This window comes from Streptomyces zaomyceticus (assembly GCF_014656215.1).
GTDB lineage: Bacteria > Actinomycetota > Actinomycetes > Streptomycetales > Streptomycetaceae > Streptomyces > Streptomyces zaomyceticus.
Genome location: NZ_BNBZ01000045.1, coordinates 1 through 42,254, shown reverse-complemented (window position 1 = coordinate 42,254; position 42,254 = coordinate 1). Strand labels below are relative to the sequence as shown.

Sequence of the window (42,254 nt, the reverse complement as noted above, 5' to 3'; positions counted from 1 at the left end):
GCCGCCCCCGCCCCGGCCCCCGCTCCGGCGGGCAAGCCCGCGCCGGCCCCCGCGCCGGTGGCCACCCCCGCCCCGGCCCCCGCGAAGCCGACCGCCGCCCCGGCTCCCGCCCCGGCCGAGGACGCGCCGCGCGTCGTCGCGCCCGGCACCGGCGTCCGGAAGTAGCGCTCGGCGGTAGCACCAGGAGCGGGTGACCGGGTCGGCCCGGACATGCGCAGGCCCGGGCCGGGCCGGTCGCCCCTCCCTCCCCCGACGGATCGAGGACCGTGCAGTTGTCGTACGCCATACCCGCCACCACCACCGCCACCGTGCCGTCGTGGTGGTCCCGCCTGCTCGCCCGCGTCTCCCGGACCGAGGCCGCGCCCGGGGCCGTACGGGGACGGCATCTGCGGGCGGTGGGCGCCGTCGCCGACCACGAGCCGCCGCCCACCCTGACCGATCTGTACCGGGCCCGGCGGCTCGACATGGTGCGGCTCGCGCTCTTCCTCGTCGACGATCTGCACACCGCCGAGGACGTCGTCCAGGACGCCTTCGCCGCGCTGTGCCGGAGGTACGGCACCTCCCTCCACGGACTTCAGGACCCGGGCGCGTACCTGCACACCGCCGTGGTCAACGCGGCCCGCTCCGTCCTGCGCAGGCGCCGCACCGCGCGCGCGTACACCCCGCCCCACCCGGCCGCCGAGGCCCCCGTCGACGAGGGGCTGCTGCTCGCCGAGGAGCACCGGCAGGTGCTCGACGCGCTCGCGCGGCTGACCCGGCGCCAGCGCGAGGTCCTGGTCCTGCGCTACTGGTCGGACCTGTCGGAGGCACAGATCGCGCAGACGCTCGGGCTCTCGCGCGGCACGGTGAAGTCCACCGCGAGCCGCGCGCTCGACGCCCTGGAGAAGAAGCTGGAGGCGGGCCGATGAGACCGCACGCCGAGGACCGTCCCACCGCCACCGAGGAGCGGCTGCGCGCCGCGTTCGCCGCCCGCGCCGCCCTCGTCGCCCCTCGGGACCTGCGCCGTCTCGCACCCCCGCGGGGCCGGACCCGGGGGCTTCGACGGGTGCGCGGGATCGCTCTCGCCGGGCTCGGGGCGGCGGCGGCCGTCGCGGCCGCGTATGTCCTCGTCCTGCTGCCCGGCGGCCCGTCGGCGCCGGCCCCGGCTCCGCCCGCCGGTTCGCCGGGGGTCCACGATTCCCCGGCCGTGCCCACACCGACCCCGGCACCGGCCGCCCCGTCCGTCACCGACCCCGGTCCGGGTCCCGAGCCGATCGAAGGGCCGTAGCGCGCGGGCACGCGAGAAGGGCCGGAACCCCCGGGGTTCCGGCCCTTCTCCCAGCTCCGGGAATCCGGTCGCGCGAACTACTTCGCGGGGACCTCTTCCAGGCAGAGCACGAACTTGTCCGACTCCAGCTGCTGCGCGAGCGCCGAGAGCTCCGTGCCGCACTTGTTCACGTCGAAGGTGTCGTCGATGACCTTGACGACCTTGAACAGGTCGGCCTTGCCCGAGGAGCAGTCCGTGGTGTCGACCTTGGGGTCGTTGTCGGGGCCCGTCACGGTGACGCACTCGCCGGCCTTGGCGTGCACGGGGGCGTCGCCGGTGAGGTACGGCAGGCCGAGCTTCACGGCCACGGCGATGACGATCGCGACGACCACGCCGCCGACCTTCTTGAGGATGCGGCTGCCCTTGGAGGCGGGGGCGGCGGGCTGCTCCGGAGCGACGGGCTGCTCGGGAGTGAGGGGCGCGGAAGGCGTCGTCATGAGGGATTCCTTGGGGACGCGGACATGATCAGACGCGAACGCTACATGCACCAAAACAGGCAAAAAGGATCATGAAGATCCATTTGCCGATCAGATGCGGAGTCGTGACCCTGTCAATCCGTCAGGAACGGGGGCCCCAGCTGCCGCTGATGCTCCAGCACCCTCCGCAACTCCACCGGAAGAGGGTGATACGGGCCGTACGCGCGCTCCGCGTCGAACAGCAGCCGCTGAAGCTGCTCCCGCCCGGCCCCGTGCTCCCCCGTCGCCACCAGCAGCAGCCCGATCCGCTGCCGGATGTCGAAGGCACGGGCCGGATCGCCCTCGTAGTGCGGCAGCACCGCACGGAACTCGGCGAGCGCGGCCGCCGTCTCCCCCAGCTGCTCCAGACAGAGAGCGGCGTCGTACCGGAACTGCAGGGTCTGCGGATCCACCGGACCCGCCTCCGCCTCGCGGTCCGCCGCGAGGCGTCGCAACTCCGGCAGCGCACGCCGGTACTGACCGTCGTCCATCAGGGTCGACGCGTACTGCTTGCGCAGGATGTGGACGACCGGCGACCGCTCGCCGTGCTCGGCCGCGGCGGCGGGCAGGATGCCGCCGAGGATGTCCACGGCCTGGGTGAGCGCCCCCTCCCCCAGCAGCCGCTTGACCTCGTCGACGGCGGCGGCGACATCGGGGCGGGCGGGAACGGGGGCGGGCCGGGGCACGGGGAAGGGGCCGGAGGCCGGGGCGGGAGCGGCGCCGGGGCGGTCCGCGGCCGGCGCGTACGAGGCCCTCGGGTCGACGCGGGGGACGGCGGGAGGCACGGCGGACGGCAGGGCGGGAGGCGGGGGCGGCGGTGACTGCGCGGGAACGGCCGCCGGGGGAAGGACCGGTGCCACCGCCGCCGGACGGTCGGGCCAGGGCGCGTGCGGGCGGAGGAACGGACGGGTCGGGTCCATCGGCCCCGCCGGAGCCCCGCGCGCGGGGAGCAGCGGCAGCAGGTGCTCGTACACCTCGTGCGCGCCGGACGGCCGCTCCCGGGGGTCCTTGGCGAGCAGCCGGAGGACCAGCTCCTCCAGGACCTCGGGGACCTCGGGCCGCAGTTGACGGAGCGGCACCGGAGGCTCGTACAGGTGCCGGTGGAGAACGCCGAGCGCGGTGGAACCGGCGAACGGCACGTTTCCGCTGAGGAGTTCGTGCAGGAGCACGCCGAGCGCGTACAGATCGGTGGAGGGCCCGACCGCGCCGCCCATCGCCTGCTCGGGCGCCATGTAGGCAGGGCTGCCGATGGGGGAACCGGTGTGGGTGAGACGGGTGGTGTCGTTGTCCAGGACGGAGGCGACGCCGAGGTCGAGGACGACCACCGAGCCGTCGGGGCGCACCATCACGTTCCGCGGCTTGAGGTCGCGGTGCACGATCGGCACGGCGTGGACGGCGGCCAGCACGGCGCACAGCTGCGCGGCGACGCTGACCGCCCACTCCCAGGGGTACGGGTCGTGCTCGGCGAGATGGTCCGAGAGGTCGGCGCCGTCCACGTACTGCATGACGAGGAACAGGTCCTCGCCCTCGCTGCCCGCGTCGTGGACGGTGACCAGACCGGGGTGGTCGACGTGCGCGGTCACCCGGCACTCCCGCACGAAACGGCGCCGCAGCTCGTCGGCGGCGGTGGCGGGGCCCGTCATGGTGGCCGGCCGGAGCAGCTTCACCGCGACCCGGCGGTCGAGCCTCCGGTCGTACGCCGTCCAGACCTGCCCCATGCCGCCCTGCCCGATGACGGTGGCGAGCTCGTAACGCCCGCCGATCACCCGGCCGTTCACCGTCGACCGTCGTCTTCTCCGGTGTGCCGGAGGAGATCGCTCAACTCGTCGAGCTCGGCACGGACCTGGTCGATACGGGGCGCGCCGGGGGCGGGCGCGTGGGTGGGGGCGGACGGAGGAAAGGGAGCGGGGACGGTCGGCGGCGGGACCTGCGCCCCGTGCGGGGCGGAGGCGTACGGCATCGGACCCGTCGGCGGACCCGCCGGCGGATTCGGCGGCAGGCTCGGCGGTGGACCCGTCGTCGGGCCCGGTGCCGTGACGGCGGCCGGCGGGTAGCCGTAGCCGTATCCCGGCGTCCCGTACGGGTACGACCCCGGAGGGTGCGGGGACGGGACCATGATCACGACCGGGGCGGGCTGGTGGTGCCGGATGTCGACCACCAGGAAGTAGCAGGTCACGATCGCCATCTGCACGAGCAGGACCACCATGCCCGCGGTGTTCATCCAGGTGTCGGCGAACCGCTGCTCCAGCGGCACCACACAGCCGATGTTGAGCACCAGCTGGACCCAGAAGAGCGCCCAGTCCCGCCCGGCCCGCCGCATGATCGCGATCCGGAGCATCGCGACCCACGCGAGGAAGCCCAGGGACAGCACGACCAGGACCGTGATCAGCACGCGGACCGTGACCGTGGCCGCCGACGGGCCGGCGGCCCGCGGTGGCGCGGGTGTGGGCACCTGACCGTACATACGACGCTCCCCCGGGACGGATGATCAGGCTATGAGGGTATGACGGTCTTCACCCGGGCTCCACACTTCCGTCGGCGAGACCGTCGTACAGCCCCTGGACCAGCTGCTCGCCGAGGCGGGCGGCGAGGCGCAGGGCCTCCTCGAACTCGGCCAGCGACCTGAAGTGGGCGCCGTGGCGCCGCTGGTCGGCCGGTGACAGCCGGGGCAGCTGGAGGCGGCGCACGTCGAGCCGGGTCGCGGTCGAGGCGAAGCTGCTGGCCTGCCGGTTGTTGGCGGTGCCCCGCAGGAAGCCGGCCAGGAACCAGGGGTCGAGGACGCCCGGTGCGGGCCGTAGGAGCTGGAGGTTGCGGCCGAGGGCCGCGCCGGCCGTGGCCGCGTCGACGACCCGGGCGACGGAGCCGCCGCCGAGTACGGGCACCACGACATCGTCCTCGGCGACGAGGACGGGTTCCTCGGCCGGGCCGCCGACCGGCAGCGTCCCGGAGGGCGCGCCGCCGGACAGGACGTCGTGCTCGGTGAGGACGGGAACGTCTCCGCCGCCGGCGGGCGCCGTGCCCGAGCCGCCGGTACGGAGCTGGAGGGCGCCGGTGCGGGCCAGTTCCCCGACGGTGGTGAGGGGGCGGGGCCCGGGGCGCGCGGGGACCGGCGTGGGGGCCAGGCCCCGGGTGCGGCGCAGGGTCTCGTCCAGGCGGTCGCGGACGGCGGCGAGTTCGGGGGCGGTGCCGCCCGCGGCGGGGGCGGTGAGATAGCGCGCGGGGGCGAGGTCGACCTCGTCGTCGAGGAGTTCGATGACGGGGACGGCGCGGGCCACGGACTCCTCGCCGCCCCGGCCCGCCCACGCGTCGAGGACCGTGTTCCGCAGGGTGGTCCAGGGGAGCCGGTCGCGGCCCGCGTCCGGGACGAGCCCCGCGGTGTCCACGAACAGGGTCTCCGCCGGGGGCCGCTGGTCGGCTCCGGGACGGACGAGGACCCAGAGGTGGAGCGGGATGCCGTACGGGGGTGCCGCGCCGGCCGGGAGGGCGACGACGGCCCGGAGCGCGCCCCGGCGCAGGAGGTCGGCTCGGATGCGGCGGCCGGAGCGGCGGGAGGCGACGGCGGGCGGCATGAGGAGGACGGCGGCTCCGCCGTCGCGGAGCCGGGCGAGGGCGTGCTGCACCCAGGCGAGCTCCGATTCCGTACGGGCGGGGAAGCCGTACTCCCAGCGGGGGTCGTAGGCGAGTTCGTCGTGGCCCCAGGTCCGCTCGTTGAACGGGGGGTGGCACAGGACCGCGTCGGCGGCCAGCTCCGGGAAGGCGTCGGCACGGAGGGTGTCGCCGGCGGCGGAGCGGATGTCGGCGTCGCCGTGGAGGGCGAGCCGGAGCGCCGAGAGCGCGGCCAGGTCGGGGTCGGCGTCCTGGGCGCAGAGCACGGTGGGGTGCGGGACGGCGCGCAGGAGGCCGCCCGTGCCGGAGGCCGGGTCGAGCACGGTGGCGACGGGGCGGCCCTCGGGTGCCGCGGCGGCGGCGAGGGCCGCCATGAGCTCGGCCAGCGGGGGCGGGGTGAGCGTGTACTGGCGCGGGTTGGCGTCCAGGTGGCGGCCGAGGAGGAATTCGAAGGCCTGGCGGGCGCCCCCCAGCTCGACGGCCAGTTCGACGGCGGCCCGGAGCAGGGGGACGGCGGGAAGCGTGTCGGCCGGGGTGGGGGTGTGAACAGACCTCGGCACGCCGAAGCGGGCGGTGAGGATCTCCTCGAAGACGCCGGGCAGGACCTCTCCGAGGCGGTCGTCGGGGAGCGCGGCCAGCTCGGTCCAGGCACCCGGACGGGTGCGCAGCAGGAGCAGGGCGCAGCCGGTGTGCACGAGGGCGGCGACGGTGCCGGAGGGGTGGCCGGCGAGCTGCTGCGAGACGCGCTCACGGAGCGGCACTTCGGCGAGTTTTCCCTGGTCGCGAAGCCATTGCTCGATGTCGGCGAGGGAGAACGAGGGGCTGGTCTCCGTACCGCCGACGGGCTTGGGGAAGTCGGCGTGGCGCCGGCGCCAGTTGCTGACGGCGGCCCTGCCGACCCCCGCGAGCCGGGCGATACCGGCGGCGGTGACCTCTGTCGTGCTCTCTTCGGGCACCTGTCCGTCTCCCCTCGTACGTGTGTGAACACACCGAGCATAGCGCTCGAACCGATTCACGGCGTGACCCGACTCAATCCTTGTGAACGGTGTTGACTCGGTTCACGGACTCTGCTGTGATTACCCCATCGAAACACGGAGTCCTCACAGCGCCCCGGAAGGTGCCACAGCCATGTCTCAGCAGCAGCAGCGCAACTGGTTCGCCCGTCACAAGGTCCTCACCGCCGCCGGCGCGATCGTCGCCGTCGTCGTGATCGGCGCGGCGGTGGGCGGGGGCGGCGACGAGTCCCCCGGGACCGCCGCGAAGCAGGAACAGCCCGCGAAGCAGGGCGGCGACAAGAAGGCCCCGGAGTCGGACGCCCCCAAGGCCCCCGAGAAGAAGGTCGTCACCATCGACGGAGACGGCGACTTCGAGGTGGGCGGCGACGTGAAGCCCGGCCTCTACCGCTCCACGGGCAACAAGGACGCGGGCTGCTACTGGGAGCGCGCCAAGGACGCCTCGGCCGAGACCGACTCGATCCTCGCCAACGACAACGTGACGGGCACGAGCTACGTCGAGATCAAGGCCTCGGACAAGCTCTTCAAGTCCTCGGGCTGCGGCACCTGGGAAGCCGTCGACGCGAAGGCGAAGGGCACGCCCGGGACGACCCTCAAGGGCGACGGCGGCATGTTCAAGGTGGGCGTCGACATCGCCCCGGGCACGTACAAGTCCACGGGCAACAAGGACGCGGAGTGCTACTGGGAGCGCTCGAAGGACGCGAGCCACGGCACGGACTCGATCCTCGCCAACGACAACGTCACGGGCACGGCCATCGTGAAGGTCGGCGCCTCCGACGCGTACTTCAAGTCCTCGGGGTGCGGGGACTGGAAGAAGGCGGGCTGACGCACGACCGGGCCGAAGCACGGAAAAGCCCCGCCGAGCGACTCGGCGGGGCTTCCCCGGGGAACCTCAGCGGCTCGCCTCGAAGGGCCTCGCGTCGCTCCACTCCCAGTAGGGAGTCCCCGCCTCCTTCTGCTCCCGCACGAACTCCTCCAGCGGACCCGAGTCCCCGTCCTCCGGGACCGAGATCGCCACGTGCCGGTCACCGCTCCACTCGGTGGCGAAGCCCTGCGACCGGGCCAGGGCCGCGATCCCACTCGTGACGGCCTCGAAGACCTCGGGGGCGAGACCCGCCCCGAACAGCGCCCGCAGGGTGCGGTGACCACCCTTCGACACGACCTCGACCAGCATGTCGTCGGCGTCGAGACGTACGCGGCGCCGTGCGGCCCGGTCCTCACTCATGGGGTCCGGCCTGCGGCATTTCCGGACGGCCCAGATCCAGCAGGTCGGGATCGTGGCGGACGAGCTCGTTCTCGAACGCCTCCCAGCCCTCCCGCTCGACGAACTCGGCCTCGCGGTCGCCGATGGGCACCAGCCACACGACGGCCACGTCGGACCCGTTCTCCAGGACGACCGAGGCGAACGCCTCGTCGAAGCAGACCGGGAGGGCCGCGTAGAGCGCGGTCATCGAACCGCCGGGCGTCAGCGGCATCGGCAGACGCAGGACGTCGCCCCGCAGGACCGCCCGCCCGCTGGAGATCAGGAGCCCCGAGACGTACTCGAGCACTCCCGGGAACGGCCCTGCCTCGTCACCGGGAACCGGCCGGTTGCACCCCAGGAGTTCGAGGTGCAGATGCCGCCCCGTGCGGGACAGGAGCGGAGTCCGGTGCAGTCCGATCGTGGCGAACGAGTGCGCGCCCGCCAGGACTCCCCCGGCGAACCAGCCCACCTGCGGGGCCCCCTCGGGAGTCCCCTCGCCGGCCGACCACGCTCCTTCGAGCCCACCCAGCCGCGCTTCGAAGTGGTCGACCAGTACGGCCTTCGTGAATGTCATCGCGGACGACGGTACTTCAGGGCGCCGGCGCAGGACACGACCGAGGTCAGTTCAGGGTCTCCAGGACCTCGGCGGGCGCCGGCGCGTGCTCCCGGGCCTCGCCGTCGACGGTCCACGAGCCGTTCCACTCGATCCGCCGGACCTGCCCGTGACGGTTCTCGTACTCCACGAAGCTGCCGGGCGCGCCCTCCAGCAGTTCCAGCTCCTGGAGCAGCACGTCGGGGGTGGTGAACCCGCGGAGGTCGCCTTCGCTTCCTCCGCCGGTCCTCGTGTTGTCGAACCTCATCCGGAGGAACGGAACGGCCTCGCGGGTCATGTCCGCCGGGTTCAGCATCTTCTTGAAGCGCATGAACGCCTCTTCCGGCGTCTCGTTCCCGGAGAACTCCCGGACGTACGCCGGGAAGACCCCGACCGCGACCTCGTTGAGCTCTTCGTTCCGGCCCTCGTAGTAGCCGTGGATCCCGGGCTGGACGGCCACCACCGCGTCGAAGCCATAGCCCTGGTGGGAGAACCCGGGAACGACCTCGAACGGCCGCGGGTCCTCCCCGAGCCCGGCACGGTGTTCACGCGCGAACGCGAGCACCGCCCGGGCCAGGTCCTCGTCGAAGGAGTCCCGGGCGTTCACCTGATGGATGCGCGTCCCCTCCGCGTCCATCGCCAGCGAGAACACGAACCGGAACATGGGCGACCAGCGCCACGCGCGCGCGAGGCCGGGAAATTCCTGGACTCCGGGAATGTCCCGTACGGCCTGCTCCAGGTCGACGCCGGTGGGGTGAGACGGGGGCGTGCGGTTCACGGGGGACTCCTCGAACGGTCGGTGGGCACCGGACTGGACGCGGAGAGGCTCCGCCGGCATGTGTGCCGGCGGAGCCTCTCATGGGGTGCGGTGGGGAACTACTCCGACGGAATCGTCGCGACCGTCACCTGCCCGTCCATCAGGCATTCGATGAGGATCGAACCACCCAGGGGGTGGATCCAGAAGTGCGGTCCGGCGTCGAGGATGTCGAGTGCGTGTCGCACCGCCACGCTCGCGGGCATGGTCACGGTCGGCATCAGCAGGTTTCCCCACATGACGGCCACCCGCTCCTCACGCTGCACGTACGCCGCGAGCAGCTCCGCCGCCATCGTTACCCACTGTTCCTCGTCGTCCCACCAAAGGCGGTCGAACGAGGCGGCGGCGAAGTCGAGGACATCGCCGGACGCGGCCGGGAATCTATCGACGGTCGCAGCCGCCAGCTCCCGATTCTCGTCCGGCCCCAGCTTCACGACCTGACGCCCGTCGTCGTCACGGGGGTCATTCATGAAACCTGGGAGGTACTCCGGATTGAGCCCATAGGGGTAGCTCTCGGTCATACGTTCCTCTTCAGCCAGGTCGCGATATTCCCGCCGGGGAACCTTATCGCCGTTTTCCGGACAGAGGCTCCCTTGCCGGTCATCACGTTGATGTGCGTACCGATTCGCGGGTCGGTGTCCAGTCGCAACGTCCTGTAATCGCCGCCACTGGTGGCAGTGAAGCCGGTGTCCTTTCCGAAGGTGTCGACAGCGGCCCCCAGGGTCCCCTTCCGACGCGTCCACGAACCGGTGTCAATGGGCCCGATCATCTCCATGGCCCTGTTCCTTGCCTGCTCGAAGGAGTCCGCATCGACAACGACCTCACTGCGTGGATTCTCAGGGTCACACCGGCAGAGCTGCGAGTGCCCGGGCCGACTGCCACCGCAGTTGTGCACCAGCACCGCGTCGCTCGGATCGGCCGCCATGACCGAGTCACCCGCGAACACGAAGTACGTGTGCAGGCCCTCGATGCTCAGGTCGTACGTGGTCCTGTCGGCCGTGTACGACGTGACCTCGACGATCGCCGTCGGGCCACCCTCGCCGTTCTGGAGCTTCTGGCCGACCCGGAGGTCGCCCGCCTGCGTCCAGGCGTTGCGGGTGGACTCGTAGAACTGGTGGTGCTCGGTGGTCTGGATCGTCTTCGGACCGGCCTCCGTCTTCACGGTGACATCGACGTAGTCGCGGTCGGTCTTCGTGACGATGACCTGCTTGACCTCGTGGATCTCCTTGGTCGTCTTGCCGGGCTCGGCCGTGAGGACCTTGTCGCCCGCCTTGACCTTGGAGATCTCCTTGGTCGTGCCGTCCGCCATCAGCACCGGCGTCTTGCCGGTGAAGCTGTGCGGGGTTCCGCCACGGCGGATCGGGCAGCCGGGACCGGACGAGGCGCCCGGCGAGTCCTTCGCCTTCGGGCCGTTGCCCTTGCCCTTGGCGCCGAACGCGCCGCCCATGACGGCACCGATCGTCGCCGCCTTCGCGGCTCCGGCGACCGAGCAGCCCTCCTCGCTGTTCACACACGAGGTGCCGTACTCGACCGCGCCCGTGAGGGCTTCCTCGCCGGCGTTCTCCGCGACGTTCGTCGCGATCTTGCCGGCCGTGCCGGAGAGCAGCTTGCCCGCGGCGCTCGCCGCGAGACGACCGCCGACGCCACCGGCGGCACCGGTCACGGCGCCGATGGCGACCGCACCGAGGAATCCGCCGACCGACTTCGGGCCGTCACTCATCGCATAGCCGACGGCATTGCCCGCGGCGCCCGCGAGGGCGGCGCATCCGATGGCTCCGACACCGGCCGTGATCGCGGTGCAGCCCGCGAAGACGGCGATTCCGACGGCGACCGAAGCGATGGTCGAGGCGTGTTGCTTGACGAAGTTGGCTGTCGCCTTCGCCGCCTTCTTGACGGCTCTGCCGACCTTCTTGGCTGCCTTGACCACCTTCTTGGCGACGTGTTTGACGGCCTTGGCGACCTTGCGGACCGCCTTCTTCACATGCTTGACGACCTTGTGGGCGACGCGTTTCACGGTCTTGTAGACCCGTTTGACGTATCTCTTGACCTTCCGGACGCTGTCGGCCACGTACCGGACGGCCTTTCTCACCGCCCGCTTGGCCCGCTTCACCACCTTCTTTACGGCCCGCTTGACCTTCTTGGCGGCCTTCTTGACGACCTTGGCGACCTTCTTGACGGCCTTCTTGACGTGCTTGTAGGCCGACTTGACGGTCTTCTTGACCTTCTTCGTGACCTTCTTGACGATCTTGTCGGCCCAGCCCGGCCAGTGGCCGGTCGGGTCCATGCCCGTCATCGGGTTGCCGTCCGCGTACGCGTACCGGTTCGCCGAGATCGAGTTCGGGACCCCGCTGAGCGAGACGGTGTCACGGCTGTTGAACTGGCCGGTCTCCGGCGAGTACCAGCGCGCGGCCATGTTGACCTTCGCCGTCTCCGGGTCGGTCCAGCCGGACTGGTAGCCCAGCGAGCCGAGCATCGACGCGGACTGGACGACCTTGCCGAACGGCGAGTAGGTCGTCGATCCGGTCAGTGCCTCGCCCGTGGTGGTGAACTGCGCCACCACGTCCGTGTGCAGGTCCGTCAGCGCCAGCGCGGAGCTGACGGCGTTCTTCACACCGATCAGGGCGCCCCCGGCGTCACGGCTGTAGGTCGACAGACCGTCCGAGGCCACCTCGTTGCCGTCGCCGCTGTACTTGAAGGCGTAGAGCTCGGTGCCCGTCTCGTCCTTCGCGTTCAGCACCCGGTCGAGACCGTCGTAGGTGTAGGTGCGGTTGCCTTCCTGCATGACCCGGTTGAAGGCGTCCACCTTCATGGTCGTGACCCGGCTGGCCTCGTCCGTCACCGAGCTGAGCGTGCCGCGCGCGGTGTACGTGTAGGCACTGTGGCCGTCCGACGTGAGCCGGTTCCGGGCGTCGTAGGTGTAGGTGTCGCCACCCACCCGGGTCCGGTTGCCTGACGCGTCGTAGCCGTAGACCTCGTTCGTCGTCCCGTTGTTCCAGGACATGACGCGGTCGGCCCAGTCGTACGTGTACGTGTTGGCCGACGAACCGGCGAGCCCCGTCGTCGTCTTCGACGTCAGGTTGTCACTCGCGTCCCACCCGTAGGTGAAGGACGCGAGCGTCTTGCCGGTCGGCGAGGTCAGCGTGTCGGTGGTCGGGCGCTCCAGCTTGTCGTAGCCGAAGCTGCGCTTCGCCTTGCCCGTGCCGTAGTCGACCGACGTCACGTTGCTGTTGACGTCGTAGCCGTACGTCGCCGTCGAGCCCGTCAGACCGTCGTTGGCCGTCTTCAGGCGGCCGGCGGTGTCGTAGCCGAAGGTCGACGTGCCCGAGGCGTCGGTGCGGGAGGTCATCCCGCCGTCGCCGTCGTACGCGAAGGACGAGGAGCCCGAGGGCCCGTTCGCCGTCAGGAGCTGACCCCGGTCGTCGTAGGAGAAGGTGTTCTTCTCCGTGCCGAGACCGGCGACGGCCGTGACCCGGTCGTCGGCGTCGTAGTCGTACGTGTGGTCGGCCGTGACGGCCTCCGCACCCGTACCCGACTGGCGGACCAGTCGGCTCTTCACGTCGTACTCGAAGGAGATGTTCACCCCACCGGGAGAACGGGACTCCTTGATCCGGCCCCCACCGTCGTAGACGGCCGTGAACGTCCGGTCCGCGAGGTTGGGATGGGTCGGGGTCGACGGCTCGATCTGCGACTCCGGCAGCCCCCACGTGTTGTACGTCGTCAGGAACGGGTTGTTCCGTCCGTCGCTGAAGCGGGTCTGGTTGCCCGCCGCGTCGTACCCGTAGGTCGTGGTGATCGACTCGGTCGCGGAGACCGGCTCGACGACCTTGGTGATCAGACCCGAGGAGTCGTACGTGAAGGTCTTCGTGTGACCGCGGTGGTCGGTGGCCGAGACCATGTTGCCGCCCCGGTCGTAACCGGTGCTCGCCGTACGCAGCACGGCACCCGTCTCGTCCAGGTCGTCCGTCTTCACCAGCTGGCCGAAGCCGTCGTACGTGTTGCGGGTGCTGGTGCCGTCGGGCTCGGTGGCCGTGAGCGGCTGCCCGTCCATGTCGTACGTGAAACGCGAGACCTTGCCCGCGCCGTCGGTCACCTCGGTGACCTCACCCTCGGCGTTGTACTTGTACGACTCCGTGACGCCCTGCGGCGACACGATCCGGGACAGCTCGCCGCCCGGCGCGTTGTACTCGTTGATCGCCGTGTACGCCCGCTGGGTGGGCTGGCGCACGATGTCCGTGCTGGTCAGCTCGCGGCCCAGGTAGTCGTACGTCATCTCCTGGCGGGCGCCGTTCGGCCGGGTGGCCGACAGCTGGTCGCCGTTGGTGGAGAAGGTGTACTTCGTCGTACCGCCGCCCGGCTCGGTGACCGAGGCCAGGTCGCCCAGCTGCGTGTAGGTGTACGTGGTGCGGTTGCCGAGCGGGTCGACCTCCGCCGTCACCTGGCCGAGCTTGTTGTACTCGTTGTACGAGGTGGCGCGGATCGGGGCCGACGCGCCCGGCGCGAGGTACTCGGGAGACGTCGTCGACAGCTCCTGGCCCTCCGCGTCGTACGCCGTCGTCACCACGTTGCCGAGCGGGTCCGAGGACTCCGTCGCCTCGCCGAACGTGTTGTACCCGGTCATCGTGACGGGCCGGACCGAGACCGGCGTCCCGCCGTTCTGCTCCGCCATGACCGCCGGCTCGGTGACCGAGGTCTGCTGGCCGAGCTCGTCGTAGCCGTAGTCCGTGACGTTGCCCGCGGTGTCCGTCTGGGACACCGGCAGACCGCGCTGGTCCAGCTTCCACGAGGTCGTGCGGACCGAGCTGCCCGCCGCCGGCAGGGTTCCGCCCTTGAGGGCGGTGATCTGCGCCGGGGTGAGCGCCTCGCCGTAGACCTGGACGTCGTCCAGGCCGCCGAGGTGGTTCTCCGCGTAGGTGCCCTTGTACCAGCGGCGGCCCAGCTGGAGGGGCCCGGTGGCCTCCCACGGGGTGGTGAAGGCGGCCGGGGTGCCGCTCGCGACACCGTTCACGTACAGCCGGATCTGGGAGGTCGCCTGGTCGTAGACGCCGACCAGGTGGGTCCAGGTGTTGACCGTGACGGCGGCGGTGCCCGACGAGGCACGCACGATGACCGGGTCGAAGGTGTCGGTGGCGTGCCGGTTGAAGGTCCAGCCGGAGGCCGTCGAGTAGTACAGCTGGAAGCCGGAGGCCTCCTTGCCGTCCTGCGCGACGAAGGTCCGGTTGACCGCCGTGGAGGTCAGCTTGACCCAGGCGGAGACCGTGAAGCTGCCGCTCGTGTTCACGACCGGCCCGGTGGTCTGCGCCCACGAGTTGGCGTCGCCGTCGAAGACGGCGCTGCCGCCCCGGTCGGTGTTCCAGTGCATACCGGTGCCGTGGCTGCCGGTGTTGTTGGCACCGGAGGAGTCGGCGAGGCCGAAGCCCGTCGTCTCGTCCAGCTTGTAGCGGGCCACCGGGGCCGTGGTGCCGTCGTGGCTGGTGGTTCCGGTGATGTTGCCCAGGGCGTCGTACCGGGTGTCCGTGGTGGACACGTCACCCGTCGCCGGGTCACGGTCCGTCTCCGTCACCACGTTGTCGTCGGGGTCGTAGCTGGTCTGCGTGGTCCTGGCGAGCCCGTTGGGGTCGAGGATCTCGGAGACCGTACGGTCGGCCGCGTCGACGGTGAAGGTGCTGCGGGTCTGCCCGTCGTTGGTGACCTGCTCGATCAGGTTGCCGGCGGCGTCGTAGGTGTTCGCCTGCTCCGTGAAGGACTTGCCGGTCCCCGGGTCCTTGCGGGCCACGGTGGCCGACAGGCCGTCGTCGGTGTAGGTGTACGCCGTCTGCCAGCCCAGCGAGTCGGTGATCGACGCGAGGCGGCCGGCCGGGTCGTAGGCCCGGGACTCCTGGACGAGGGTCGTCGGAGCCGTCGGGTTGTACGGGTCGCCGGTGTAGTCGAGCAGGCTCGTGGTGAGCGGACGCTGCTCGCCGTCGAAGGTGTAGGTGTTGACGGTCCCCGCGGGGTCCGTCTCCTTCACCTTGTTGCCGTAGACGTCGTACTCGAACGACGTGGTGTCGCCGCCCGGGTCCGTCCTGGTCGCCAGCTGGTTGTACGCGTCGTACGTCATCGACGTGACGCGCGCGGTGTCACCGCCGGTGAGGTCCTGGACCGTCTGGGACAGGATGTTGCCGTCGGGGTCGTACCCCGTGATCGTCTTCGCCTGGTGCTTGGCGCCGGTGACCCGGTTGGTGACGGACGGCGTCGTCTCGGTGAGGACCTGGTCGTTCTTGTCGTACGTCTGCGACGTGACGAGACCGCTCGGGTTCGCGTCCGAGACCTCCTTCTTGGAGATCTCGCGGCCCAGCTTGTCGTACGTGTACTCCACCGAGGCGCCGTTGGCGTCGGTGATCTTCGCCAGGTCGCCGTTGGCGAAGTAGGTGTACGTCGTCCTCCGGCCGCCCGGGGTGGTGACCTGCGACACGAGACCCGCCGGCGTGACCGCCGTACCGCCCTCCGCCGCCGGGGTGGTGGCGGTGGTGTACGTGGTCGAGGCGGTCCGGCCGTTGGGGTGACCGGCCACGGGGGGCGTGGTCACCGACAGCAGGTTGCCGCCCGCGTCGTAGGAGTAGCTCGTGAGGTAGGCGTTGTCCGCCGGACCGGTCGAGCGCCCGTCCCGCTCCGTGAGGATCAGGTCGTTGCGCAGGTCCATGGCCGGGAAGGCCGTGGTCGAGTCCGGGTAGAAGGTGTAGTACTCCGTCGAGCACTTGTTCGCGGCCGTGTCCTGGCAGGTGGTCTGGGAGACCGTGTTGCCGCGCACGTCGTGACCGGTGAGCGAGCGGTTGCCGTTGGCGTCCGTGATGGTGTGGAGGAAGCCGCCGGTGTCGTAACCGTAGGTGGTCCGCCTGCCCTCGGTGTCGATCGCGGCGAGCAGGCGGTTGCCCATCTCGGCGTCGTAGACGTAGGTGAGGGCCCTGTCCTTCGGATCGGTCAGGGTCACGGTCTTGACCGGGGCGATGCCGGAGGACGCCTTGTAGGCGGCCCACTGGGCGGCGACGTCGGCCTCGGTCAGGCCCTTGGAGTGGACGGCGACCTCGGCCAGCGAGCCGGTGAAGTAGCTGAGCGCACCGGGCGAGCTGACCCAGTTGGCGGCGAAGCCGGCACCGATGTAGGTGCGGCCCGTCGTCTGGCCGTTGGCGGCGCCGGTGCACGTGCCCTGCTTGGCACCGTCCAGGTAGAGCGTCTGCGTGGTTCCGGTGGCGGACAGCACCGCGTGGTGCCACTTGTCGTCCGTCACGGTCGTGGTGGAGTTCAGGACTCCGTTGCTGCCGCAGGTGCTGGCCCACCAGTGGCCGCGCAGCTTGCCGTCGGCACCCACGTACAGCACATCGCTGTAGGCGCCTCCGACACCGGCCGGATCGTTCAGCGCCCTGGCCTGGTCGACCATGATGGCGCCCGGTTCGGCCGTCTTGAACCACAGCCCGACGGACCGGTCCTGGGTCTGGTGCCAGCCGCTGTGCGGCACCTCCACGAAGGAGGTGGACCCGTCGAACGTCGACGCGCTCGCGTCACCCGGACCGAAGGGGCCTTCGGCACCCTGGATGACGTTGTTGTACGTGCCGAAGCCGGTGTTCACCTGGTTCGCGGCCTGCGCCGCTCCCTGGGTGTCGTCCAGGCGCCAGTAGCCGGCCGGGGCGGAGCCCATGACGGCGGAGCGGTAGACCTGGGACGAGCCGGTGATGGTCGGCGGGTTGAGCTTCCAGGTGCCGCCGTTGCCGTCGGTGGCCTGGAGGACCCGGTCGTCGATGGTGTCGTAGACGACCGACGCCTGGGTCTTGCCACCGGGGGTGGTGATCTTCTGGAGCAGCCCGGCGGAGCGGGTGGCGGAGTCGTACTGGATCTTGATCGCGTCGGGCGACAGCGGCTCGGAGTAGAGCGCGACCTCGGCCATCTGGCCGGTGAAGTGCCCGAGCTTGTCGTTCGGGTTCATGGCCGGCCAGCCGCGGTTGTTCACGCCCGCGCCCAGTGCGATGTACGGCTGGACCCAGTCGTTGATGGCCCCGGTGAGGGAGCCCACCGGGGCGCCGTCGAGGTACAGGGTCTGGCTGGTGGCGGCGGCGGTCAGGACCGCCTGGTGCCACTTGCCGTCGGTGACGACCGGCGAGGACACGATGGTCGTCGCGCAGCTCGCCATCGCGAAGCAGCCGCGGAGCTTGCCGTCGGTGCCGACGTACACCGCGGGGGTGCTCTTGGTCGTGTTGGTCACCGGGTCGGGGTCGCTGAGCGGCTTGTCGCCGTAGTAGAAGAGCACGCCTCCGGCGGTGCTCGTCTTGAACCACAGCGAGACCGAGGCGTACGAGGGCGTGGCGCCCGGCGCGGACGGCATCTCGACGTACGAGGTGGTGCCGTTGAAGGTGGCCGCCTTCTGGGTGGAGCCCGCGAGGGGGCCCGTCCCGCCCAGCGTCACGTTCTTGTACGTGGCGTTGTACTGGCCCTGGTTCGCGTCGATGGCGTCCTTCGCGACCGTGCCCGAGGTCTCGCCGAGCCGCCAGTAGGCGAACGGGTCGGCGTCGAGAGCCGTGGTGCGGTAGTGGTTGCCGGTGGCGTAGGTGTACGTCGTGCACTTGGACCAGTCGGCGGGCGGGCACACCGTGGTGAGCTGGTCACCGGTGTAGGTGTACTGCCAGGTCTGGACCGAGTTCGCGTCGCCGGCCGTGGCCTGGTCGGTGTAGACGGTCTGGACGTGCCAGGCGGTGGCCGAGGCCGGCTGGTACCAGGTCAGGCCCAGGTTCCGCTTGGAGACCTCGTTCGTGATCTTCGTGAGTCGCTTGTTGGCGTCGTACGTGAAGGTCTCGGTGCGGCCCGCGTAGTCCTTGATGGTCTTCAGCGCGTAGGTGCCGGCCTTCGCGGTCGCCTGGGTGAAGGCGTACGCCGTGAAGTCCTTGTCCGTGAGCGTGTAGCCGCCGGTGACGGCAGCGAGACGCGCGTAGCGGCCCAGCGGGGGCACGAAGGTGCCGTCCGAGTTCCGGCCGAAGGCGACCTGCTCACCACCCGGGTAGGTGATGATCACGCTGGTGAGGGCGCCGGCGCCGTCCTTGACCTCGACGGCCTTCATGTCGACGATCGTCGACCAGCCGGCTCCGAAGGCGGAGTCGACTCGGGGGTCGAGGCTGTTGTAGGAGCGCTCGATCTCCAGCGACGGACCGATCACCGACACTTCGGCGTCGGTGTCCTCGGTCGTGTAGTTGCCGTCCGAGGGGTCGAACTCGTGCCCGTCGGTGTTCATCGACAGACCCGAGGTGACCGGCGGCTGCGGCACGGCCGTGGTGAAGCGGCTGTCCTCCACGACGGCCGAGGTGCCGTCGCTGGCCTCCACGTACCAGTCGTAGTTCTTCGACCACTTCAGCTTGCCCGCGGGAACCTTCCAGCTGCCCTTGGTGACGGTGCCGGAGCTCGCGATCAGGGCGGGGGTGCCGGTGGCGTCCCCGTCGTAGATCTCGAAGGTGTACGAGAGCGGGTTCGGGCCGTTGTCGGCGTCGCTCGCGACGGCGACCAGCTCCGGCTGGAGGGTGTTGGCCTGGAAGTTGGCCGGCGGGTACTGGGCGTTGATCTGCGGTGCCGAGTTCGGCGTGTAGGTCAGGTCCAGGGCCGGGCGGAAGCCGGCGGTCGCCGAGTTGTCCGAGTGGAACTTCTTCCAGTGGAGCATGTCGTTGGTCGGCGCGGAGAGGGCCAGACCGTAGTTCGCGGCCCCGCCGGCGACGTTGTTGAACCACGTCGTGTTGAGCGAGACCGGCATGCGCGTGCCGACGCTCGCCGAGCCGGAGCTGTTGGAGCAGGAGGCTCCGGGCGCCGGGGTGGCGGTGCCGATCGCGGCGCCGAAGGACGGACCGGGGTACGCCGTCACGGCGGACGGCGTCCACGACTGAGTGATCGGGTGCACCGAGAACGACTGGGCGGCGCAGGTCGAGGACCAGAGCGCGTACACGTTCAGGGTGGCGGCGGTGACCCGCTGCCCCGCGAGCGTGGTGCCCAGCGAGGAGAACTGCAGGAACGAGTTCGTCTTGTTCGTGCCCGAGTCGTAGGAGCCGACCTTGATCTGGGTCTCGGTGGAGTGGTCCCCGCCGATGGTGTTCTGGGTGTACGTCGAGTTCGACGCGGTCACCGTCGGGTCGACGGTCACCGGGTAGACGCGGGCCGGGTCGTCGAGCCAGGCGCGGTCGGCGGTCATCCGCAGGGCGGGTGCGCCGTCCACCGTGACGAGCTCGTAGGTGACGGCCCGGGACCGGGCGGGGTCGCCCGAGCGGGGGTCGATCCTGGAGTCCTCCATGAACGCGTGCGGGACGGTCGCGACGACCTTGCCGTTCGCGTCGGTGAATTCCACGTCGCCGTCGGCGGCGATCCGGGGCGTGAGCCCCTTCACCGCGAGCGGGAAGGTCCAGGAGTTCGACGCCTGCGGCGAGCGCAGGACGATGTTCTCCTTGAAGCCCTCCGCGAGCGGCACGAGCTGCACGTCGGTCTCGGGCAGCACGCCCGTGTAGGTCACCGTGCCGTTGGCCGCGACGGTGGGCTCGGTCTTCGCGGCGTCCTCGAGCCCGTAGGCGAGCGAACGCCCCGCGCCGAAGTCGACGGAGGCGAGCTGCTCGTCGGCGGCGTCCGGGGCGAACTCGACGTCGAGGGAGTTGGCGGTCTGCTGGAGACGGCCGTCCTTGTCCTCGGTCAGGCTCGTGTCGATCGGCTTCCAGGAGCCGTCGGTGCCCTTGAAGTTGGCGCGGCCGGGGAAGTGGCGCACGGTGGTGGAGCCGTCGGCGTTGACGTAGAAGTCGGACGTCGCGGTCGACTTCTTGGCGTCCCGCTTGCTGGTGCGGGCGTCGAAGCTCTTGGCGGTGCCCTTGGCGGCGCCGGTCTTCGAGGTGCCCGGGCGGTCGGTCTCACGCTCGAACGGCGGGAGCTCGCCCTTGCCCTTGCCGGGCTTGCGGCCGGCTTCGCCTTCGAGGCTCGTGGCGTCCGCGGAGGCGTGGTGGCTCTTGCCACGGGCCGTGCCGCCCTGCTGGTCGGGGGTGTCGAGAGGGTTCTCGCTCACCCACTTCCAGAGTCCCGAGAGGGACAGCTTGGGCATCTTCACCGGTTCGAGCGTGACGCCCGCGGCGAGCGCCGACTCGGTGGTGAGCATGAGGAACAGGGAGATCAGTACGGAAAGAGCCGTAGCCCTCAACCTGCGTCTGCCGGTGCGACCCGGTGGGAACAGGCGAGGGCTACGGACCCGGCGTATACGCATGGGCCAGCCTTTACTAACGCGATGCTTACAAAGCTTCGCGAGCCTGCCCGATGACAGATCACCAGTTCACACCAGGGTGCCGAACTTTACTCTTGCTTTACTCAGGGGAAGGAACCCTTCCGGACAACTCACCCTCGGGCGCCCGCGGGGGGACACCCTCCGGCCGTCAGCCCTCGGCGGCCAGGCGCTTCACCGTCGACGCGATGTCGTCCTTCAGGGAGGCTCCGGGCGCCACCCGCACCAGATTGTCGTGCGCGGCGCCGCTCTCCCCGCCGACCGTCACGAACCGGACCTTCGGGTTCTTCTCCACCGCGGCCTCCGCGGCCGCCACCTGCGGGGCGCCCGAGGCGACGACGATCTCGCAGTCCCGCTGCATCAGTCCGTTGAGGAACGGGCGGGCGTTCGCCACCGACTTCTCCCCCATCACCGGGACGAACGTGACGCGGATGCGCTTGTCGAGGGACGCGGCCTGCATCCCCTCCCAGACGGGGGCCGCCGGCGCTCCGGTCACGATGCCCCGGTCGTCGGTGAGCAGACAGGCGTCGTAGTCCTGGTAGGCGCGGGCCCGTGTGTCGGGCGGGGTGCCTCGTGTCTCCGACCCGACGAACAGCCAGGTGCCGACGAGACCGAGGGTCAGGACGAGCACGGCTCCCAGGGCCCAGCCGACCCGGCCGCGGAGCGCCCCCGCACCGGCGGCCAGCAGCCCGGGGATCCGGGCCGATCCGGACTCCGCCGCCTCCTTCCTGGCCGCCTCCCGCTCGGTGGCGCGCCAGGCTCGACGGGTCTTCACCGGCCCGTCTCCTTCACGGTGAGGCAGTGCGCCGTCGCGGCCAGGGTGGAGGTCGCGAGCAGGACCACGTCGAGGAGGTACGGGAGGCCGTGCGTCTCCTCGGGGGTCAGCGCGATCTGGAAGCACCAGCCGACGGAGACCGCCGTGAACAGCAGCGCGGTGAGCCAGTCGCCCCGCGTCCCGCGCCGGAGGGCGAGGGTGAGCGAGGGGACGAAGCCGAGGACGCCGAGGCTGAGCAGCGGCACGAGCGCGAGCCCGATCCGGGCCGGCCGGCCCGGCAGCTCGGTGCGGCGCGGGGGCTCCGCGCCCTTGTCCAAGTGGACGGCCTGGTTCACGATGCGCGAGACCTCTCACGGATGCGCACGCCAGGGGCGGGGCGCACGGGTGTACGACAGGGGACGCCGTACGGTACATCCCCCGCCGCGAAGATCACCCCCGGGGTCCCGCTCCCCCGGTGGCGCCCCGTGCACCTCAGATGCGGTGCCGCACCCACACATTGGGCTCGACGTAGACCGCGTATCCGCGCGAGGCGACGCAGTGGACGGGCACGAGCGCGCCGTCGACCTCGACGGGGCCGTCGGTGTCGAAGGGGAGACCGGTCCAGGTGCGCCACTGCTCGACGGAGCCGGAGACGGTCATCGAGGCCGGGGCCACCGCCTCGATGACACCGCCCGCGCGCACATGGACGCGCAGCCACGCGTCCTGCGGAAGACCGTCGGCCTCCCGCGTGCGGAAGGCGTACTCGTGGATGGAGGCCGCGGCCTCCAGGTGCTTGCCGTTGGGCCGGACCGGGGCGACGAGCTCGGAGAAGCCGCGTCGGCCGGCGTTGTCCCGCATGGCGGCCAGCATCCGGTGCGAGAGCCCCTGGCCCAGGGCGCTCGTGTCGACGGTGATCTCGATGGCGCTGACGGTGTCGGCCTCACGGCCGTGCTTCAGGTCGGAGAACGCCCAGAGCAGCACCTCGTCCCAGCCGCGCGCGGGCAGCTCGCGGCGCCCGTCCACGTCCAGACGAAAGGGGACGCTGAAGCCGCGGGCGACGACCTTGCCCTCGGCGTCGGTGGCGACGAGCACGTACTCCGGCAGCTCACGCACGATCCGCCCGATGTTCGCCCAGCCCACCGGGTCGTACATCATGAACTCGGGCCAGAGGTCGCGCATGCCCCACATCGGCCCTTCCAGTTCGGGGCGCTCGGCAAGGGTCGATATGTTCAGGTCCATACGGGCAGAGTAAAGATCGTTTACCGCTGTGGCCAAGCGGATTTCCGGTGTCAGGTGCGCGCTACGGAAGCTTCTGCTGCGGACAGCCCGCGAGGACGCGCTTCATCGCGTCCCGCTCCCCGCCCGTCACCCACACCCCGTACTTCTTCTTCACCGCGATCTGCCGGGCCACGTACGTGCAGCGGTACGCCTTGTTCGGCGGCAGCCAGGTCGCCGCGTCGCCGTCGGACTTGCGGCGGTTGGTGGAGGCGTCGACGGCGAGCAGGTTGAGCGGATCGTTGGCGAACCGGCGCCGGGTCTCGCCGTTCCACTTCTGCGCGCCCTTCTGCCAGGCGTCGGAGAGCGCGACGACATGGTCGATGTCGACCTTGCTGCGCCCGCGGACGAAGCGGACGGTGGTCCCGGTGTACGGGTCGTCGGTGAGCGTGCCGGAGGCGACCTTGCAGCGGCCGTCGGTGAACCGGACGCCGGTCAGATCGCGCTTGAGTATGTCGTCCCGGGTCCCGCAGCCGTTGCCGTCGACGTCCACCCAGGCGCGGCCGAACTTCTCCCGCTCGTAACCGGTCTTCGGGGCCCGGCCCTTGACGGTGAGGGTGTCCACGGCGGCGAGGGCGGTCCCGCGTGCGGCGGGCCTGTCGCCCGCGCCACCGCCGGATCCCGGGCTGTCGGCTCCGGGTGAGCAGGCGGTGGCGACGAGCGCGGCGGCGGCAAGCGCCGGGGCGGCCAGGGCAGTTCGAATCGTCCGCTCTGTAAGCATTCGGGAATTCTAGGGCGCCGCGGGGCCGCCGGGAGGAGCGCCCCCGGCCGCCGCCCGCCCGCTCAGACCTTGCCGATGCCCAGGGTGTTCTCGGAGGGCAGCAGGCCGGAGCCGATCGCCGCCAGCCATGGGCCGCCGAGCAGTTCGGCGAGCCGGGCGGTGCCGTCCGGTCCGAGGGCGTCCCAGGGAGCGGCGGCCAGTTCGTCGGTACGCCGTTCGACCTCGGCGCGCAGGGCGCGGCCGGCCTCGGTGGCCTCCCCGTCCGGCCCGAGGAACCCCCGGCCCGTGAGCCGCTCCCGGGCCGCCGTCCATTCCTCGTCGCTCCAGCCGCGGCTTTCGAAGACGGGCTCGGGTGCGGCGCCGATCGCCGCGAAGGAGACGAGCGATTCGACGGGGTCGAGTCCCGCCTCGACGAGGGAGGCGAGGTGACCGTCCCCCCGGTGCTCGCGCAGGATCGTCGCGGACTGCCAGAGGACCAGGTGCGGGGCCTCGGGGCGGGGCAGCGCGGCGTTGGCGGCGGCGAGCGGGCGGGCTGCGGGGCCCCCGGCCGCCGGGGCCCCGTCGGCGGCGGCGCGGGCGAAGGCGGCGGCCTCGGCGAGTTCGGGGCTCGCGAGGAGCTCCTCGCCCAGGACGGCCCGCCAGGTGCGGTCGACGGCCCGGAGCCGCGCGGCGAGGACGTCGGCCGGGGCGGCGGTCTCCCAGACGGCGGGGACGTACCGGGCGACCATCGTGGGGCTGAAGCTGTAGAAGGTCTCGGTCACCCGGTCCGGGCCGGCGGGGCCGAGGGGCGCGGCGCGCCAGGCGAAGTAGGAGGGCCAGCGTTCGGCGGTGTCGTAGCCGAGGGCGGCGGCCTCGTCGAAGGCCTCGGGGCCGTAGTAGAGCAGGGCGTGCAGGGGTTCGAGCAGGTGCCACATCTGACGTACGCGTCCGGGTTCCACGGTGCGCTCCTCTTCGCTCGCTCAACATCTAGTCACTGACTAGATACTGCGCCTCCGACTCAGAACTTGTCAATGACTAGATACGGGATACGCTGCTGCCATGACGAGCCGGAGCACCTACCACCACGGCGACCTGCGGCAGGCCGTCCTCGCCGCCGCCCTCGACGTCATCGCCGCCGAGGGTCCCGGGGCGCTCAGCCTGCGCGACCTCGCGCGCCGAGCGGGCGTCTCCCACGCCGCGCCCGCCCACCACTTCAAGGACCGCACCGGGCTCCTCACCGCCCTCGCCGCCGAGGGGTACGGACTCCTCGCCGAGGCTCTCGCCGCCGCGCCCGACCTGCGCGAACGCGGCGTACGGTACGTCCGCTTCGCGGTGGAGCACCCCGCCCACTTCCAGGTCATGTTCCAGCCCGCACTGCTGCGCGCCGACGACCCCGACCTCCTCGCCGCCAAGGAGCGCGCCTCCGCCGAACTCCGCGCCGGTGTCGCCGGTCTGACGGACACCGGCGACGCCCGTTCGGCGGGCATCGCGGCCTGGTCCCTCGCCCATGGCTTCGCGACCCTGCTCCTCACCCACAACGTGACGGGCGCGGTGGGCGACCGGGACCCGGAGGAGTACTTCCGCTCGCTCACCGGTCTGCTCTTCTCCGGTCAACTCCCCGCGTCCGGTCGGCAGGAGCGGGAATAGCCCGCGTCGGTCAGCACTTGACGAGGGGCATGAGAACCACGCACACCCTCCGTCGCACCGCCATAGCCCTGCTCACCACGGCGACCCTCGCCTTAGCCCCCACCGCCCTCGCCACCACCGACCACACGGGAGCGGGCACCTCCTGGCGGGGCGCCTGGGCCGCCTCCCCGCAGGCGCCGACCCAGCCCCTCACCCCCAACTGGTCGCAGCAGGGCTTCGACAACCACACCGTGCGGCAGGCCGTACGCGTCACGGCCTCCGGCTCACGGACCCGGATCGAACTGAGCAACCGTTACGGCAGCACCCCGCTGCGCGTCACCGGCGCGACCGTCGCCCGCACGGCCGAGGGCGGCGCGGTGCGGCCCGGATCGGTCCGCACCCTGCGCTTCGACGGCCGCGCGTCCACGACGATCCCGGTCGGCGGCACGCTCCTCAGTGACGGAACGCCGTTCCCGGTCAAGGCCTTCGAGTCGCTGACCGTCACCCTCTACCTGGCGGGCGAGACCGGCCCCACCACCTTCCACCACTTCGCCTCGGCCACCAGCTACCGGGCCGACGGCGACCACCGGGCCGATGTGTCCGGCACCGCGTTCAAGGAGACCAGCACCTCCTGGTACTTCCTCTCCGGCGTCGAGGTCACCGGCGGCCGTGACACCGCCCGGCGCGACGGCATCGTCACCTTCGGCGACTCGATCACCGACGGCGTGGGCGCGGCGACGGACGCGGACAACCGCTACCCGGACGAGCTCGCCGAACGCCTGGCGGCGGCGGGCAGCCCGCGCGCCGTCCTCAACCAGGGGATCGCCGGCAACCAGGTCGTCAACGACACGACGTGGGCGGGCGAGAAGGCCCTGACCCGCTTCCGCGAGGACGTGCTGAACGAGCGGGGCGTCGGCACGGTCATCCTCCTGGAGGGCATCAACGACATCGGCGGCAGCACGGTGACGTTCCCCGCCGCCCCCACCCCCGACGTGTCGGTGACCACCCTGATCAAGGGCCACCGCACCCTGATCCGCCAGGCCCACGCGAAGGGCCTGAAGGTGATCGGCGCGACGCTCACCCCGATCAAGGGCTCCTTCTACGAGTCCCCCGCCAACGAGGCGAAGCGGGACGCCTTCAACGACTGGGTCCGCACCTCGGGCGCGTACGACGCGATCGTCGACTTCGACCGGACGGTCGCCGACCCGGCGGACCCGGACCGCATCCTGCCCGCCTACGACTCGGGCGACGCCCTCCACCCGAACGACGCGGGCTACCGCGCGATGGCGGACGCCCTGGACCTCGACCGGCTCTGACCGGCTCCGACGGCGCCGGGCTCCGGCCGGTTCACCCGAACCGGCCGGAGCCCGGCGGTCTCACGAACCGAGGATCGTCGTCAGGAACTCGCCCGTCCATCCGAGGAGTTCGCGGCCGACGACCGGCTTTCCGCCGATCTTGCCCGATGTCGGGCGCGGGACCAGGATCTGGTGGACCGCCGGCTTGATCACCGTGCGCGGGTAGAGGCGCTTCAGGCGCAGCTCCTGGGACTCGCGCAGCTCCACCGGGGCGAAGCGGATGTTCGGGCCCTGGAGGACGATCTCGCCGACGCCGCACGCGCGGGCCAGCATGCGCAGGCCCGCCACCAGGAGGAGGTTCTCGACCGGCTCCGGCAGCTTGCCGTAGCGGTCGGTGAGTTCCTCGCGGACCGCCCTGATGTCCTCCTCCGAGTTCGCCGAGGCGATCGAGCGGTAGGCCTGGAGGCGGAGCCGCTCCCCGGGCGCGTAGTCGTGGGGCATGTGGGCGTCGACCGGGAGCTCGATCTTGACCTCCAGCGGGGCCTCCTCCTCCACCCCGCCCTCCATCTGCGCCCGGTAGTCCGCGACCGCCTCGCCGACCATCCGTACGTACAGGTCGAAGCCGACGCCCGCGATGTGGCCGGACTGTTCGCCGCCGAGCAGGTTGCCCGCGCCGCGGATCTCCAGGTCCTTCATCGCCACGTACATGCCGGCGCCCATCTCGGTGTGCTGGGCGATCGTCGCGAGCCGCTCGTGCGCGGTCTCGGTGAGCGGCTTCTCCGGCGGGTACAGGAAGTACGCGTAGCCGCGCTCCCGGCCACGGCCGACACGGCCCCGGAGCTGGTGCAGCTGCGAGAGACCGAAGTTGTCGCCGCGCTCGACGATCAGGGTGTTGGCGTTGGAGATGTCGATGCCGGACTCGACGATCGTCGTGGAGACGAGGACGTCGAACTTCTTCTCCCAGAAGTCGACGACCACCTGCTCGAGGGCCGTCTCGGACATCTGGCCGTGCGCGGTCGCGATCCGCGCCTCGGGGACGATCTCGCGCAGCCGCGCCGCCGCCCGGTCGATCGAGTCGACCCGGTTGTGGATGTAGAAGACCTGGCCCTCGCGCAGGAGTTCGCGCCGGATCGCGGCGCCGATCTGCTTCTCCTCGTACGGTCCGACGAAGGTGAGGACCGGGTGCCGCTCCTCGGGCGGGGTGGTGATCGTCGACATCTCGCGGATGCCCGTCACCGCCATCTCCAGGGTGCGCGGAATCGGGGTGGCCGACATCGTCAGCACGTCGACGTTGGCGCGGAGCTTCTTCAGCTGCTCCTTGTGCTCCACGCCGAAGCGCTGCTCCTCGTCGACGATGACCAGGCCCAGGTCCTTGAACTTGGTCTCGGAGGCGAAGAGGCGGTGGGTGCCGATGACGACGTCGACCGAGCCCTCCCGCATGCCCTCCAGGGTCGCCTTCGCCTCGGTGTCCGTCTGGAAGCGGGACAGCGCCCGCACCTTCACGGGGAACTGGGAGTACCGCTCGCTGAACGTGCCGAAGTGCTGCTGCACGAGCAGGGTGGTCGGGACGAGGACGGCGACCTGCTTGCCGTCCTGGACCGCCTTGAAGGCGGCCCGTACCGCGATCTCCGTCTTGCCGTAGCCGACGTCGCCGCAGATCAGACGGTCCATGGGAACCGTCTTCTCCATGTCCTCCTTCACCTCGGCGATGGTGGACAGCTGGTCGGGCGTCTCCGCGTACGGGAAGGCGTCCTCCAGCTCGCGCTGCCACGGGGTGTCGGAGCCGAAGGCGTGGCCGGGGGCCGCCATCCGCGCCGAGTACAGCTTGATGAGGTCGGCCGCGATCTCCTTGACGGCCTTCTTCGCGCGCGCCTTCGTCTTCGTCCAGTCCGCGCCGCCGAGCCGGTGCAGGGTCGGCGCCTCGCCGCCCACGTACTTGGTGACCTGCTCCAGCTGGTCGGTCGGGATGTACAGCCGGTCGCCGGGCTGGCCGCGCTTGGCGGGGGCGTACTCGACGAGGAGGTACTCGCGGGTGGCGCCCTGCACGGTCCGCTGGACCATCTCCACGTACCGGCCGACTCCGTGCTGCTCGTGCACGATGTAGTCGCCGACCTCCAGGGTCAGCGGGTCGATCGTCTTGCGGCGCTTGGCCGGCATCCGCTGGCCGTCCTTGCCGGCCGCCTTCTGGCCGGACAGGTCGGTCTCGGTGAGCACGGCGAGCTTGAGCGCCGTGTCGACGAAGCCGTAGTCGATGGAGCCGCAGGAGACATGGACGACGGAGGGGGCGATCTCCGTCAGGTCCGCGTCGAGCCGGGCCGCGATGCCCTCGCCGCCGAGGACCTCGACGGTACGGGAGGCGGGGCCGTGGGCCTCCGTGACATAGACCGTGCGCCAGCCCTCGGCCAGCCAGCCCTTGGTGTCGGCGAGCGCGCGTGCGGTGTCGCCGCGGTACGACTCGGGGGCGTGCATCCCGAGGGTGAGGGTGTCCGCTCCGGAGTCGTCGGCCGTGGCGTCCGCCGCGAACGGCGACACCGACCACCAGGCCATGTCCAGCTCGCGCGCCCGGTCCCGGACGTCCGCGATCCCCCACAGCGAGGCCGCGCCGACGTCGATCGGGGCCTCGCCGCCGCCCGCCGTGGCCGCCCACGAGGCCTGGAGGAACTCCTGGCTGGTGGCGACGAGGTCCGCGGCCCGGGTCCGCACCCGCTCCGGGTCGCAGACGACCGCCATCGCGCCCTTCGGCAGCACGTCGATCAGCAGCTCCATGTCGTCGACGAGGACCGGCGCGAGGGATTCCATGCCCTCGACCGCGATCCCCTCCGCGATCTTGTTCAGGAGTTCGCCCAGCTCCGGGTGCTCCTCGGCGAGCGCCGCCGCCCGCTCCCGTACGTCCGCGGTGAGCAGCAGCTCACGGCAGGGCGGCGCCCACAGCCCGTGCTCGGCCACTTCGAGGGACCGCTGGTCGGCGACCTTGAAGTAGCGGATCTCCTCGACGTCGTCACCCCAGAACTCGATCCGGAGCGGGTGCTCCTCGGTCGGCGGGAAGACGTCCAGGATGCCGCCGCGCACGGCGAACTCGCCGCGCTTCTCGACCAGCTCCACCCGGGAGTACGCGGCGGCCGCCAGGCCCTCGACGATCGCGTTCAGATCGGCGGTCTGACCGGATCGCAGCGCCACCGGCTCCAGGTCGCCGAGGCCCTTGACCTGCGGCTGGAGCACGGAGCGGATGGGGGCGACGACGACGCTGACGGGGCCGGCCGCCGGGTCGTCGTTCCGGGGGTGCGCGAGGCGGCGCAGTACGGCGAGCCGCCGGCCGACGGTGTCGGAGCGGGGGGAGAGCCGCTCGTGCGGCAGGGTCTCCCAGGAGGGGTACTCGGCGACGGTGTCCGGGTCCAGCAGCGAGCGCAGGGCGGCGGCGAGGTCCTCGGCCTCCCGTCCGGTCGCGGTCACCGCGAGCACCGGCCGCCCCGAGTCCCGGGCGAGCGCGGCGACGGCGAAGGGCCGGGCGGCCGCCGGGCCGACCAGGTCCACGTGCGGGCGGTTGCCGTCGGCGGCGGCCTTCACCGCCTCGGCGAGTGCGGCGTCCTTGACGACGGCGTCGAGCAGACCGTGCAGGCTCATGAAGCTTTCCATCCCGGTGGGTGACGGGGGCGGGCAACGCGAACAGCCCGACACGTCTCACGGGCCGGGGTGTTCCCGGGCGCGTACGGCCCGGTGCGCCCCAGCCTACGACGTGCCACCGTCACTCGCCCGAAGGAGCGGGGCCACTCGGGACGGCGAGAGGGGGTGCGGGAGCCCCGGACGGCCGTGCGGCCCCGGTGGACCCGGCAGGGTCCACCGGGGCCGCACTCCCCCGTTCCGTCCCGCGACCGCTACTCGCTCGCGATCGCGTTCAGGACGTTCATCCGGCCCGCCCGGAAGGCCGGGACCAGCGCCGCGAACAGGCCCACGAAGGCCGATCCGACGAAGACGGTCAGGATCGTCGACCAGGGGATCTCCAGGACCCCGAGGCCCTCCAGGGCGAGCAGCTTCTGGGCCGCCGTGCCCCAGCCCATGCCCAGGCCGAGGCCGAGCAGGGCGCCGAAGAGGGCGATGACCACCGACTCCAGGCGGATCATGCGGCGCAGCTGGCGGCGGGAGAGGCCGACGGCCCGCATGAGGCCGATCTCCCGGGTCCGCTCGACGACCGACAGCGCCAGGGTGTTCACGACTCCGAGGATCGCGACGACGATCGCCAGGGCGAGGAGCCCGTACACGATGTTGAGCAGCTGTCCGACCTGGTCCTGCAGTTCTTCCTTGTAGTCGGCCTGGTTGCTCACCTTGTACTGCGGGTAGGGCGCGAGCGCGTCCTTGAGGGCCTGGTAGGCCTGGGTCTCCTGTCCCTCCTTCGCGCTGGAGAGGAGGAGCAGGCTCTGCGGCATCCGCTCGGCGGGGACGTACTCGGCGAGGGTGCTGACGTTGATGTACATCGCCCCCTTGTCGACCTGCCCGGTGTCGGCGGTGATCGCCGCGACCTTCAGCTTCGCCTTCTCGCCGCCCTTGAAGGCGAGGGTCAGGACGTCGCCGACCTTCACGCCGTGTTCGGTGGCGTAGTCGCTGCCGACGGACATCGCGCCCTTGCCGTAGGCGTCGGCGAGGGTGCCGGAGGTCGTCTCCCGGCGCAGGTCCTTCATGTACGACGGGTCGGTGGCGGCCAGGTCGGCCTTCGTGGTCTTCCCGCGCGGGTCGGTGACGGTGGCGTCGACCCACTTGTACTCGCTGACGTGGTCGATCCCGGGGGCCTTCTCCAGCGCGGCCTGGGCCTGCGGCACGATCGGCTGCCCGGTGCCGGACTGCACGATGAAGTCGGCGCCGACGGACCGGTCGAGCTCGTCGGTGGCCGAGGCGACCATCGAGGAGCCGACCACCGAGAGACAGGCGACGAGCGCGAGGCCGATCATCAGGGCGGCGCCGGTGGCGCCGGTGCGGCGCGGGTTGCGGAGCGCGTTCCGCTCGGCCATCCGGCCGACCGGGCCGAAGATCCGCAGGACGACGACGCCCAGGGCGCGGACGACTCCGCCGGCGAGCAGCGGGCCGACGACCACGAAGCCGAGGAGGGTGAGGACCACGCCGAGGCCGAGCCACAGGGAGCCGGGACCGGCTTCCGCGGCGCGGGAGGCCGCCACGAGAGCGGCCGCTCCGACGGCCGTGAGGGCGAGACCGATGACGCCGCGCACCCGGCCGGCCTTGCCGTCGGCGGGGGTGCCCGCGTCGCGGAGGGCGGCCATCGGGGAGACCTTCCCGGCGCGGCGGGCCGGGATGTAGGCGGCGAGGACGGTGACGACGATGCCGAGGGTGAGACCGACGACCGGGGTCGTCCACGCGACGGTGAGGTCGCGGGTGGACAGCTCCATGCCCGCCGCGGACATGAGCTTCATGAGTCCGACGGCCAGGCCGACGCCCGCGGCGACTCCGGCGATGGAGCCGAAGAGGCCGAGGAGCAGCGCCTCGACGAGGACGGAGCGGTTGACCTGCCTGCGGCTGGAGCCGATGGCCCGCATGAGGCCGATCTCGCGGGTGCGCTGGGCGACCAGCATGGAGAAGGTGTTGACGATGAGGAAGATGCCGACGAGGAAGGCGATGAAGGCGAAGCCGAGCATCGCGTACTTCATGACGTCGAGGAAGCCGGCGACGTCCTCGCGGCCCGCGTCGGCGGCCTCGGCTGCGGTCTGCAGCTTGTAGCCGTCGCCGATCGAGGCGGCGATGTTCCGCTTCAGGGTGTCGTCGCTGACACCCTCCTTGGCGTCGGCCGTGACCTGGGTGAACAGGCCTTCCTTGCCGAGGAGTTCACGCTGCGCGGTGGCGGTGTCGAAGTAGACGACGGTGGCGCCCGGGTTGGTGACCTTGAACTCGACGATGCCGGAGATCTTCGCGGTGAAGTCACCGGTGACGGAGATCGTCCGCAGCTCGTCGCCGATCTTCAGGCCGTGCTTCTCGGCGGTGGCGCCGTCGACGATCACCTCGGTGGGGCCGCGCGGCTCGTGGCCGGAGGCGAGGTCCACCGAACGCAGCTCGTTCTTGCTCCAGTTGACGGCGATCGTCGGGGCGCCGCTGGTGGGCCCGACGTTCTTGTTCTTCGCGTCGACGACGGTGACGCTGGTCGAGACGACCGCGCCCTGGGCGGCCTGGACGCCTTCGGTCTTCCGGACCTGCTCGACGAGCGAGGCGGGGAAGGACTCGGGGCGGCCGGTCTGCGGGGTCTCGTCCTCGACCGCCGCGCCCTTGGGGCTGACGGTGACGTCGGACGCGGTCGAGGCGAAGAGCTTGTCGAACGTCGTGTTCATGGTGTCGGTGAACACCAGGGTGCCGCTGACGAAGGCGACGGAGAGCAGGACGGCGATGGCGGAGAGCGCCATCCGGCCCTTGTGCGCGAAGAAGTTGCGCAGTGAGGTCTTCAGGACACTCATGACGTCCGCCCGCGCGCGTCGAAGTCCTTCATGCGGTCGAGGACGGCGTCGGCGGTGGGCCGGAGCATCTCGTCCACGATCCGCCCGTCGGCGAGGTAGAGGACCCGGTCCGCGTAGGAGGCGGCGACCGGGTCGTGGGTGACCATGACGATCGTCTGGCCCAGTTCGTCGACCGAGGTGCGGAGGAAGCCGAGGACCTCGGCGCCGGCCCGCGAGTCCAGGTTTCCGGTCGGCTCGTCGCCGAAGATGATCTCGGGGCGGGCGGCGAGCGCGCGGGCCACGGCCACACGCTGCTGCTGACCGCCGGAGAGCTCGTTCGGCCGGTGCTTGAGCCGCTCGGAGAGGCCGACGGTGTCGACGACCCGGCGCAGCCACTCGGCGTCCGGCTTGCGGCCCGCGATGTCCATCGGGAGCGTGATGTTCTCGATCGCGCTCAGGGTGGGCAGCAGGTTGAAGGCCTGGAAGATGAAGCCGATCCGGTCCCGGCGCAGCTGGGTGAGCTTCTTGTCCTTGAGCCGGGTGATCTCGGTCTCGTCGAGGAAGATCTCGCCACTGGTGACGGTGTCGAGTCCGGCGAGGCAGTGCATCAGGGTCGACTTGCCGGAACCGGAGGGTCCCATGATCGCGGTGAACTGTCCGCGGGCGATGTCGACGTCGACGGAGTCCAGCGCGACGACCCGGGTCTCCCCGGAGCCGTACGCCTTGACGACCTGACGCGCCCGCGCGGCGACGGCCGTACGCCCTCCAGTACCCCCGTGCCTGGGGATGGTCACAGCCGTGGTCACGGTTTTCTCCTAGCGGTGGCGTGGAGCAGTGGGTGGGTTTGTAAGTTCAAGTTAAGGACGGCGGGAGCCCGTTCTCCTCCTCCGCCGGGACGAACGGTCCCTGGCCCGTATGGGGGAGATGCCCCTAGGGGTTCCTCCACCCGTGGTCCGAGTGGGACCCTGAGCCAAAACATTTAGGTGTACGAAGAATGGGGTTACGCGGTGACGGAGCCGTACGTGAAGGGGGTCGCGACAGCGGATCCGGACACCCTGCCCGCCCGCCGCGGTCCCGTAGTGGCCGCCCTGATGCTCGGCATGGGTCTCGCCGCCATCGACGGCACGATCGTCTCCACCGCCGTCCCCCAGATCGTCGGCGACCTCGGCGGACTCGCCGTCTTCTCCTGGCTCTTCTCCGGCTATCTGCTCGCCGTCACGGTCACCCTGCCCGTGTACGGGAAGCTCAGCGACACCTTCGGCCGCAAGCCCGTCCTGATCGCCGGGGTCGTCCTCTTCCTCTTCGGCTCCCTGCTGTGCGCGGCCGCCTGGAACATGGCCTCCCTCATCGCCTTCCGCGTCGTCCAGGGCCTCGGCGGCGGCGCCCTCCAGGGCACCATCCAGACCATCGCCGCCGACCTGTACCCCCTGAAGGAACGCCCCAAGATCCAGGCGAAACTCTCCTCCGTGTGGGCCGCGTCCTCGGTCGCGGGCCCGGCGGCCGGCGGCCTCCTCGCGGGGTACGCCGACTGGCGCTGGATCTTCCTGATCAACCTGCCGGTGGGCGCGGTGGCCCTGTGGCTGATCGTCCGGCACCTCAAGGAACCGGCCCGCACCACACCCCGTGCGCGCGTCCGCATCGACTGGGCCGGCGCCCTCGCGATCTTCGCCACCGGAGCCCTGCTCCTGACCGCACTCGTCCAGGGCGGCGTCGCCTGGCCCTGGCTGTCGGCCCCGTCCCTCGGACTCCTGGCCGGGGCGGCCGCCCTCGGCGTGGTGACCGTGCTCGTCGAACGACGCGCGGCGGAACCGATCATCCCCGGCTGGGTCTGGCGCCGCCGCACGATCTCCGCCGTCAACCTGGCCCTCGGCGCGCTCGGCCTGCTCATGGTCGCGCCGACCGTCTTCCTGCCCACCTACGCCCAGTCCGTCCTGGGCCTCGGACCGATCGCCGCCGGATTCGTGCTCTCGGTGATGACCCTGAGCTGGCCCATCAGCGCCGCGTTCTCGAACCGGGTCTACAGCCGGATCGGCTTCCGCCTCACCGCCGTCATCGGCATCTCACTCGCGCTGGCCGTCCTCCTGGCCTTCCCGTTCCTCCCGTTCCCCGGGGAACCCTGGCAGCCCGCCCTCCTCATGCTGCTCCTCGGCGGGGCCCTGGGCCTCTTCCAACTGCCGCTGATCGTCGGCGTCCAGTCGACCGTCCCCTACGAGGAGCGGGGCACGACCACCGCGTCGGTCCTCTTCTGCCGCCAGGTCGGCCAGAGCGTGGGCGCGGCGGTGTTCGGCGCCGTGGCGAACGGCGTCCTCGCCGCCCGACTCGGCGGCAGCGGCGACCTGGACGCCCTGGCCCGCGCCCTCGACGACCCGGCCTCCCTGACGGCCGAGGCCACGGACCACCTCCGCCGCGCGGTCGACGCGGCCGTCGACTACGTCTACGTCGGCGCGGCGGGCGCGGCCGCCCTCGCCCTCCTGGTGCTGCTCTTCCTCGCCCCGCGCCGCTTCCCGGTCCTGCGGGAGGTCGCGGGCGGCGACCGGAACGAGGCGGCGCACGACCAGGGGGCGTCCTGATCGGAGGTCGCCCTGATCAGAGGTCGCCCCGGACCAGGGCGTGCAGATGCTCGTCGTGCCATCCGTCGGCGTGCAACAGCGCGCTGCGCATGGTGCCTTCGAAGGAGTACCGCGCCTTCTCCGCCACCCGGCAGGAGGCCGTGTTGGCCACCGAGTGGGTCAGCCGCAGGCGGTGGAGACCGAGCTCGTCGAACGCCCACCGGCTGACACGCTCCGTCGCCCCGACGGCGACGCCCCCGCCCCTGGCCTCCGGCAGCAGCCAGTAGAAGACCTCTGCACCGCCACCCGCGAGGTCGATGTCACCCCACCCGATGAGCCCCGCCGCCGCACCGCCCGGCCGGGCGATCGCCCAGATCGCGCTGAGCTCGTCCCGCCACCGCCCGTGCATGCGCTCGATCCGCTGCCGCGCCTCCTCCGGGGAGTCCACCACCAGACGGTTCCAGTGACGGATCGCCGGGTCCCGGCCGGCGGCCAGCAACGCGTCGGCGTCACCGAGCCCCCAGGGACGCAGTTCCCACCCACCGGGCAGACCGAGTACGGGCTGCTCCATCGCGGCCAGACGACCGGCGGGAACGACGGGCGGCGGTACGGGCGAGGGAGAGATCATCGCGGCATCGTGCCACAACCCCTCGCGTACAAAGGCCTGCTGTACTACTCCGCCGAGGCGAGCCCGACGAACCCGGCCCACGCGTCCCGCGAGACGCGGAGCGCCGGACGGGCGACGTCCTTGGAGTCCCGGACGTGGACGGCTCCCGCCCCGGTCGCGACCTCGATGCACTGGCCGCCCTCGGTTCCGCTGTAGCTGCTCTTGAACCAGTCGAGGGATTCCGTGTTGTTCATAGCTCTCCCAGCAACTTCTCGATGAACTCCAGTGACTCTCGCGGGGTGAGAGCCTGCGACCGGATGATCCCATAGCGGGCGGAGGCAAGAACCGTCTGTTCGGGGTCGGTTGTCAGCGAGCTGGTGTTCTGCGCCTCGACGTAGAGGAACTTCTTGCCGTCCTTACGCGTGACGACCGTGAACGGTCCGTTCACGCCCGCGTTGTCCTCGCAGTCGGTCGGCATCAGCTGGATCTCGACGTTTCGTCGCTGCCCGATCAGCAGCAGGTGCTCCAGCTGGCCGCGAAGGACGCCGTTGCCGCCGTACCGATGCCGCAGCACCGACTCGTCCATGACGAAGCTCAGCAGAGGAGTGGGACGCCGATCGAAGATGTCCTGTCGCGCGAGTCGGGCCGTCACTCGCTGTTCGATCGTCTCCTGATCCAGCGGTGGGCGTCGCATCGCCAGGAGGGCCCGCATGTACTCCTCCGTCTGGAGAAGACCGTTGACCACCATCGTGTCGTACATCAGCAGCTCTATCGCCTGCTTCTCCAGCTGCGCCATCCCCTGGAAGAACGCCGGATACTGCGCCCTCTCCAGCTGGTCCTTCCAGACCTTCAGCAGGCCGCCCGCGTCCAGTACTTCGTCCGCGCGGTCGATCGCGCGCGGCGGCGGGATCCTTCTGCCCTGCTCGAACGAGGCGATGGTCGAGGCCGAGTAGCCGAGCCGCCTGCCGAACTCCTCCCGCTCCATCCCCGCCCGCGTCCGCAGCGTCTTCAGGCTCTGCCCGAACGCCGCCACGACACCCTGCCCGGACTTGTCCGCCGTCTGGCCGGCGTCCGCCTCGGGCCCCGGCTCCGACGCCGCGCCCACCTGCTCCTCCGCCACCGCGCCCCGCCTCTCGTACCTGCACCGACACGGCACGTACAAGGCGATCACGTCGGTGCGTCACCACTGGTCACGCTACGCCACCAAGAGGAGCGTGGGAGGCATGACGAGCAACAACTCCCATCCCACCGGCACCACTCAACTCTTCGGTGTCTCGCCTTACTTGGACACCCGGTTCTTCGCCCTGCGGTTCACCTCGACCGCCCGGGGCGCCCGGCTGGCGCGGCGGCTCGTCGCCGTCCGGCTGGACGAGTGGGGCGTGCCGTACGGGACCGGGGCGCACGAGACCGTCGTGCTGGTCGCGGCCGAGCTGGCGACGAACGCGGTGCGGCACGGGCATGTGCCGGGGCGGGACTTCCGTCTCTCCCTGCGCGTCTCCGACGGGCTCGCGCGGATCGAGGTGGGCGACACCCGCGCCGAGCGCGTACCGCCCCGGCCCGGGAAGCTGCCCGGCCCCGGTCCTGAACTCACGGACGGGGGCCGGGGGCTGCTGCTCGTCGAAGCGCTGGCGGACCGCTGGGGCTGGTGCCCGAGGCCGGCGGCCCCGGGCAAGACGGTCTGGGCGGAGTGCGCCCTCGGCTGAGGGGCCGGTTCAGAAGGCGATGTCGTACCGCACGCCGTTCGTGAGGTCGGTCTTCACGCCCGGCTTGAAGGGCGCCTTCCAGTTGCCCGTACCGGCGTAGAAGGTGGCGCCGGCGGCCGACGTGGCGATCAGGTCGGCGCGGCCGTCGCCGTCGGCGTCCCCGACGCCGACGAGGTCGGTGAAGGCGCCCCAGCCCTTGCCGATCGGGGTGCGGGCGGCGAAGGTGCCGTCGCCCTTGCCGAGGTACAGCCAGAGCGCACCGGCCCTGTCCCGGGCCACGAGGTCTCCCGCCGGGCCTCCGGCGAGGTTCCCGACGGCGGCGATCTCGTTGTAGACGCCCCAGCCGCCGCCGATCCGCTTGCGGGCGGAGAAGGGGGCGGTGGCCTTGCCGGTGCCGGGGTGGAGCCACAGGACGCCGGACGTGTCGGAGGCGACCACGTCGGTCCGGCCGTCGCCGGTGACGTCGCCGCCGCCCGCGATCCGGTCGTAGATCCCCCAGCCGCCGCCGACCCACGTCCGCCCGGCGAGCGCCGTGTCCCGGTCGTTCGTGCCCTGGTAGAGGTAGAGGCCGCCGAAGCGGTCCCGGGCCAGGACGTCGGGCGCGGTGGTGCCCGCGATGTTCCCGACGGTCTCGAGACGGTCGTAGAGCTGCCAGCCGCCGCCGACCCGCGACCGGCCGAGCGAGGCGACCGAGCCGCCCGTCGCGGCGGGCCGGGTCCGGACGGACCACAGCGAGCCGCCGGGTTCGCGGGCGAGCAGGTCGGCCGTGCCGTCGCCGTCGAAGTCGTGCGGCGCCGCGGGCCGGTTCACGGTGAAGCGTCCGGTGGCGACCAGCTTCGGGCCGACCCCCTCCTCCGGCCGGGCGGTGATCTCCCACTCGTACTCGCCCGCGCGGGCGGGGCTCGGCCCGTTCGTGCGCTCCGGGTCCTTGCCGTCCCAGCGCCAGGTGACGCGACGCGGGTCCCCGTCGGCGGCGTCGGCCGGCCACTCCTGCGTGAACGCCGCCCCGCCCGTGACGTGCCTCAGGCTGACGCGTACGGCCGCGTCGCCCCGCGACAGGTTCCAGGCGAAGTCGACACCGCCCGCGAGCTCCTCGGCGGAGAGCGACTTCGGGGTGTCCGAACCGGTGAGGGTGACGACGGTGGTCTGGCCGGTGGACGCGACCATGTCGACGTCCGGCCGGCCACCGTCGGCGCGCGGCGCGATCCGGTAGAGGCCCTCCCCGTGCTCGGGGGTGCCGCCGCGCACCAGGAGGCTTCCGCCGGGACCGGCGACGGCCGAGGAGAACGCGGTGAGGAGGACGGCCTCCTCGCCGGTCTCGACCGACTGGACGGTGAACGGCCGCACCGTGTCGGCCGCCGCGCCGCCGGCGGGGGCGGACGCGTCGATGTGGGCCTTCCGGCCGTACGCCACCCAGCCGCCGACCAGGTACAACGGGTCGTTCAGGTCCTCGGCCGGGATCCACTTCTCGACGCCCTGGCCGCGCCGGTGGGCGACGATGCCGTTCCCCGACAGCCGTATCTCGCGCCAGGCCACGTGGGTGGCGGAGATCGCGCCCTGCCAGGCGGACTCGTACCTGTCCTGGAGGTACATGGGCCCGTGCCCCGAGGCGAAGTCGACGACGACCTTGGCGGACGAGTCCCTCCGCTCGCCGACCCAGCAGTCGTAGAGCGCGGAGCCGGTGTCGGTCCAGGCCTCGTCGCCCTCGAAACAGTCGAACTGGGGGCCTCCGAGCACCCAACGGACCTTCGCCGTACCGGCGTCGAGGGTGGCGACGTACTGCCGCCAGGTGCCGGCCTCCTCCCGCGAGAGAAGGATGTTCGTGCCCGCCAGGCCCGAGAACCGGTAGCCGCCGAGGGTGTGGAGGTCGATCTCCACCGGCGCGGCGGCGGCCGTGGCGGGGGTCGACAGGTCGTGGACCCGCAGCACCCTGCTGAGGGCCGGGTTCGCCGCGTCGCCGGTGACGACGAGGTCCGTGCCGCCGCCGACGGCGGAGGCACCGGGCAGGACGACCGAGGAGCCGTCCGCGTAGCGGGTCCAGCGGTACTCGGGGCTGCTCCCCCGGGTCTTCGACAGGAAGCCGCCCGGGCCCGCGCCGACGACGTCCGCGTCACGCGGGAAGGACACGGTGGTCGGCCGGTCCTCCTGCGGGGCAGCGGGCGCGGCGGGGGCCGCCGTGGCCGGGAACGCGGTGAGCGTGCCGCCCGTGGCGGCAAGGGTGAGAGTGACGGCGACGGCCGCGATACGACGGCCGCGCGTGCGTGTGACGTGCATGAATGGGTTCCTCCCGTGGAAAGGGGAGGCTAACCGACCGTCGTGTTTCGGCCATCACCGGCCTCGGTCAGGAGCCGCCCCGCCGCTTCCGGGGCGAGAGGCAGAACGGATGCCCCGCCGGGTCCAGGAGCACCCGCCACAGGTCGGGCCGGGGCTGGGGCTCGGGCACGGTCGCACCCCACTCCACGAGCCGGGCCACCGCCTCGTCCAGGTCGTCGACGTCGAAGTCGAGGTGCAGCTGCTGCGGCACGTCCTGGCCGGGCCAGGACGGCGGACGGTAGCCGTCGACGCGCTGGAAGCCGAGGAGCAGCCCTCCGTCGCCCCCGCCGACACCCGCGAACTCCCCGTCCGAGCGCTCGTGGAGCGGCAGCCCGGTGGCCCGGTGGTAGAAGTCGGCGAGGGCCAGGGGGTCGGCGCAGTCGAGATTGACGGCGGTCGGTCGCATCAACATACGCGCGAGCTTAAGGAGTTGGTCCGGGCGGCGGGACACCGGCTCTCCGGAGGCCGGGCCCCCGGCCCGCTACTCCTCGCCGTCCCCCGCCGTCCCGGCTCGGCCCGTCAGCGCCGCCAGCGAGTCGCGGATGTGGTCCATGTGGGCGTGGATCTCGTCCCGCCCCTCCTCGTGCTCCCGCAGGATCCGTTCCGTCTCGCGCTCGACCCGCTCCGCCTTCATCCGGGCCTCCGCGAGCAGCTCCCCCGCCCGCGCCTCCGCGTCCTCCTGGCCGTGCCGGGCCTGCTCCTCCGTCTCCGCCAGGGACCGCTGCGCCTCCCCGAGCCCCGCCTCCGCGGCGTCGGTCAGCTCCTTGTGCCGGGCGTCGAGCTCCGCCGCCCCGGCCTCCGCCGCGCGCTCCGCCTCGTCCCGTACCGCCGACTGCTTCGCGTTCTGCTTCGCGAGCAGCTCCGCCGCGCGCCGTTCGGTCTCCTCGAAGACCTCCCGCGCCCCGGTCCTGCGCTCCTCCGCCTCGCGGCCCGCCTCCGTCGTCAGCTCCTCGGCCCGCCCCCGCGCCGTCTCCAGCGTCGTGCGGGCCGCCGCGTCGGCCGCCGCCCGGACGCCCTCCGCGTACGCCCGCGCCGACTCCGCCGCCTCCCGGCCCGCCGTCTCGGCGGCCTCCGCGAGGGACTGTGCCTCGGCCTCGGCGGACCGGACGAGCGTCTGGTCCTCCAGCTCGGCCAGCTCCAGGATCTTCCGCGCCCGGTCGCCGAGGGACTCGTACCGCTGCGGCGCGAGTCCCTCGACGACCTCCCGCAGCCGCAGGGCCTCGGCCTCCATCTCCTTGGCGAGGACGGTGAGCCGCGCCGCCCGCTCCCAGGCCCGGTCACGGTCCGCGGAGAGTGCGGCGAGGTGGCGGTCGACCTGCTCGGGCCGGTACCCGCGCCCCCGTCCGACAGCGAAACTCATCCCTGGCGCCCCTTCCCTCTGACCCGAACGTCCAGGATGCTTCATCAGAACGGACAAAAGGCGCTCAACGTGCATACACGTCGAGCGCCTTTCATCACATTCTGTCCAGCACAGTCTGTCCAGCGGTGTCAGCGGGAAAACCCGGCCGCTCCCCCTACAGCAGGCCGTCCCACATCTGCTCCAGGAGCACCGACCACCAGTTCTCCGGCGACGACAGCGCCGCCGGGTCCAGCATCGCCAACTGCGCCTGGAAATCGACCGTCCAGCGGCCCGCCTGCTCCGGATTCAGCCCGAACCGCAGCCGCCACATCCGTCCGAGCAGCGCCATCGAGCGGGTGAACTCCGGCAGCCCGGTGTTCACGAACTGCGGCGGCACCGACTGCCCACCGGGCCCGGCCTCCACCGGAACCGCCACGATGTGCGCCGTCCCGTACTGCACACAGAGCGCCCGGCCGAAGTCCGAACCGAGCACCAGGTACGAACTCGCGTCCGGCGCCGCCTGCACCTGCCGCTGCGCCGCGAGCTCGGCCAGCGTCGGCACCACCGGCACCGCGGGCTGCGCCCAGAAGAACGGCCCGAAGTCCGCCGGCAGACCCGCCCACACCAGCGTGCGCGCCACCAGCTCGGGCACGCCCTGCCGGGACACCGCCCGCTGGTCGAAACGGAGGATGCCCGGACCGAACGCGCCGGCCAGTTCCTGCGCGATCGCCTCCGGCGGAACCGGCGGCGCCGGCTGCACCTGCGGCAGCGGCGCCCGGACCGGGGCGGGCCGCGCGGGACCGTCCGCGACCTGGTGCAACTCACCCTGATGGGTGAGAAGTTGCCGCATGCCCTGCTGACGGCCCGCGTGATCACGGCCGTACGGGGCGATGCTGGTGATCCGCGCCTGCGGCCAGGTCTCCCGGATCATCCGCGCACAGTAGGCGCCCGGCAGCTCACAGGACTCCAGCTCCGTGTGCAGCTCCAGCACCTGCTGCGGCGGCACGTTCATCGCACGCAGCTCGTGCAGGATCTGCCACTCCGGATGCGGGGTGCCCGGCGCCGAACGCCGGATGATCTGCGCCTCGGAACCGTCGGGCGCGCGATAACGCAGCACCGCCTGGTACCCGGGACCGACCGTCGGCTGACCCGCCGGCTGCGGATACCCGTACGCGGGGGGTACGGGACCGGACGCCGGACCGGGCGCGGACGGCGGCACGTGCCCACCGTGCACCGGCGGCGGCGGAGCCGGCGGACCCGGAGGCTGCGGCGCCGCGGGACCGGCCGGACCCGGGTGGGCCAGCATCGTCGCCGCGTGCTCCAACCCGCCCGACGAGCCACCGGGCACACCCGGCGGCGGCGAGGGCGGCGGCGGCGCCGAC

31 protein-coding genes are annotated in these 42,254 nt (G+C 71.8%); 7 read left to right on the top strand and 24 right to left on the bottom strand.

Features of this window, described 5'->3' with window-relative positions:
* Positions 1–272 precede the first annotated feature (272 nt).
* Together IE311_RS34115 and IE311_RS34110 are read left to right on the top strand one after the other, a co-directional pair.
* Positions 273–908: a SigE family RNA polymerase sigma factor gene (locus tag IE311_RS34115; RefSeq protein WP_373314023.1), complete on the top strand. Its 636-nt coding sequence runs from the start codon at positions 273–275 to the stop codon at positions 906–908.
* Positions 905–1,267, top strand: a complete 363-nt coding sequence (locus IE311_RS34110; protein ID WP_189835761.1) for a hypothetical protein — start codon at positions 905–907, stop codon at positions 1,265–1,267. Before IE311_RS34115 ends, IE311_RS34110 begins: the two co-directional genes overlap by 4 nt.
* A 77-nt stretch (positions 1,268–1,344) precedes the next feature.
* Here IE311_RS34110 and IE311_RS34105 read toward each other — a convergent pair whose 3' ends face one another.
* The 4 genes from IE311_RS34105 to IE311_RS34090 form a co-directional block, all read right to left on the bottom strand.
* Positions 1,345–1,743: an LppU/SCO3897 family protein gene (locus IE311_RS34105; protein ID WP_189835760.1), complete on the bottom strand. Its 399-nt coding sequence runs from the start codon at positions 1,741–1,743 to the stop codon at positions 1,345–1,347.
* 113 nt (positions 1,744–1,856) lie between these two features.
* Entirely contained in the window at positions 1,857–3,539 is a 1,683-nt protein-coding gene (locus tag IE311_RS34100; protein ID WP_189835759.1) for a serine/threonine-protein kinase, read from the bottom strand.
* Positions 3,536–4,225 (bottom strand): hypothetical protein, encoded by a 690-nt coding sequence (locus IE311_RS34095; protein WP_189835758.1) that lies wholly within the window; start codon positions 4,223–4,225, stop codon positions 3,536–3,538. The genes IE311_RS34100 and IE311_RS34095 overlap by 4 nt, the downstream gene beginning before the upstream one ends.
* Positions 4,226–4,274: 49 nt before the next feature.
* Positions 4,275–6,323: an N-6 DNA methylase gene (locus IE311_RS34090; protein ID WP_189835757.1), complete on the bottom strand. Its 2,049-nt coding sequence runs from the start codon at positions 6,321–6,323 to the stop codon at positions 4,275–4,277.
* 172 nt (positions 6,324–6,495) lie between these two features.
* On the opposite strand from IE311_RS34090, the gene IE311_RS34085 reads away from it, so the two are divergent.
* Positions 6,496–7,206: a hypothetical protein gene (locus IE311_RS34085; RefSeq protein WP_189835756.1), complete on the top strand. Its 711-nt coding sequence runs from the start codon at positions 6,496–6,498 to the stop codon at positions 7,204–7,206.
* A 66-nt stretch (positions 7,207–7,272) separates the two neighbouring features.
* Here IE311_RS34085 and IE311_RS34080 read toward each other — a convergent pair whose 3' ends face one another.
* From IE311_RS34080 to IE311_RS34035, 10 genes are all read right to left on the bottom strand, one after another.
* Complete coding sequence (locus IE311_RS34080; RefSeq protein WP_189835755.1) at positions 7,273–7,605, bottom strand: DUF4265 domain-containing protein; 333 nt, start codon at positions 7,603–7,605, stop codon at positions 7,273–7,275.
* A complete protein-coding gene (locus IE311_RS34075) occupies positions 7,598–8,197 on the bottom strand; it encodes a suppressor of fused domain protein (protein ID WP_189835754.1) in 600 nt (199 codons plus the stop codon). Before IE311_RS34075 ends, IE311_RS34080 begins: the two co-directional genes overlap by 8 nt.
* Before the next feature lie 46 nt (positions 8,198–8,243).
* Positions 8,244–8,993 (bottom strand): hypothetical protein, encoded by a 750-nt coding sequence (locus IE311_RS34070; RefSeq protein ID WP_189835753.1) that lies wholly within the window; start codon positions 8,991–8,993, stop codon positions 8,244–8,246.
* Positions 8,994–9,091: 98 nt separating this feature from the next.
* Positions 9,092–9,550 (bottom strand): hypothetical protein, encoded by a 459-nt coding sequence (locus IE311_RS34065; protein WP_189835752.1) that lies wholly within the window; start codon positions 9,548–9,550, stop codon positions 9,092–9,094.
* Positions 9,547–20,166: a LamG-like jellyroll fold domain-containing protein gene (locus IE311_RS34060; protein WP_229902341.1), complete on the bottom strand. Its 10,620-nt coding sequence runs from the start codon at positions 20,164–20,166 to the stop codon at positions 9,547–9,549. The genes IE311_RS34065 and IE311_RS34060 overlap by 4 nt, the downstream gene beginning before the upstream one ends.
* Positions 20,167–20,437: 271 nt before the next feature.
* Positions 20,438–21,061, bottom strand: coding sequence for a type 1 periplasmic-binding domain-containing protein (locus IE311_RS34055; protein ID WP_189835751.1), 624 nt, complete (start codon positions 21,059–21,061; stop codon positions 20,438–20,440).
* The gene (locus tag IE311_RS34050; protein ID WP_189835750.1) at positions 21,058–21,396 is read right to left on the bottom strand and encodes a hypothetical protein; all 339 of its coding nucleotides are present in this window, start codon (positions 21,394–21,396) and stop codon (positions 21,058–21,060) included. Before IE311_RS34050 ends, IE311_RS34055 begins: the two co-directional genes overlap by 4 nt.
* Positions 21,397–21,532: 136 nt before the next feature.
* Positions 21,533–22,279: an N-acetyltransferase gene (locus IE311_RS34045; RefSeq protein ID WP_189835749.1), complete on the bottom strand. Its 747-nt coding sequence runs from the start codon at positions 22,277–22,279 to the stop codon at positions 21,533–21,535.
* A gap of 61 nt (positions 22,280–22,340) precedes the next feature.
* Complete coding sequence (locus tag IE311_RS34040) at positions 22,341–23,036, bottom strand: HNH endonuclease family protein (protein WP_189835748.1); 696 nt, start codon at positions 23,034–23,036, stop codon at positions 22,341–22,343.
* 62 nt (positions 23,037–23,098) lie between these two features.
* Entirely contained in the window at positions 23,099–23,950 is an 852-nt protein-coding gene (locus IE311_RS34035) for an SCO6745 family protein (RefSeq protein WP_189835765.1), read from the bottom strand.
* 124 nt (positions 23,951–24,074) lie between these two features.
* Here IE311_RS34035 and IE311_RS34030 point away from each other — a divergent pair, with 124 nt between their 5' ends.
* Together IE311_RS34030 and IE311_RS34025 are read left to right on the top strand one after the other, a co-directional pair.
* A complete protein-coding gene (locus tag IE311_RS34030; RefSeq protein ID WP_189835747.1) occupies positions 24,075–24,662 on the top strand; it encodes a TetR/AcrR family transcriptional regulator in 588 nt (195 codons plus the stop codon).
* 29 nt (positions 24,663–24,691) lie between these two features.
* Positions 24,692–25,957, top strand: a complete 1,266-nt coding sequence (locus IE311_RS34025; RefSeq protein ID WP_189835746.1) for an SGNH/GDSL hydrolase family protein — start codon at positions 24,692–24,694, stop codon at positions 25,955–25,957.
* A 60-nt stretch (positions 25,958–26,017) separates the two neighbouring features.
* Here IE311_RS34025 and mfd read toward each other — a convergent pair whose 3' ends face one another.
* The 3 genes from mfd to IE311_RS34010 all read right to left on the bottom strand — a co-directional run bounded on the left by mfd (position 26,018) and on the right by IE311_RS34010 (position 33,167).
* Positions 26,018–29,557, bottom strand: coding sequence for a transcription-repair coupling factor (gene mfd / locus IE311_RS34020; protein ID WP_189835745.1), 3,540 nt, complete (start codon positions 29,555–29,557; stop codon positions 26,018–26,020).
* 251 nt (positions 29,558–29,808) lie between these two features.
* Positions 29,809–32,382, bottom strand: coding sequence for an ABC transporter permease (locus IE311_RS34015; RefSeq protein ID WP_189835744.1), 2,574 nt, complete (start codon positions 32,380–32,382; stop codon positions 29,809–29,811).
* Positions 32,379–33,167, bottom strand: a complete 789-nt coding sequence (locus IE311_RS34010) for an ABC transporter ATP-binding protein (RefSeq protein ID WP_055601397.1) — start codon at positions 33,165–33,167, stop codon at positions 32,379–32,381. Before IE311_RS34010 ends, IE311_RS34015 begins: the two co-directional genes overlap by 4 nt.
* 201 nt (positions 33,168–33,368) lie before the next feature.
* Here IE311_RS34010 and IE311_RS34005 point away from each other — a divergent pair, with 201 nt between their 5' ends.
* Positions 33,369–34,931, top strand: a complete 1,563-nt coding sequence (locus IE311_RS34005) for an MFS transporter (RefSeq protein WP_373314022.1) — start codon at positions 33,369–33,371, stop codon at positions 34,929–34,931.
* Positions 34,932–34,947: 16 nt separating this feature from the next.
* Here IE311_RS34005 and IE311_RS34000 read toward each other — a convergent pair whose 3' ends face one another.
* The 3 genes from IE311_RS34000 to IE311_RS33990 are packed head-to-tail and all read right to left on the bottom strand — an operon-like array spanning position 34,948 to position 36,622.
* On the bottom strand, positions 34,948–35,538 hold the full coding sequence (locus IE311_RS34000) for a GNAT family N-acetyltransferase (protein ID WP_189835743.1): 591 nt from the start codon (positions 35,536–35,538) through the stop codon (positions 34,948–34,950).
* Between the two features lie 44 nt (positions 35,539–35,582).
* The gene (locus tag IE311_RS33995) at positions 35,583–35,771 is read right to left on the bottom strand and encodes a DUF397 domain-containing protein (RefSeq protein ID WP_189835742.1); all 189 of its coding nucleotides are present in this window, start codon (positions 35,769–35,771) and stop codon (positions 35,583–35,585) included.
* Complete coding sequence (locus IE311_RS33990) at positions 35,768–36,622, bottom strand: helix-turn-helix domain-containing protein (RefSeq protein ID WP_189835763.1); 855 nt, start codon at positions 36,620–36,622, stop codon at positions 35,768–35,770. Before IE311_RS33990 ends, IE311_RS33995 begins: the two co-directional genes overlap by 4 nt.
* Positions 36,623–36,740: 118 nt before the next feature.
* On the opposite strand from IE311_RS33990, the gene IE311_RS33985 reads away from it, so the two are divergent.
* Positions 36,741–37,220 carry an ATP-binding protein gene (locus IE311_RS33985; RefSeq protein ID WP_189835741.1) on the top strand — a complete coding sequence of 160 codons (480 nt, stop codon included), beginning with the start codon at positions 36,741–36,743 and terminating at the stop codon, positions 37,218–37,220.
* Between the two features lie 9 nt (positions 37,221–37,229).
* Here the strand turns inward: IE311_RS33985 and IE311_RS33980 are convergent, their stop codons facing one another.
* From IE311_RS33980 to IE311_RS33965, 4 genes are all read right to left on the bottom strand, one after another.
* Positions 37,230–39,494, bottom strand: a complete 2,265-nt coding sequence (locus tag IE311_RS33980) for an FG-GAP repeat domain-containing protein (RefSeq protein ID WP_189835740.1) — start codon at positions 39,492–39,494, stop codon at positions 37,230–37,232.
* Positions 39,495–39,561: 67 nt separating this feature from the next.
* Positions 39,562–39,945, bottom strand: coding sequence for a VOC family protein (locus IE311_RS33975; protein ID WP_189835739.1), 384 nt, complete (start codon positions 39,943–39,945; stop codon positions 39,562–39,564).
* Positions 39,946–40,014: 69 nt separating this feature from the next.
* Positions 40,015–40,893, bottom strand: a complete 879-nt coding sequence (locus IE311_RS33970; protein ID WP_189835738.1) for a coiled-coil domain-containing protein — start codon at positions 40,891–40,893, stop codon at positions 40,015–40,017.
* Positions 40,894–41,047: 154 nt separating this feature from the next.
* On the bottom strand, positions 41,048–42,254 hold a 1,207-nt coding region (locus tag IE311_RS33965; protein ID WP_189835737.1), incomplete at its 5' end, for an SUKH-4 family immunity protein.

What these genes read in the sequence shown, in the direction of transcription:
- IE311_RS34075 (WP_189835754.1), bottom strand. Translation starts at nt 8,197, where the DNA reads ATGACATTCACGAAGGCCGTACTGGTCGACCACTTCGAAGCGCGGCTG.
- IE311_RS34000 (WP_189835743.1), bottom strand. Translation starts at nt 35,538, where the DNA reads ATGATCTCTCCCTCGCCCGTACCGCCGCCCGTCGTTCCCGCCGGTCGT.
- IE311_RS33975 (WP_189835739.1), bottom strand. Translation starts at nt 39,945, where the DNA reads ATGTTGATGCGACCGACCGCCGTCAATCTCGACTGCGCCGACCCCCTG.
- IE311_RS34015 (WP_189835744.1), bottom strand. Translation starts at nt 32,382, where the DNA reads ATGAGTGTCCTGAAGACCTCACTGCGCAACTTCTTCGCGCACAAGGGC.
- IE311_RS34095 (WP_189835758.1), bottom strand. Translation starts at nt 4,225, where the DNA reads ATGTACGGTCAGGTGCCCACACCCGCGCCACCGCGGGCCGCCGGCCCG.
- mfd (WP_189835745.1), bottom strand. Translation starts at nt 29,557, where the DNA reads ATGAGCCTGCACGGTCTGCTCGACGCCGTCGTCAAGGACGCCGCACTC.
- IE311_RS34085 (WP_189835756.1), top strand. Translation starts at nt 6,496, where the DNA reads ATGTCTCAGCAGCAGCAGCGCAACTGGTTCGCCCGTCACAAGGTCCTC.
- IE311_RS34030 (WP_189835747.1), top strand. Translation starts at nt 24,075, where the DNA reads ATGACGAGCCGGAGCACCTACCACCACGGCGACCTGCGGCAGGCCGTC.
- IE311_RS33995 (WP_189835742.1), bottom strand. Translation starts at nt 35,771, where the DNA reads ATGAACAACACGGAATCCCTCGACTGGTTCAAGAGCAGCTACAGCGGA.
- IE311_RS34110 (WP_189835761.1), top strand. Translation starts at nt 905, where the DNA reads ATGAGACCGCACGCCGAGGACCGTCCCACCGCCACCGAGGAGCGGCTG.
- IE311_RS34105 (WP_189835760.1), bottom strand. Translation starts at nt 1,743, where the DNA reads ATGACGACGCCTTCCGCGCCCCTCACTCCCGAGCAGCCCGTCGCTCCG.
- IE311_RS34065 (WP_189835752.1), bottom strand. Translation starts at nt 9,550, where the DNA reads ATGACCGAGAGCTACCCCTATGGGCTCAATCCGGAGTACCTCCCAGGT.
- IE311_RS33985 (WP_189835741.1), top strand. Translation starts at nt 36,741, where the DNA reads ATGACGAGCAACAACTCCCATCCCACCGGCACCACTCAACTCTTCGGT.
- IE311_RS34025 (WP_189835746.1), top strand. Translation starts at nt 24,692, where the DNA reads ATGAGAACCACGCACACCCTCCGTCGCACCGCCATAGCCCTGCTCACC.
- IE311_RS34080 (WP_189835755.1), bottom strand. Translation starts at nt 7,605, where the DNA reads ATGAGTGAGGACCGGGCCGCACGGCGCCGCGTACGTCTCGACGCCGAC.
- IE311_RS33980 (WP_189835740.1), bottom strand. Translation starts at nt 39,494, where the DNA reads ATGCACGTCACACGCACGCGCGGCCGTCGTATCGCGGCCGTCGCCGTC.
- IE311_RS33970 (WP_189835738.1), bottom strand. Translation starts at nt 40,893, where the DNA reads ATGAGTTTCGCTGTCGGACGGGGGCGCGGGTACCGGCCCGAGCAGGTC.
- IE311_RS34045 (WP_189835749.1), bottom strand. Translation starts at nt 22,279, where the DNA reads ATGGACCTGAACATATCGACCCTTGCCGAGCGCCCCGAACTGGAAGGG.
- IE311_RS34040 (WP_189835748.1), bottom strand. Translation starts at nt 23,036, where the DNA reads ATGCTTACAGAGCGGACGATTCGAACTGCCCTGGCCGCCCCGGCGCTT.
- IE311_RS34060 (WP_229902341.1), bottom strand. Translation starts at nt 20,166, where the DNA reads ATGCTCACCACCGAGTCGGCGCTCGCCGCGGGCGTCACGCTCGAACCG.
- IE311_RS34035 (WP_189835765.1), bottom strand. Translation starts at nt 23,950, where the DNA reads ATGTGGCACCTGCTCGAACCCCTGCACGCCCTGCTCTACTACGGCCCC.